Annotated in this window: 49 protein-coding genes, 2 tRNA genes and 1 pseudogene (1 of these 52 running past the window's edge); 26 read left to right on the plus strand and 26 right to left on the minus strand. The window is 68.0% G+C overall.

The annotated features are described in order from the left end of the window. Positions 1-273: 273 nt before the first annotated feature. Positions 274-831, minus strand: a complete 558-nt coding sequence (locus tag ACFXI4_RS35615) for a response regulator (protein ID WP_384999045.1) — start codon at positions 829-831, stop codon at positions 274-276. Positions 832-929: 98 nt separating this feature from the next. Between ACFXI4_RS35615 and ACFXI4_RS35620 the strand changes: the two genes are divergently transcribed. The 6 genes from ACFXI4_RS35620 to ACFXI4_RS35645 all read left to right on the plus strand — a co-directional run bounded on the left by ACFXI4_RS35620 (position 930) and on the right by ACFXI4_RS35645 (position 9,778). After that, positions 930-1,001: transfer RNA gene (locus ACFXI4_RS35620), tRNA-Arg, on the plus strand. A gap of 413 nt (positions 1,002-1,414) precedes the next feature. Further along, positions 1,415-1,735: a hypothetical protein gene (locus ACFXI4_RS35625; protein WP_351492507.1), complete on the plus strand. Its 321-nt coding sequence runs from the start codon at positions 1,415-1,417 to the stop codon at positions 1,733-1,735. Between the two features lie 8 nt (positions 1,736-1,743). Continuing rightward, positions 1,744-2,541, plus strand: coding sequence for a nucleotidyl transferase AbiEii/AbiGii toxin family protein (locus tag ACFXI4_RS35630; RefSeq protein WP_351492509.1), 798 nt, complete (start codon positions 1,744-1,746; stop codon positions 2,539-2,541). 1,052 nt (positions 2,542-3,593) lie between these two features. Beyond that, a complete protein-coding gene (locus tag ACFXI4_RS35635; protein ID WP_384999050.1) occupies positions 3,594-4,109 on the plus strand; it encodes a hypothetical protein in 516 nt (171 codons plus the stop codon). Beyond that, the gene (locus ACFXI4_RS35640; RefSeq protein ID WP_384999053.1) at positions 4,102-4,713 is read left to right on the plus strand and encodes a hypothetical protein; all 612 of its coding nucleotides are present in this window, start codon (positions 4,102-4,104) and stop codon (positions 4,711-4,713) included. Before ACFXI4_RS35635 ends, ACFXI4_RS35640 begins: the two co-directional genes overlap by 8 nt. A 667-nt stretch (positions 4,714-5,380) precedes the next feature. Beyond that, on the plus strand, positions 5,381-9,778 hold the full coding sequence (locus ACFXI4_RS35645; RefSeq protein ID WP_384999056.1) for a Tat pathway signal protein: 4,398 nt from the start codon (positions 5,381-5,383) through the stop codon (positions 9,776-9,778). Positions 9,779-9,923: 145 nt separating this feature from the next. On the opposite strand, the gene ACFXI4_RS35650 is transcribed toward ACFXI4_RS35645, so the two are convergent. Then, complete coding sequence (locus ACFXI4_RS35650; protein ID WP_384999059.1) at positions 9,924-10,571, minus strand: DUF6461 domain-containing protein; 648 nt, start codon at positions 10,569-10,571, stop codon at positions 9,924-9,926. 280 nt (positions 10,572-10,851) lie between these two features. On the opposite strand from ACFXI4_RS35650, the gene ACFXI4_RS35655 reads away from it, so the two are divergent. Continuing rightward, a tRNA-Arg gene (locus ACFXI4_RS35655) sits at positions 10,852-10,932 on the plus strand. Positions 10,933-11,211: 279 nt separating this feature from the next. Here ACFXI4_RS35655 and ACFXI4_RS35660 read toward each other — a convergent pair. From ACFXI4_RS35660 to ACFXI4_RS35690, 7 genes are all read right to left on the minus strand, one after another. Then, a complete protein-coding gene (locus ACFXI4_RS35660) occupies positions 11,212-12,600 on the minus strand; it encodes a tyrosine-type recombinase/integrase (RefSeq protein ID WP_384999062.1) in 1,389 nt (462 codons plus the stop codon). Beyond that, positions 12,597-12,809: a helix-turn-helix domain-containing protein gene (locus ACFXI4_RS35665; protein WP_365290384.1), complete on the minus strand. Its 213-nt coding sequence runs from the start codon at positions 12,807-12,809 to the stop codon at positions 12,597-12,599. The genes ACFXI4_RS35660 and ACFXI4_RS35665 overlap by 4 nt, the downstream gene beginning before the upstream one ends. Beyond that, positions 12,799-14,169, minus strand: a complete 1,371-nt coding sequence (locus tag ACFXI4_RS35670; RefSeq protein WP_384999066.1) for a replication initiator — start codon at positions 14,167-14,169, stop codon at positions 12,799-12,801. The genes ACFXI4_RS35665 and ACFXI4_RS35670 overlap by 11 nt, the downstream gene beginning before the upstream one ends. A gap of 361 nt (positions 14,170-14,530) precedes the next feature. Then, the gene (locus tag ACFXI4_RS35675; RefSeq protein ID WP_384999069.1) at positions 14,531-14,821 is read right to left on the minus strand and encodes a hypothetical protein; all 291 of its coding nucleotides are present in this window, start codon (positions 14,819-14,821) and stop codon (positions 14,531-14,533) included. Between the two features lie 35 nt (positions 14,822-14,856). Then, the gene (locus tag ACFXI4_RS35680; protein ID WP_046587219.1) at positions 14,857-15,051 is read right to left on the minus strand and encodes a hypothetical protein; all 195 of its coding nucleotides are present in this window, start codon (positions 15,049-15,051) and stop codon (positions 14,857-14,859) included. Between the two features lie 12 nt (positions 15,052-15,063). After that, on the minus strand, positions 15,064-16,386 hold the full coding sequence (locus tag ACFXI4_RS35685; protein WP_384999072.1) for an FtsK/SpoIIIE domain-containing protein: 1,323 nt from the start codon (positions 16,384-16,386) through the stop codon (positions 15,064-15,066). Continuing rightward, positions 16,383-16,733 (minus strand): hypothetical protein, encoded by a 351-nt coding sequence (locus ACFXI4_RS35690; protein WP_365290393.1) that lies wholly within the window; start codon positions 16,731-16,733, stop codon positions 16,383-16,385. The genes ACFXI4_RS35685 and ACFXI4_RS35690 overlap by 4 nt, the downstream gene beginning before the upstream one ends. Before the next feature lie 203 nt (positions 16,734-16,936). On the opposite strand from ACFXI4_RS35690, the gene ACFXI4_RS35695 reads away from it, so the two are divergent. Next, positions 16,937-17,677 (plus strand): GntR family transcriptional regulator, encoded by a 741-nt coding sequence (locus ACFXI4_RS35695; RefSeq protein WP_384999076.1) that lies wholly within the window; start codon positions 16,937-16,939, stop codon positions 17,675-17,677. 466 nt (positions 17,678-18,143) lie between these two features. Continuing rightward, on the plus strand, positions 18,144-19,223 hold the full coding sequence (locus ACFXI4_RS35700) for a three-Cys-motif partner protein TcmP (RefSeq protein WP_384999079.1): 1,080 nt from the start codon (positions 18,144-18,146) through the stop codon (positions 19,221-19,223). Between the two features lie 2 nt (positions 19,224-19,225). Here ACFXI4_RS35700 and ACFXI4_RS35705 read toward each other — a convergent pair whose 3' ends face one another. Continuing rightward, complete coding sequence (locus ACFXI4_RS35705; RefSeq protein ID WP_384999082.1) at positions 19,226-19,993, minus strand: DUF5131 family protein; 768 nt, start codon at positions 19,991-19,993, stop codon at positions 19,226-19,228. Positions 19,994-20,490: 497 nt separating this feature from the next. Here ACFXI4_RS35705 and ACFXI4_RS35710 point away from each other — a divergent pair, with 497 nt between their 5' ends. Beyond that, positions 20,491-21,015, plus strand: a complete 525-nt coding sequence (locus tag ACFXI4_RS35710) for a hypothetical protein (RefSeq protein WP_384999085.1) — start codon at positions 20,491-20,493, stop codon at positions 21,013-21,015. A gap of 257 nt (positions 21,016-21,272) precedes the next feature. On the opposite strand, the gene ACFXI4_RS35715 is transcribed toward ACFXI4_RS35710, so the two are convergent. Genes ACFXI4_RS35715 through ACFXI4_RS35725 form a run of 3 tightly spaced genes read right to left on the minus strand, consistent with a single transcriptional unit; the run spans position 21,273 to position 22,458 of the window. Further along, positions 21,273-21,602 carry a hypothetical protein gene (locus ACFXI4_RS35715; protein WP_384999088.1) on the minus strand — a complete coding sequence of 110 codons (330 nt, stop codon included), beginning with the start codon at positions 21,600-21,602 and terminating at the stop codon, positions 21,273-21,275. A gap of 3 nt (positions 21,603-21,605) precedes the next feature. Next, positions 21,606-21,917: a hypothetical protein gene (locus tag ACFXI4_RS35720; protein WP_384999091.1), complete on the minus strand. Its 312-nt coding sequence runs from the start codon at positions 21,915-21,917 to the stop codon at positions 21,606-21,608. Continuing rightward, complete coding sequence (locus ACFXI4_RS35725) at positions 21,907-22,458, minus strand: bifunctional DNA primase/polymerase (protein ID WP_384999224.1); 552 nt, start codon at positions 22,456-22,458, stop codon at positions 21,907-21,909. Before ACFXI4_RS35725 ends, ACFXI4_RS35720 begins: the two co-directional genes overlap by 11 nt. Positions 22,459-22,879: 421 nt before the next feature. On the opposite strand from ACFXI4_RS35725, the gene ACFXI4_RS35730 reads away from it, so the two are divergent. Together ACFXI4_RS35730 and ACFXI4_RS35735 are read left to right on the plus strand one after the other, a co-directional pair. Then, complete coding sequence (locus ACFXI4_RS35730) at positions 22,880-24,127, plus strand: hypothetical protein (protein WP_384999094.1); 1,248 nt, start codon at positions 22,880-22,882, stop codon at positions 24,125-24,127. A gap of 40 nt (positions 24,128-24,167) precedes the next feature. Beyond that, positions 24,168-24,776 carry a hypothetical protein gene (locus ACFXI4_RS35735; RefSeq protein WP_384999097.1) on the plus strand — a complete coding sequence of 203 codons (609 nt, stop codon included), beginning with the start codon at positions 24,168-24,170 and terminating at the stop codon, positions 24,774-24,776. Here ACFXI4_RS35735 and ACFXI4_RS35740 read toward each other — a convergent pair. The 4 genes from ACFXI4_RS35740 to ACFXI4_RS35755 all read right to left on the minus strand — a co-directional run bounded on the left by ACFXI4_RS35740 (position 24,773) and on the right by ACFXI4_RS35755 (position 31,262). After that, entirely contained in the window at positions 24,773-25,702 is a 930-nt protein-coding gene (locus ACFXI4_RS35740; protein WP_384999100.1) for a phosphotransferase family protein, read from the minus strand. The two genes, ACFXI4_RS35735 and ACFXI4_RS35740, sit on opposite strands and share 4 nt — an antisense overlap. Before the next feature lie 721 nt (positions 25,703-26,423). Next, on the minus strand, positions 26,424-26,816 hold the full coding sequence (locus ACFXI4_RS35745) for a hypothetical protein (RefSeq protein WP_384999103.1): 393 nt from the start codon (positions 26,814-26,816) through the stop codon (positions 26,424-26,426). Next, positions 26,816-29,320, minus strand: a complete 2,505-nt coding sequence (locus ACFXI4_RS35750; protein ID WP_384999106.1) for a DUF4132 domain-containing protein — start codon at positions 29,318-29,320, stop codon at positions 26,816-26,818. Before ACFXI4_RS35750 ends, ACFXI4_RS35745 begins: the two co-directional genes overlap by 1 nt. A gap of 265 nt (positions 29,321-29,585) precedes the next feature. Continuing rightward, complete coding sequence (locus tag ACFXI4_RS35755) at positions 29,586-31,262, minus strand: SWIM zinc finger domain-containing protein (RefSeq protein WP_384999109.1); 1,677 nt, start codon at positions 31,260-31,262, stop codon at positions 29,586-29,588. A 528-nt stretch (positions 31,263-31,790) separates the two neighbouring features. Between ACFXI4_RS35755 and ACFXI4_RS35760 the strand changes: the two genes are divergently transcribed. Next, entirely contained in the window at positions 31,791-32,846 is a 1,056-nt protein-coding gene (locus ACFXI4_RS35760) for a hypothetical protein (RefSeq protein WP_384999112.1), read from the plus strand. Between the two features lie 442 nt (positions 32,847-33,288). Here the strand turns inward: ACFXI4_RS35760 and ACFXI4_RS35765 are convergent, their stop codons facing one another. The 4 genes from ACFXI4_RS35765 to ACFXI4_RS35780 form a co-directional block, all read right to left on the minus strand. Then, positions 33,289-34,722 (minus strand): ATP-binding protein, encoded by a 1,434-nt coding sequence (locus ACFXI4_RS35765; protein WP_384999115.1) that lies wholly within the window; start codon positions 34,720-34,722, stop codon positions 33,289-33,291. A gap of 582 nt (positions 34,723-35,304) precedes the next feature. Further along, on the minus strand, positions 35,305-35,721 hold the full coding sequence (locus ACFXI4_RS35770) for a hypothetical protein (RefSeq protein ID WP_384999227.1): 417 nt from the start codon (positions 35,719-35,721) through the stop codon (positions 35,305-35,307). Positions 35,722-35,892: 171 nt separating this feature from the next. Next, positions 35,893-36,855: a hypothetical protein gene (locus ACFXI4_RS35775; protein WP_384999118.1), complete on the minus strand. Its 963-nt coding sequence runs from the start codon at positions 36,853-36,855 to the stop codon at positions 35,893-35,895. Positions 36,856-37,245: 390 nt separating this feature from the next. After that, on the minus strand, positions 37,246-37,851 hold the full coding sequence (locus ACFXI4_RS35780) for an inositol monophosphatase family protein (RefSeq protein WP_384999230.1): 606 nt from the start codon (positions 37,849-37,851) through the stop codon (positions 37,246-37,248). A gap of 345 nt (positions 37,852-38,196) precedes the next feature. Here ACFXI4_RS35780 and ACFXI4_RS35785 point away from each other — a divergent pair, with 345 nt between their 5' ends. Continuing rightward, a complete protein-coding gene (locus ACFXI4_RS35785; protein WP_384999233.1) occupies positions 38,197-39,081 on the plus strand; it encodes an alpha/beta fold hydrolase in 885 nt (294 codons plus the stop codon). A gap of 110 nt (positions 39,082-39,191) precedes the next feature. After that, on the plus strand, positions 39,192-39,572 hold the full coding sequence (locus ACFXI4_RS35790; RefSeq protein ID WP_384999121.1) for an MOSC domain-containing protein: 381 nt from the start codon (positions 39,192-39,194) through the stop codon (positions 39,570-39,572). A 375-nt stretch (positions 39,573-39,947) separates the two neighbouring features. Here ACFXI4_RS35790 and ACFXI4_RS35795 read toward each other — a convergent pair whose 3' ends face one another. The 3 genes from ACFXI4_RS35795 to ACFXI4_RS35805 are packed head-to-tail and all read right to left on the minus strand — an operon-like array spanning position 39,948 to position 43,385. Beyond that, entirely contained in the window at positions 39,948-40,652 is a 705-nt protein-coding gene (locus ACFXI4_RS35795; protein WP_384999124.1) for an ABC transporter ATP-binding protein, read from the minus strand. Positions 40,653-40,658: 6 nt separating this feature from the next. Then, the gene (locus ACFXI4_RS35800; protein ID WP_384999127.1) at positions 40,659-42,044 is read right to left on the minus strand and encodes an ABC transporter permease; all 1,386 of its coding nucleotides are present in this window, start codon (positions 42,042-42,044) and stop codon (positions 40,659-40,661) included. Positions 42,045-42,098: 54 nt separating this feature from the next. Then, positions 42,099-43,385 carry an ABC transporter permease gene (locus ACFXI4_RS35805; protein ID WP_384999130.1) on the minus strand — a complete coding sequence of 429 codons (1,287 nt, stop codon included), beginning with the start codon at positions 43,383-43,385 and terminating at the stop codon, positions 42,099-42,101. Between the two features lie 202 nt (positions 43,386-43,587). Here ACFXI4_RS35805 and ACFXI4_RS35810 point away from each other — a divergent pair, with 202 nt between their 5' ends. Both ACFXI4_RS35810 and ACFXI4_RS35815 read left to right on the plus strand, forming a co-directional pair. Then, complete coding sequence (locus tag ACFXI4_RS35810) at positions 43,588-44,250, plus strand: response regulator transcription factor (protein WP_384999133.1); 663 nt, start codon at positions 43,588-43,590, stop codon at positions 44,248-44,250. Continuing rightward, positions 44,241-45,431, plus strand: coding sequence for a sensor histidine kinase (locus ACFXI4_RS35815; RefSeq protein WP_384999136.1), 1,191 nt, complete (start codon positions 44,241-44,243; stop codon positions 45,429-45,431). Before ACFXI4_RS35810 ends, ACFXI4_RS35815 begins: the two co-directional genes overlap by 10 nt. 358 nt (positions 45,432-45,789) lie before the next feature. On the opposite strand, the gene ACFXI4_RS35820 is transcribed toward ACFXI4_RS35815, so the two are convergent. After that, on the minus strand, positions 45,790-46,074 hold the full coding sequence (locus ACFXI4_RS35820) for a DUF429 domain-containing protein (protein ID WP_384999139.1): 285 nt from the start codon (positions 46,072-46,074) through the stop codon (positions 45,790-45,792). 834 nt (positions 46,075-46,908) lie between these two features. Between ACFXI4_RS35820 and ACFXI4_RS35825 the strand changes: the two genes are divergently transcribed. The 9 genes and pseudogenes from ACFXI4_RS35825 (at position 46,909) to ACFXI4_RS35865 (ending at position 57,457) form a co-directional block, all read left to right on the plus strand. Continuing rightward, positions 46,909-49,617 (plus strand): NACHT domain-containing protein, encoded by a 2,709-nt coding sequence (locus ACFXI4_RS35825; protein ID WP_384999142.1) that lies wholly within the window; start codon positions 46,909-46,911, stop codon positions 49,615-49,617. A 98-nt stretch (positions 49,618-49,715) separates the two neighbouring features. Next, complete coding sequence (locus tag ACFXI4_RS35830) at positions 49,716-50,492, plus strand: hypothetical protein (RefSeq protein ID WP_384999145.1); 777 nt, start codon at positions 49,716-49,718, stop codon at positions 50,490-50,492. A gap of 84 nt (positions 50,493-50,576) precedes the next feature. Further along, positions 50,577-51,569: pseudogene (locus tag ACFXI4_RS35835) on the plus strand (hypothetical protein); the annotation flags it as partial. Between the two features lie 63 nt (positions 51,570-51,632). Continuing rightward, positions 51,633-52,856, plus strand: a complete 1,224-nt coding sequence (locus tag ACFXI4_RS35840) for an NAD(P)/FAD-dependent oxidoreductase (protein ID WP_384999148.1) — start codon at positions 51,633-51,635, stop codon at positions 52,854-52,856. A 10-nt stretch (positions 52,857-52,866) separates the two neighbouring features. Continuing rightward, positions 52,867-53,169 (plus strand): (2Fe-2S)-binding protein, encoded by a 303-nt coding sequence (locus ACFXI4_RS35845; RefSeq protein WP_362713245.1) that lies wholly within the window; start codon positions 52,867-52,869, stop codon positions 53,167-53,169. Then, positions 53,159-54,592 (plus strand): NAD(P)/FAD-dependent oxidoreductase, encoded by a 1,434-nt coding sequence (locus ACFXI4_RS35850; protein ID WP_384999152.1) that lies wholly within the window; start codon positions 53,159-53,161, stop codon positions 54,590-54,592. Before ACFXI4_RS35845 ends, ACFXI4_RS35850 begins: the two co-directional genes overlap by 11 nt. 30 nt (positions 54,593-54,622) lie before the next feature. After that, entirely contained in the window at positions 54,623-55,558 is a 936-nt protein-coding gene (locus tag ACFXI4_RS35855; protein ID WP_384999236.1) for a dihydrodipicolinate synthase family protein, read from the plus strand. A gap of 33 nt (positions 55,559-55,591) precedes the next feature. Further along, entirely contained in the window at positions 55,592-56,593 is a 1,002-nt protein-coding gene (locus tag ACFXI4_RS35860) for a proline racemase family protein (protein WP_384999155.1), read from the plus strand. Positions 56,594-56,770: 177 nt separating this feature from the next. Continuing rightward, positions 56,771-57,457: a GntR family transcriptional regulator gene (locus ACFXI4_RS35865; protein ID WP_384999158.1), complete on the plus strand. Its 687-nt coding sequence runs from the start codon at positions 56,771-56,773 to the stop codon at positions 57,455-57,457. Positions 57,458-57,479: 22 nt separating this feature from the next. Here ACFXI4_RS35865 and ACFXI4_RS35870 read toward each other — a convergent pair whose 3' ends face one another. Further along, positions 57,480-57,671: the 3' portion of a DoxX family protein gene (locus ACFXI4_RS35870; RefSeq protein WP_384999239.1), read on the minus strand. It continues 291 nt past the right edge of the window; only the last 192 of its 483 coding nucleotides appear in the window; its start codon lies beyond the right edge, outside the window; the stop codon is at positions 57,480-57,482.

The following is a 57,671-nucleotide window of genomic DNA, read 5'->3' on the forward strand; positions in this document are numbered from 1 at the left end:
GGATGTCCGCCATTGGGACCCCTGCCCGTGGCCCCCCCCCCCCCCCCCCCCCGAGCCCAGGCCACCTTACGGACCTACGGCCCTCCGGGCGTACGGCCCTCCGGCCCTCCGGCCTTCCAGGCTCACCGGCTTGCGGGCTCACGGGCTCACGGCCCTACCGGCTTACGGACTCCCGGGCGCCCTGGCTCGCGGACCTACGGGTTTACGGGTTTACGGGCTTACGAACTCCGGGCCCACGGACTTCCGGGCTCACTGGCTTACGGCCCTACGGGATCAGTGCGGACCCACGGGCTGATGCGGCGGATGGACGGGGCGCCCCCCGGCCCGCTCCCCCGAGAACTCCACACCGCCGGTCTCGTCACCGTCTCCCCCGCGTTCCCGCTCCTCGACCCCGTCCGGCCGCCGCAGCTCCATCAAATCCCTTACGAGCCGCACGAGTTCGGCAGGCTCGAAGGGCTTGGCGAGGAACGCGTCGACGCCGACGTCGAGGCCCGTCTCGACCTCGTACTGGGTACAGGCGCTGACGATGGCGAGCGGAAGGTCGTGAGTGCGGGGGTCGGCACGGAGCAGGGCAGCGGTCCGCAGACCGTCGAGCCGGGGCATGACGACGTCGAGGGTGATCACATCGGGCTGCACCTGATGAACGACATCCAGACACTCGGCACCATCGGCCGCGGTCACGACCTCGAGACCCTCCAGTTCGAGATTGACCCTGATCAGCTGCCGGATGACCTTGTTGTCGTCCACAACAAGCACCCGGCCCGACGCCCCTGGCACAACTCGAGAGTAGGTCCGGACCGGCCACCGCGTCCGGGTTTTCCGGACTTCCACCCCGCGCGGGAAGGCACCCCGGGAAACCCGTTCCTGATCACCCCGACCGAGCTGGTAGTGTTCTACCCGTCGCCGCGAGCAACAGCTCAACGCCAGACGCCCCCGTAGCTCAGGGGATAGAGCAACGGCCTCCGGAGCCGTGTGCGCAGGTTCGAATCCTGCCGGGGGCACATCCCATTAAGGCCCTGACCAGCGGAAACGCGGGTCAGGGCCTTTCTTGTGCATGCCAAAACGCACACGGCCTACCTGCTCGTGACCACTCGATCCGATGAGTCTTCGACCTGCGGTTTTCCGACACCACACGGATGGAATCCCAAATGTCCGATCCCGCGAAATCGCTCGCGCGGAACATTCACGGGACGGGAACGGCAAAAAGCAGAGCCGACACCGGCAGACACCGGCTGCGAGCTGCACTTTTTCGCGCATACGCGGTCGGAAAACATGCGGAGGAACGGGCCGTTTGACTTTCCGGATCAGCACACGGAACCGCTGTGACCTAGGGTTTCATCCAGCATGACGCCCACTGCTGGCGTGCTTGCCCGTGTCGGCACCACGGCGCCCCGGGATACGGCATGCTGGGCGTATGAGTAGGTACGCCGCAGCCAGGGTCTACGCGCTGCCGGAGTCACTCGACGAGCTGGTCGGGCCGATCTCGGGCACCGTGACCCTGCCCCGGCACATCGACTGGGGCCCGCCCTACGCCTACGACCTCGCCGACGAGGCCGACCTGCTCCTCATGTACGAGCGGGTGATCCGCGAGGCCCAGTCCCCGGCCGACCTGCAGTCGCACCTCAATGCCGGCCTGTTGCGCCGGCACTGGAGCGACCTGTTCCTGCCGGCCCCGGCACGTGTGGCCTGGCAGGCCCGCTTCCCCGAGCTCTCGCCTGCGGCGGCTGCGGCATAGTGGACGAGGTGCACCGCCGGCTGATCCGCATCGGGCTCGACGCACTCGCCGACGATTTCGGTTACGCCCTGGCAGGCGGTTACGCCGTCCAGGCGCACCAGATCGTCAGCCGGGTCAGTGACGACGTCGACCTCTTCGCTCCGATCGACCGGGCCACCGCCGAAATGCCCGCGGCCACCGAGCGTGTCATCGACGCCTACGAAGCCGCGGGCTTCACCGTGGAGCTGGCCCACCAGAACGCCGAGCACACCTACACGCGGCTGAACGTCACCGACCCCGCCAGCGGCGTCCAGAACAAGGTGGAACTCGTCGCCGAGTTCCTCAACCATCCGCCCGTGCCCTCCGAACTCGGTCCGGTTCTGCACCCCGACGACGTCGCAGCAGGGAAGACCAGCGCACTGGACGGCCGGGCCGAGGTCCGCGACGCCATCGACGTCGACGGCCTTCTCAAGGCCGGATACACCCGCGAACGCCTGCTGGAACTGGCCGGGCAGAACGACGACGGCTTCGATCCGCAGATGTTCGCCGACTCACTTGCCCGCATCCAGCGCTACACGGATAAGCAGTTCGCCGCCTACGGCCTTACCGCCGCCGAGGCCGCAGTGCTGCGCGAGCGGTTCGCCGACTGGCGACGCCAACTCATCACGCCCCAGGACGAGAACCCCGAAGGCAAGCGAACCACTGCAGCTGCTACAGCTCCACCGCGCCGGGACCAGTCTGCACAGCAGAACCCGAGCACTACCACGAAGCTCCCCGGCCCCGGCTCTCCCGGCCGCACACCACCCCACGGCCCCCGCAGGGGCTGATCCTCGCCCCAGGCCACAACGCGCTGCCAGCAGCTTTCCCAGGAAGGGACAGAAACTGCAGACTGGATGGGGCGCCACGGTCGCATTCGTCCAGCAGCGCCCGTACACGGGCAAGCGCAGGAGACAGAACCCCTCGATGGCGAGCGTCTATCGGGCTCCGGCCGAGCACGCCAAGCGCGAGGCGTATCCCGGGGCCGTCGAGGCGGCCCGCGCCAACTTCGCTGTCCTTCAGCCGCGACCACAGCCCCGTTTAGTTACTCAGAACTACACGCCACCTGGCTCCTGCGGTGTGCCGAAGCCGGAGCGAAGAAGGCAGTCAAAGCGTCGAAGGCCGCTCTCGCGAAGAGGAACGCGCCCTGTGCGACGAAGGACCAGGTTTTCGAGGTCGTCTCCGACGGCGGAGACGGCAGCGGCCTGAGGCTGAGCGCGGTCGTCTGCACGGGTGACCAGCGCGTTCATAGTCGAGTGCACGGGAGTTCGGACAAGCGCGACCGTCGCCGACCTCAGCCGACGCGACCATGCCGCCTGACGACAGCAATTGGAAGGGCACCGGCAACGCCGGCAGAAGATCGCCCACCCCGCGCGGCCCAAGGACGCAATGGCCCCGGCTCGTCGCAGACCTCCAGCAGCTCATCTGTTGGGCTCCTGTTTTCAGCCGTCCCATGGAGGTGTGGGCCGTCTCGCATCGCCAGGTGAAGATCGTCGATATGCGACCGATCACCCATCCTTGAAGCCTCCTAGGCGATTTATTTGGTCAACATTGACTTGCTGGCCGTTTATCTGTCATCTCTAGACTTTCACTTGGCGATTGCTTTAATTCACGACTTTCGGCCATGCGATCACAGGCTCACGGTAAGTCGCTTTTAAAAGTTCCAGGCCGTGACTACCTTGGCGTCGGCGTTCCGAACATGTGAGCGGATCGGTGGGGCAATGATCCCTGTCCCGGCACTCCGCCAATGGCTTGGATCGCGCTGCCAGCGGTGGGGGGTGCTCGTGCTGGAAAGGCGTCATCTACCCACCTGCGACGTTCTCTTCTAGGGGGGTTACCACACGTGTCGAAGCTGAGAGCAAGCCTGCGTGCTGTCACCACTGCTGCGGTCCTGGCCTTAGGCGCGATGGCCGCGCCCCAAGCGGTGGCTGTCGACCAACCCGCCGTTTCCATCTCGCATAGAGCCGATGCGACCACGCGAGCTCTTGTCCAGGCCGATCCTCAAGCCGCGGTCGCGGCGGCTACCGTCTGCGGGTCCGGATACACGCTGTTCCGAGCCGAGCCGCTTCCTGATGGTGTGGACCCCAGCCAGCGGCTGGCCACACTGTACTCCTATGTGAACGCTGGTAAGGGGTGCGCGATCCTCGACAACAATGTCGGGAAGTCGCAGTACATGTACCTGCACGTGTGCAAGGTGGACGGCACCGGTTGCGACACGGACTCCGGAAACTTCAGCGAATACGCCGGGCCCGTCAACGTCGCCAGTTCCGTCTGCGCGCCCGTGACAGCGAAAATGGGCCAGAGCTCCAGCAGCTTGTACATCAACTTCTCGTCCGAGTATATGTTCAGCTGTGACTGACCACCCGCCCGGCAAGAACCGGGTCTCCGCGCACTTCCTGTTAATAGCCTTGGCAATGGCACCACTTGCTCTGACCGCCTGCGGCACCCAGACGAGCCACCAGCCCGACGCCTCCTCCTCGCTGCGGTCCTCGGTAGCTGCCGGGGCAGCACCCAAGCCGTCTGACACGGCCGACAACCTCAGCAAGGCAGCACAGAAGGCAGCTGCCCAGCGCGCGGCCGCCGCCCCCGGCGGAGATCCCGTCAGCCCGACGAACACCGCTGTCCCGGGCCCCGGTGACTACGGGTTCGGCAAAGCCGCGGCCACGGCAGTGGGAGGCGAGGTCGTCGCGTACACACCGCGCCTGGAGTCGGGACGGGTCGTTGTACCGCTGACCATTCAAAACACCGGTGACAAACGGATGACTTACACAGTCACCGTGACAGTCATAGGCAGCCGGCAGACATCTCCCTTCTCCGTGACCGAGAAGGCCGACGGCGTTTGGCCGGGAACCACGTGGCCGACCAAGGCGGACATCACAGCCTCCGGCCTCAAGGAAGCGGCGGAGAGTTCGAAGATCAGCTTGAAAGTCGTCAAGGACGACCCGTTCCGCAACGCCCAATGACCCCTCATGCACGCCTCGCACCTCGTGCGGGCTGCCACGGACGCTGCACCCCTTTGGGGTTCCGCGCCCGGTAACGGAACCCACGCAGCCGAGTGCATCGTTGTCCTCGGCTGCCTCCAACTTCTCAGGCGCCGGAGCCGACAGCCCTCGTTCTCGCGGAACGGCAAGACCAAGGCCCTGTCCTACGGCAACACGCAAGTGGCGACGGCGTGTTCACTACCGTCACGGTTCACAACAATTCCGATGAGCCTGTCAATTACGACATCGATGTCAGCACCGGCAACGGTGTCCACTGGAGCGCCTCAGACAGGTCTCGCATCCAAGGCATTCCCGCCCTCGGCGTCAAACGCCAGGCCGGCGCGGTAGGCGACCACACCTCGAACCCATTCCGCAGCAACCAGGGATCTACATCGATGCGCACTGAAGATGCTGGCGAGGGCTGCGTCGAGGCCGGATCCGCAGATCAGGGTCGCTTGGCTCGCACGCCGGGCAGATGGCAGCGGACGCAGGCCGCCGTGGCTACTGACTCATTCCGCAGAAGCTAACAACCGCATCAGCAGGCTGACCACTTACTGAAAGGACGACTCACCAGATTATGCGCTACCCATCACAGAGAAGAAGGAGGAGGAAACAGTCATCCGCACTGGTCATCACTGCAGCAACCGCGTTGATCGCCTCCACCTTCACCGCGAGCGCTGCACAAGCGGCGATACCGAACCCGCCGGAGAAGTCGACGCAGAAGCAGGCCGTCACACCGGAGAAGAAGTCCGCGTCGGCGGTCCCCCTGAAGGATCGTGACACTGTTCTCGGGAAGGGCTGGAAGACCTCCGCGGACCGGGCCGTGACGGCCGCCGCCGACAGCGACGGCTTCCATCTCCTGGTCGCCGACAGCAGGAACGGCTACAGCTGGAAGACGGCTGCCGTGCTGAGTGAGCCCCAGCTTCCGGCCGACACCTGGGTCGGCAACCAGTGCGTCATAGACGACCATCACGCGGCCGTCGTCTACGCTCCCCGCACCTTCACCAACAAGCCCGATCTGATGATGGGCGGCGCGTTCACCGCGATCGTGAACCTGGACGACGGCAGCGTCACCAAGCTGCCGTTCACCGCGTCCCTGGCCTACTTCGACCCCACCTGCAGCCCGGCCACGCACACCGCCGTCTTCACCGCACTGCGCGACACCAAGACGCGCCTGGTCATCGTGGACACGAAGGGTGCCACGGTCGCTGACACCACCGCGAAGGGCGAGATAACCTCCGCTGTCCCCACCAAGGACGGTGTGATAGCCGCCGCCGGAAACCGGCTCGTCCACGTCGGCCCCAAGGGCAGGACAACCCAGCTCGCCACCACGAAACACGCTCCGTACGACATCCACGTGACCGGCGATGGCACGGTCAGCTACATCGACCGCACCGGCGACACCGACGCCAACGTACAGACATACGCGCACGGCAAGAAGACGACCGTCGCGAGCGGCAAGCTCACCGCGATGAACCTGAGCCAGGGCACGGACGGCAAGGTCTACCTCCAGGGCAAGGCCGCCCACGGCCGAGGCTTCACGGCCAGCGGCATCAAGTCACTGAACGTCTCGCCCGACGCGGAGCTCTCCACCCGCGGACGCCTGGCGGTCGACCCGGTGGTCTCCCCCGCCGTGCAGGCGGGCGTCGACAACATCAAGAACGCCGGCCGCGGCTTCACCGGCACCACGACCGAGGAACCCGCGGCCGAGACGACGGCGGGCCACAGCAGTCACGCACTGACCGTCACGGACACGGTTCCGGGCACGGGCCGACACACGCAACAGCAGACCGCCGAGCCCGGCAGCACCGCTGGCGACAGGCCGTCGCCGGCGCTGACCGGCTCATCGAAGCCGCAGCTGTCGACCACGAGCACGATGACCACGGCTGACGACGACACCAGGACACACGACCCCGTCGACACCGATGCCTGGTGCTCCGTGCCCCGCAATGATGTCAAGACCCAGGCCCTCCAGCCGACCCCGAACCAGGTCGAGTGGGCCGTGGACATGGCCGTCCGGGGAGACCTGCGCTCCGGCTACCTCACCCAGGGCGGCTGGCGCACGCAGACCGGGCTCGGCACCATCGACCCCCAGGGCATGTTCCCCGTGCCGACACTGACCGGTGGCGGACGCATTCCAGCCCAGGTCCAACTGGGAATCCTCGCCCAGGAGTCAAACCTGTGGCAGGCCGAGTCCGGCTCCATCCCCGGCCAGATGGGCAGCCCGCTCGCGGCCGTCGACGGCTACTACGGCCACCAGACCGGCGGATCCCTCGCCGACTTCTGGACCATCCACTGGGACAAGTCCGACTGCGGCTACGGCGTCGGCCAGGTCACCGACGGCATGCGCAAGGCCGGACACGAGAAGCCGGGTGAGACGTCCAAGGACGTCACCACGCAACGCGCGATCGCCATCGACTACACCACCAACATCGCCGCCTCGCTCTACATCCTCGCCGACAAGTGGAACGAGGTGCACCAGTCCGGCCAGACGATCACCGTCAACAACGACGACCCGGCCAAGCCCGAGAACTGGTTCACCGCCGTGTGGAACTACAACCTCGGCTTCAACAAGAAGGCCGACGAGGCCACCAACGGCAACTGGGGCCTGGGCTGGTACAACAACCCCGCCAACCCCGTCTACCCCGCCTCCCGGCTGGCCTTCGTGAACACCGACCTCGACCCGCTGGCCGCAAAGGACGCCGCGCATCCCCAAAACTGGCCCTACGAGGAGAAGGTGATGGGCTGGGCCGCCTGGTCCCAGGACACCGGCCACTCCTACGCCACCTCCGGCCGCCAGGACTGGCCCGGCGAGTCCGGCTTCTCCTCCGCCGGCTTCTACCCCGCCACCTGGAACGGCACCACCGGAACCGTCATCGACCCATCCAGCGGGAAATACCGCCGAGCGCACGTCTCACCGGCACTCGACGCGTTCTGCAACACCAAGAACAGCTGCGACACGGCCAACCCGCCCGACTGCCCCGACGCCGCATGCTACGCCCAGTATTGGTGGCACGAATCCAACGTCACCTGGAAGTCCGACTGCGCCACCAGCTGCGGCAACGAACACATCAAATACCTGACCCTGGTCAGCGAACCCGGCCGTGGCTACCGACTGCAGTACGGCACACCCGTGTGCACCGGCGAGCCCTCAGGGGCGAAGATCGTCGAGTCAGTGCCGCAAGGAACCGATACCTGGAGCGACTGCGGCATCACTACGACCGACGGCTCGTTCCAGTTCACCTTCTACGCGGACCCCAACGCCACCGGGGTGGGCCTTGGGCAGTACGACGCGAAGGCTGACCTGCACCAGATCGGCGGCGGCTACAACGGCCACTTCTGGTTCACGCACGCACGCGACGCCGCCCATCTCGGCGGCGACGGCGGACGCATGACCATCCTCGGCGACTGGAAGCTGAACTCGGCCGTCTCTGGTGGTCAGGCAAAGGTCTACGTACACATCCCGGATACCGGAGCGCAGGTCACCAACGCCACCTACAAGGTCATCACCCCCTTCGGCACAGTGACCAAAACCATCGATCAGAACTCCCAGAACAACGCCTGGGTCTCCCTCGGCGCCTACAACTTCAAGAACCAGGCCCCCGAGGTTCAGCTGACCAACTCCACATCGGACGGTGCCGCCGACAAGGATGTCGCCTATGATGCCGTCGCGTTCGTGCCCGGCGACTACAGCAACATGCCGAGCATCACCTTCCCCAATCCCGATGACAGCGCGCCGATGCCCAGTTGGGAGGGCGACGTCGAGGAAGCCCACCGCAACAGCGGGCTGCCCTCTGCGGCAGCTGCCCTGAGCAGCGCGTCGGGCATCGCAGACAACACGACGTGCTCTCCCTCAGGGACGAGCGGCGGCACGATCTGCGTGAACGTCGGCAAGGCGCAATCGAGAACATCCCAGCTCGGTAAGCAGATGACAAAGGCCCTGACCGCGGCCGATGCCAACTCGATCGTCCCCTGGTGCGACACCCAGAGCGCCGGCCACGACTGGTACACACGCACGGATGCCTGCCTGAAAGCCTTGTCTCCGCTCAATGTGACCTTCCTCGTGGATGAGAAAGTGGTCGGCACCGCGCACTTTGCGATGCAACAGGAGATCAAGCTCTACAACAACCTCGGAGAGTTCGACCAGACTCTTTCCCTCGTGCCTACCGAGATAGACCCCACCCTGGGTGCGGTGACACTGCGCTGGAACGCGGCATCGGACTGTTCCGACTGCACGCAGTCCCAGCAACAGACGGACGGACCTCTGACATGGGCCGGCCCGGAGGATGGCCACGTCGGAAGCGTCTCCTTCCAGACCCTGTGGAACGGCACCGGCAAGGAAAGGATCACCCTCGGGTGGAGTATCACGGGGAGCATCTCGGAACTCCCGGAAGTATCGGACGAGGCCGACCTCGGAAACACCATCGGGGATCTGGACGTCCGCTGTGATGACATGACCAAAGGCGCCGCGAACGCGGGATGTGTCTTCCCCACCTATACCCCGACGTTCACTGTGAACACCGATCGCTACCCGGCAGCCGGCGCTTATTACTGGCTCATGAAAGAAAAGAACAGCAATCATTTCGGCAGTAGGGCGCACAACACGCCTCTGCATTACCTGACGGACGGGCAAAGCGACAACCGGGAGGTGGTGTGCCCCGACAGCTGGCAGGGGCGTACCGAGACTCCAGACGCCAGCTGCGACGAGTACGCCTTCGCCACCACGAACGAGAGCGGTGGTGTACCGGCCAACGGAGTCACCTCTGGCGACCAGTGTGCGCAGTACTACGCAACACCGCTGAACGACACCACCTGGACGCTGTACTACGACGACAACCACCCCCTGCCCAACTGGTCGGAGAAGTGCGGCCGCGCCAGCATCCCGTTGGCCCAGAACACCGGCGCCCTGGCGCCATTCGGTCGCACCGGGGGCTTCGTCTGGTACAACCGGATGCTCGGAGATGACCCGTTCTGGCTAGCCACGCCGGGGTTCGACCACTGCACATCGGCAGACACCACGTGCACCTTCCAGCGCACGAACCCCTAGCCGTATTCGCCGGGTCGGAAGGTCATTGAGGGATCTTCCGGAGCTGGTGGACAAGAATTGCCCCGGTTGGGAATTGGGGGCAGCAGCTCGTGACACATGAGGGGGGGTGGCGTCCGCCCGGACTCCACCCCCCTCACTCATGTATTCAAACGTCGTCGCTCAGCGCGTCAAGGGAGGGGGTACCGCTGACTACTACCAGCGGAAGCCTGCCGTCCTCCAGCAGATCGCGTGGCAATGAGATACCGAAATGTTTCTCGATCACACCTAGCGACATGGCGATCCGCAGACTGTGCCGCGCGCCGCTCACCTTAAGGTAATCGCCCGTCGGAAGAATGATGCCCGCCGCTTCCAGCTCCTCCTGGAGAAGATCCGGCTGGGACCCCCAGCGCCTCCGTTCCTCGCCAAGACCGAACGAGCACAGCAACTCGCTGTCGGCGGCGTAGGAGAAGAAGGGAGGCGGGTGGAATGCCTGGGGATCAAGATTCACCGCCTCGACACCGTTGCGCGAAATCCTCTTGAGGACGTCGTGCCTGGCCCCGGGGGCTTCCCCGTATTCGGCGGCGAACGCCCACCCCTGCGCTTCCCCTACCCGCGCGACGCCTACATCTGCATCGGTAAGAAGCCCGACGGCTTCCCAGGCGGTCGCCAGGGGCTTAACACCTGCCGGTGAAGCGCCGAGCCGCACAGCCAACTCGTCCGGCGTGATCCCGCGGGCGAAGGTGACGCTGTACTGCCACTCGGACTCCACCAGCCAGCGCACACCGCGATTCGTCATATCCTCATCTTGCCGCATGGCCTCGTCACCATGAGGGCCGCCTGCACCACACCCCTTCCACACGGGAGCACCCCCACCTCGACGCACAACCGGCTCGCCTGGCCTGTCCACGCACCCCGGACAGCCTCCATGTCCGATCGGGAGGCGCACCGTTTACCCCTACGCCTGTCCGAGGAAGCCGTGACCTTCGTCATGCTGTATGGATCGACCACACCAGGGAATGATCCAGACAAGTCGAGCGAATGGGTTATTTCATTCTCGCGGGACATGCGCGGGACCGCGGGCCTGACGATCTGTCAGGTCAGCGCCTGACCTGCGAAAACGCGCGGGAATCCGACGGCCTCCGGAGCCGTGTGCGCAGGTTCGAATCCTGCCGGGGGCACCTTGTACGAGGTGCCCAAAGACCCCGACACCAGCGGAAACGCTGAGGCCGGGGTCTTCGCATGTCTAGTGTCTGTGCGCAGGCAGATGCCGCCGAAAGCAGCTGTTTGCCACTGATCACGTAATGGCGACGTAATGATCTTGGCGGATCTTTCCGCAGGTCAGCAACCGTTCTCCCGCCCGCTGAGCGCAGCCCTGTGGACTATACGTGGACGGGCGCACGAGAGCCCCGGACCTTCCCGGCCCGGGGCTCCCTTATATCGGTCACGCATTCGCGTCAGTCAGGCGCTTCGTCCTCCTCCCCCAGGCCCCGCATGATCCGGTCGTTCATCGCCGCTTCCTGGCCATCGATGCACTTGGCGTAGATCTTGAGCAGGACGTCCACCGAGTGACCGGCACGAGCGGCGACCTCCGGCGCCGGCACCCCGGAGTTGAGCCACTGGGAGACTCCCGCGTGACGGAGGTCGTACGGCCGGAAGGCCAGGACCGACGACACCTGATGCGGCAGCAGCGCCAGCTCGCGAGCCTGCTTCCACGCTCGCGAGTAGGACGAGGCGGCGATCACGTTCCCCCGCTCGCTGAAGAACAGCCGCCCGTCGTCCGCTGTGCCGAACTCCTTCAGGTGCTCGCGCAGCAGCCGCACCAGCGGCGGCGGGATCGGCACGATGCGCACCTCTCCCTCGGCCCGCTGCTTCAACCCCCGCCGGTCATGCGCCTCACCGGAGTCGGTCCACGCCTTCCCCGCCGTGGGCCGAGTCTCCACCAGCTCGATGCGACCCCAGCCGGTAGCCGGGAGCGTGCAGTCGGAGCGGCGGAGCCCGAGCGCCTCCCCCGGCCGCATGGCGGCGTAGTACAGGCAGCCGAAAAAGGCCCGGAGTCGCCGACCACCAGCCCGGTCGTAGCCGCCCACGTACGTGAGCGCGGTGAGCAGCTCCCGAGCCTGCCGAGGGTTGACCACCACCCGGCGGTCGACTTCCTGCACCGGCCGCTTTCCCCGCTTGCGCCGCACCCGGCTCAGGGGATTGGACGGCAGGTAGTCAAGTTCGACCGCGTACTCAAGGACGTTGAAGACCACCGCCCGCCGTCGCCGATACGTCTGCGTCGCCGCCGGCTTGCCGTCGAGCCTCCGGCTCAGCGCCTCGATCACCTCGTGGGCACGGGCGATCTCTTGCAGCTCCCCCACCGGAAGGGACGCCTTTTCGATCCACCGGACCGCCGCAGCGATCTCCTCCGGCCGCTCCCGTTCCCTACGGGGTACCGGCAGGACATACGACCGCAGGGCGCGACGCAGCAACTCTGGAGCGGGACGCCCCCGCCCCGGCTTGACCAGGGCGGGAACAACCGTGGCCAGGGCATCGGTCACGCTGTCCCGCTGCTTGGCGGATGCTTCCGCCCACCGTGCGTCCACGTACTTGACCGCCAGGTCGAGGAACGAGAGCGCCGCCTTTCCACTCCGCAGCGAGTCCGGCAACCCGGTCACCGTGTCGAAGGGCTCGCCCTTGTCGGCAGCACGCAACAGCTTGGCCCGGAAGCGGTCCGCCAGCGCCTTCGTCTTGTGAGACTCGTGGAACGGCGCGCCGTCCACTGACCACCGAACAAGGTAAGTCGGCTTCTTCGCTGAGCGGTTGATGCTGAGCTTCCAGATGACGACCTTGTACGACTTCACCGCGCAGCCTCCTCCGCCCGTTCTTCGAGCCAGTGATCGAACACGTCACGCCGAACCCGCAGCTCCCCGTTCGGCAGCCGTATGCACGCGGGTGCGAGGCGCAGCTCCCGCCAGCGGTAGAAGGTGCGCCGCGAGATGCCGCCCAGCTCGTCGAGGACCTGCCGAACGGTGAGCAACTCGGCAGCCCTCCGACCGTTGTCACGAGCCATGGGAAGTACCGCCCTCCCGTACCGAAGCCGCCAGGAGCGCGGCATCCGGCGAGTAGCCACGCCCGGCATAGCGCCACCGGCCAACCGTGACCGCAGGCACGTCGACCAGGCCCAGGGCGGCCCGCTGCTGCTCCGCCCGATGGTCAGTGCGCGCCTGCCGCAGCGCGGTCAACGTGGTCGAGTAGCGCCGGGACTTGGTGGAGAAGTGACCGCCGTAGCCGAGCATGTGCGCCCAGCGGCGCAGCCCGAGCGCTTCGAACTCCGGTAGCCCGCCCAGCCACCAACTCGTGGCGATCATGCGGAGCACATGCGCGCGAACCGGCAGAAGGACCATGTCCCGAGCACTGCGGATACGGCCGTCCACGGCGCCGGCGGACTCCGCTCCCTTGGTGGCGTACTTGGCGATGTATCCCGCTACGGCGCCAGGAGAAGCAGGCCGCTCCCCCACACCGCTCCGGTATGACACGACCGGTCGCGCGTCGACCTGAGCCCCGAACTGCAACACCCGCGGCCCGATGACCCCGGTGCCAGGAGCGATCAACTGCACGCGCCCGATCGCACCCCGCACGGAGTCGACCAGGAGCCGAACGGTCGCCCATTCGGGCGGTTCCGAGTCGGGTCCATCCGGCCCGTCGAGACGGATCACGGCGTGGAAGTGGACGAGGCCGCGCCGCTGGTACTCGGCGACTTTCGCGTACGACAATCGGGCGAGTTCCCCGAAGTCGGTACGGGGCAGTCCGACTCGCCGGGCGACCTCCCGCCGTAACTCCAGCCCGAACCGGTGCCAGAGTCGACCGGCGAACGCGTGCCAGAGGACGGCACCCGCGTAGTCGTAGCACCGCGCGCAGAGCGGCTCCCCGAGCCGAGGGTCATCCGCCGAGTGCCGTTCCCCGCATCCAGTCGACGTCCCGTGTGGGCAGAGCTCCCCGGCCCGCCGAGGTCGACAAGCCGCCGCACGTCCATCCCGCTCACGGCGGGTGTGCACGGGCCCGAACCCGGGGGCGGTGAGCGTGGCAAACACGCGCGGGTAGTTGCTCACCGCCTCCGGGACGCTCTTTCCTCCGACGAGACCGGCCCGGACGAGTTGGTATGTGTCCGCCCGATACAGCGCCGAGCAGGCCGGGCAGACTGCCGCCCGCCGGTTGCCGCACGCGACGAGCAGGCGGCCGCCGTAGGCATCCGAGCCGTAGGAGAGTAGGGCGGCTCCGCTCGTCGTGTCGTAGACGGTTGCCGCACCGACCAGGTGAATCGGGTTGGTGCAGCCGCCGAGGCGGACGATGTTCCGCCGCCAGGCCGCGAACTCCGGCTCCGACGACCTGGCGACGAGCGCGGCAACGCTCAGTGGAAGGACAGTGGTCATCGGCGACCGCCCCCGTCCCCGAACGCCTGCCCCATCACAGCCGAGATTCCCTCCGGCCGAGTCTTGGCGCTGAAGCGAAGGGTCGGGTCCGTGAGCCACACCGCAGCTGCGTGCGCGGGACACAGCCACTGCTCAGTGCCATCGAGTTGGACGAGGACGATTTGTTCCCGTCCGGCGCAGGTGGCGACCTGTGCGTCACGCTGCCTGAGATCGCACTCAAGCGGCAGGGATTTGCGCGAAAGATGCGCGGTGGACAAAGTGTGAGTACTCCTTTCACTGCTCACGTGGCGGATGGAGTGGGTTCCTGACGGGGTCGGGTTTGGCGACTTCGCGCCCCGTCGGGAGCCCGTCGTACGGGCGATCACTGCCGTTCCTGGGGAGGGACCGCGATGACGCCGTACGAGATCGGCCCGAAGTCGAGCCACGCGTTGAAGTAGCCCTCTCCGATGTCTGCCGCCGGCACCCCGAGCGGGACGGCGACGAACTCCACGCCGTCGCGGCGAGCGATGGAGCCGGAGGCGTCGACCAGGACGGCGACGGACGCGTGACGCGGCACGACGACGGTCGGATTGGCGGTCAGGAAGTCGACCAGCTCCCGCGGACCGGCCAGGAAGGCGGCACGGTCACCGGAGCGGATGACGTAGTCGGACACAGCAAGTCCCCTTATCGGGTGAGTGGTTGGGCGGGTCAGAATCGGAACTGACCGAGGAAGCCGTTCACGCCGTCGAGGAGGCCCTGAACCACGGGCGCGGCCACGGTCCGCGCGAGCAGGAAGCCGAAGGCGCCGCAGAGCAGCGTGTCGGCCCAGCGCAGGTAGCGGATGCGCAGGAGGAACCAGATCACCAGGCCGAGCAGCAGCACGGCCGACATGGACACCAGCACGACAGGCCCCTCTCACAGCGCTTCGACGTGCAGCTCGGACAGGACGGGAGTCAGGTGCGCGTACTCGGCGGCGACGGCTTCCGCCTCCGCTTCCGTGATCAGGTGGGACCGGGCGCGTTCCCAGCCGTCGCCGGACGCGAGCACGGCCGTACCGGCCTGCTCCGGAGCGATGGCCTGCGCCGCTTTCAGGGCGTCGGGGTTGAGATCACCGAGCGCCATCTCTGCCGTGCCGGGATCGGCGACCCGATGACACACTCGCCCGCCCAACTGGGCCCGCAGGGCGGTCACACCGGGCCCGAGATCGGACCCAACGCGCTGGCCGGCCACGACGAGGAACACTCCGAGTGCCGCGCCGAGTTGGGCCAGCCGGATCAGCGCGGTACCGGCCGCATGCGCTTCGTCCTTCTCGCTCCGGCTTGCGACGAGGAAGAGTTCCGCGATCTCGTCGACGATCACGACGATGGGGACCGGCCGTTCCTTGTCCGCCAGGCCCCAGATGTTCCGGACGCGAGCCGCCCGGCAGAGGGTCATACGGTCGAGCGTCAGGTCGACGAGAGCGGCCAGCAGCCGGACGGCCTGTTCCCGGTTCGTCGCGAGCGCGGACAACCGTGGCTCGTAGAGGGACAGTTCCATGCCGCCCTTGCAGTCGATCCCAAGGAGGGCGACGGACTGCGGAGCGAGCCCCGCCACGAGTGCGTTGATCAGAGTCGACTTGCCGGAGCGAGTGGCCCCGACGATCAGCCAGTGCGGGATGCGCCGCAGGTCGACGATCCACGCGGCGCCGGTCTCCAGGGCACCCACGGTCACCCGGAGCAGGCGACCGGGCCCGCGCTGCTTCGGTATCCGCGGATCGGCCAACGGGTCGGCCGCCGAGGCGACGATCCGTACGACCCCTGGCTTCCAGGAGGTCACGCGGACCGCGTGCACCTGCCAGTTCTCCGCCATGGCGGGAGCCGCCTTGACGAAATGCTCGGGCACCTGGCCCGGCAGTAATCGCACCAGCAGTACGAAGCCGCCGGAGGTCGGGCGTATGAGTCCCCGCCGCGGAACCCGCGGCTGCGACGGAGGCGCCCCTTTTCCGACGAGCCCGGACACCACGGTCAGCGCCGGCCGACGGCTCACGGCGAGCCCGCACCCGGCCATCAGGGGCCGCCAGGTCTGCACGACCCGGAAGGCCACGAACGGGAACCCGCATAACAGCCACCAGGCGACGGGATAGCGGCGGCGCAGGGCCGGGCCTGCGAGAAGCAGACCCGACACCAGCACTGCGGCCACCACCAGGACCCAACTCGGCCAGTGCGCACCGGCCGAAGCGGCGGAGGCCAGCTCACTCACTGTCCGGCCCCCTTACCCGCCGAGGCGGCGGGGGCGTTCAGGGGCCGGATCTCCGCCGCCCGGAACGCGATCCCATGCCGACCTTCGTTCTCCCAGGGCGTCGCGACCAGGTCCCGCACAGCCACGGGCATGCCGAGCTGCACACCGGCCGGCTCACCGGCCACGCTCACGTTCACGACGTCGGCCGACGCGCCCGCCATCAGGCAGAGGCCGACCTGGTACATGGTCTTGCCGGTCTCGCGGTCCACGCGGAGCTGACCGGTCTCTCGGTTGGCGACTCGCGGAGCCGGGGGAACGGCGCAGATGATCCCCGTGAACTTCGCGGTGTCGATCGGAAGGCTTGCCACTGTTCGGTCTCCTCATCTCAGGTCACCCGAAGGCGAGTCCTTCGGGCTGCTAGACAACCCGTAGTACGGGTTGCGGATACAAGACTGACCACCCGTAGTACGGGTTGTCAACCGCCTTGGCGATGAGCGATGCTGTCCGGGAACGCAGGCAAGCTGTCCGCGTTCCCGGACAGCCGAAGAGGCCACGGCCACGGAGGGCCTGCATGCCGCCGAAGAACACGCAGCCGAAGTACCGGCAGATCGCCAACTACCTGCGCGAAGGCATCTTGGACGGCACCTTTCCCGCCGGCCAACCACTCCCGTCCGAGGAGTCGCTCGCAAAGCAGTTCAGCGTGACGCGTCCCACAGTCCGTCAGGGGCTCAGCGAGCTGCGGGCGTCAGGTCTGGTCGAGGCGATCATGGGCCGAGGCACTTTCGCTCGCTCCCCGCACAACCGCCCCAGCCACACTCGCCCGCGCGGCGTACGCCGGACTCCAGAGGACCGGTACGTCGAGGCGGACGGCATCCGTTGGGCAGACGCCGAGGCGCCGGTAGCCACCCGCACCGACGCCCCGCTCGCGCTCGCGGACCTGCTCCGCATCCCGCCGGGCGAGCCGATGTACACGTACGACGCCCTACAGACCGCGGACAACGGCCGCCTCCGCCAACTGCACCGCACGTACATTCCGTTCTCGGTACTGATCGACACCAAGTACGAGGAGGAGGCCCCACCGCCAGCGCCGGAGCTCTACACCGCGCTCGCCGATCTGGGCCACGAACTCCACTTCACGGAGTACGTCCGCACCCGCATGCCGTTGCCAGACCAGGCCCAGGCACTACGCCTAACGGACGGCATCCCACTGCTCCACATCATCCGCGTGACGCTGACCGAGCCCGACAAGCCCCTCGCCCTGGAGGAGTTCCACCTCCCAGGCGACGAGCTGGAGCTCTCGTTCAGGCTGTAGCTGAGCCCGAGTTGGCTCAGACTTTCTCTACGTCATCAAGGCGGCTCGCTCCGCTCGCCGCGCGCTCCCCGGCTACGCCGGTCGCGCGGCTGAAGCGAGCACCATGGTGGGGTAACAGAACAGTCCGCTGTGGCTGGGGCGGTCGGCTCCACGGCTTTAGCCACCTCCCCGGTTCGGGTCCCGCGTCGAGCAAGACCAGGGGGCCACTCGTTCAAATTCCGGGCAGGATCACAGCCTGCCCGAGTTGCCGGCCAGCGTACGGCCCCCTGATCATGCTCGACCCCAAACCGGGCAGGACACCGGCCAAACCCGCTCCGCCGACCTAAATTCGAACGTTCGGGCGAATTCGCCGCCCGAGTCGACGTTTTTTGACATATGGCGTGCGTTTGGGTGCGGGTCGGAACCATACTGCTGCCGAGCATGTCGACTGCGCCGAGGGGGACACGTGGCAGCACCGAGGACTACCGTGTGGCAGCTTGACCCGCACACCAAAGCTAAGCACGACCTTTTGAAGTCGTATCTAGGCGGTTGGTTTCCTGTCCTGTCCACCTACAACGGCAGGATCGTTTTCCTGGATGGTTTCGCAGGCCCGGGGCGCTACCAATCCGGAGAGCCGGGATCGCCGCTTATCGCACTTGAAACACTGCTTTCTCATAGCTACTTCGACAAGATGAAGTGTGAGTTTCTTTTCTTTTTCTGTGAATCAAAGAAAGATCGCTTCGAGAGTCTCACTCAGCAAATCGAAGGATACAAAGAGGCGAACCAGCCCTGGCCGAAGAATGTTAAAGTGCAGCTGGTTAACTCGGAGTTTTCCGAGACAGCGACAAGCCTGATAGATCACCTTCGCAACCAGAAGCGTCGCCTCGCACCGACTTTCGCCTTTGTCGATCCGTTCGGCTTCTCAGGGCTCCCCATGAGCATTCTCGCAGAGCTGCTCTCGTTCGCCAGCTGCGAGCTCTTCGTGAACTATATGGTCGATCACGTTAATCGGTTCGCCACTGCAAGGAACGTAGATCACCACCTAGAAGATCTCTTCGGCACAAGCGAATACAAGCAGGTCGGAAGCCTCCCGCCCAGTGTAAGCCGCCAGCAATTCCTGCACGATCTTTACGAGCGGCAACTCACGGACGTCTGTAAATTCCCTTACGTGCAGTCCTTTGCCATGATCAATCGAACTGGGCACATCGGCTACTACCTCTTCCATGGGACTCGCGACATCAAAGGCGTTGAGCTGATGAAGGAGGCTATGTGGAAGGTCGACCCTGGAGGCGGCTTCAGGTTCTCTGACCGGTTGGCCGGCCAGGACGTGCTGTTCACCGACTCGTCCGTGGACACTGACCCATTGCGACGAGCACTTCTCGCCCAGTACAGCGGACGACGAGTTTCGATCACGGCCGTGGAACAGTTCACCTTGATCCACACGCCGTACAAGAAGACGCACCTGCGCAGGCCCGTCCTGACACCGTTGGAGAGAGAGGGGATTATCCAGGTTCAGCGACCAGGCCGGAGTGGCTTCCCCGATGGCACCTGGATCACGTTCCCCTGACCTCACACGCCAGCGCGGGACTTGGCTTTCGGGTACTCGTCCCAGGTGCGTCCCTGCAACATCCTTCCTCCCGCTTTAGGCGTTGACCCTCCCCACTGCTTAAAGAAGAACGGAACGTCGGCCTCAGAGCACTGATCCCGCAATGAGGTCACCCAGCCTTCATTAATGGGACGGTGCCCCTTTCCTGATTCCCCTCCGGCGATGACCCAGTCGATATCGCTTAGATCAACTGTGCCGAGATTTCCGATCAGGGGCTCGCACGATAGGAAGCGAACAGACGCCGGAGTCTCTCTCAATTCATCGATTCTGGCCTTGAATTCGGGAGATTCAACAGTTACTCCCATCCAGACGTTCTCAGGCCAGTCGATTTGATCGGCGACATTCCGCATTCGCCGGGATCGCTTCGTTAGAATCTGATATGTATGCTGTGGAGTTTTGCGCATTACATCAAAGATGTCCTTGATGTAGGAAACCGGAACTCGCGCATGGAAAAGGTCGGACATTGAATTAACAAACACCACTCTCGGTGACTTCCAGGTGTACGGAAGCCTCAACGAGTCTGGATGGATAGCAAGCCCGAAACCTGGCCCCGAGGTTCGCGGATCTCCATCGACTTGATACTTCGGAGACCCCATCGCCTTCAGTCGCTTCGCTAGCACCAGTGCATAACAGTTATCGCAGCCCTTAGAAATGCGGTCACACCCCGTAGTTGGGTTCCATGTGGCCTCAGTCCACTCAATGGTGCTTCGGTCTGCCATTTTGGGCTCCATCCCCTAGCGCCTTGGGCTCTGCCCATACTCCCTCATCTTCAACGCTTCGGGAGGGCCAGGGAAACCACTTCATCGGTACTGAACGGCACAGATTCATGTCGATCGCCCTTGAGCGTCTAGGCTCGACACGGCCTCAGCCCCTGGATCAGCCCTTGACCAGTCGCTTTGTCGCGCGAGCTTGACGTCGTGTCAGTTCTGGACATACGCCGATGAGTCGAGCCAGTGGCAAGCTGCACGAGCGTCGAGCACCCCTCGAGATCCCAAGCTCGCGAGCGCGCACGAGAGCTGTCTGTCAGCGCATAGACCGTCCGCCGCTCTGACATCACCAACTGACATCAACGACGGCGAACGACGGCACACGGCGGTGGCTGGAGCCGGATGTGTGAGTGACCGGCGGGCCTCGTTTCTGCACTTCGCATCGTGCAGTGATCGAACTCCTAAAGCGGTGCTCCGAGAGCGCCGGAGCCTCATCAGCAGTGGTCGCTACGCTCGGACTCGTGACCGAAGCCGCCCGACTCATAGCGAACCACCGAGTCCACGTCGTACCCGTTGTGCTGGCCTTGGCCAATCCACCCTGGCAGCGAGACGTCTGGCTCGATCCGTCGGCATTCGAAGATCTGGACCACGTCTTCCACACACTCTTCGACGACTTCTGCGACGCCGACGAGCCAGAGCGGTACCTCGGCGTCAGCCTACGAAGTGACGAAGAGGTCGTCCTGATGAGAGAGCTCGGTGCCGCGCTCAACGCCGCGGCGGCCGAGGCGCCCCACGACACCGACGCGGAGTATCTCCGGGCATCTGCCTGGCCAGAGGTCGTGGCCATCGCCGGACGCCTCGCTCAAGTCATGGTCGCGAACGACCTAAGGGAACTTGCCGCACTGCTTGGCGACGCAGCCGTGCCAGACCCGTGCCAGATCGGGCGGGGAACCACGGGGAACAGCGGGGAGCAGGCTGGCGGAGACTCAGGCTCCGACAAGGCATCGCCACAGGTCGATTCGGCGACCTCCTGTAAACGCCCTTAGCTTCCCAAGCTGATGTTCTCGCGTGCGACCAGGCACACCGCTCGCTGCCCAACAATCGAACACGCTGGTCTGCCGCTTCGTCCGGGCTGCGGCGCTGGGGCGCCGGTCCCGGCCGAGCGGCAGACGAGAGAGCCGACGTACGACAGAAGGCCCCGCACATCGGCCGCCGGGAGAGATGGCGATGTGCGGGGCCAGCCCGGCCGGTCGCAGGAGCCTGCCAGCACTGCGGCCAACCGGAGTTTCATCGGTCGACGAGATCAGACCACTGACGCACTCCGGCTGACCATGCGCCTCGGCGTCGGCAATACGTCGGAACTTGTCTCTGCCTCCGCCGCGAGGCCGGAGAGGATCAGTTCGGCCAGCACCGCGGCCGTCTCCGGCCGGATGGTGCCAAGGTGCACCAGGCCGTCACCAGCGACATTCACGTCTGCCGCAAGGCCGGGGAAGTCCGTCTCCAGGCCCAGGACTGACAGTTGTGTGGCCAAAGCCCCGGCGCCGCGTCGAGCCTGAACCCAACCACGGACGTACGGAACTCCGGGCATCAGGTCTTCGGCACGCTTGGCGACGACTCCCCGTCGGTTGGTCATGGCTCAGTCCTTTCCTGCGCGATGTTCGGTGGCTCCGGCGCCGCTCTTCTCACATCGCTCGCCGCCCGTCGCCAGGGCCAGTCGCAGCAACTCGGCCAGTCGCTCCGCGGTAGCCGGCGACACCCGGCCGAGTTCGACCAGGCCGTGCCCGAAGGCGTTCAAGTCGGCGCGCAGGTAGGGGAAGTCCTTCTCCATTCCCGCGCGGATCAAGGCGTCTCGTAGAGCGGTCGTGCCATTGCGAGCGGCGTACCAGCCGTCGCTTTCCAGAGGTGACCAGGTAGCAGCGTCATGCCGGTCCGTGGTGTCATCCGGCATCCGCCGTGCTCCCCTCGATTGCACTCCAAGTCAAGGCAGCAGCGGACGGGTAGCGCTCGCCGTAGCGGTCCACCCGAGCAAGCAGTTCCGCGGAGGCTACGAGCATCGTGGCCAATGCGACCGGGCGGAGCGGGTTGGCCATCGGTCGGCGGATCGGGGCGCGGAGCCATTCATAACGGTCGCCGGGCATGGGCATGGGGCCAGGTACGACGACCACCGATCCGCCGCTGAGGTAGCGGTACACGGGTGGAGTCCCCTCTTCGCGTTCGAGGTAGTGAGCGAAGTCCTCCCGGCTCTTCGAGCCGAGGAAAAAGCCCACCCGCTGGCTCCCGTGATCGAGCACCGTCGGGCCGAACGGAAGGCCACGCCTGAGCAGTTGATCGAACGTCTCCATGCCGACCCGCTGCCCGACGGTCACCATGTCGAAGAGGCGGCCGGCCGGGACCATGTACGGCGACCTAGGATCGTCCGCCCAGGTGGCCCGGCAGTCCGCCGGATCATCGGCGGCAGCGGAGAGCCATTCGACGCCCCTCCTCGTCATCCTCTGCACGTCATCTCACCTCGGTCAGAACCGGAGACAGTTGCGGCTGCGACGCCGCCTTGTGTCCAGAGTCGGGGTCAACGCTCCGACCAGGGCAGATGACGAGAGGTGACGGGGGATGACGTGTCACGCGTCGACGCGTCATCTCCCGTCATGCACCCAACGGCCGTCGCCATCGGGTTACTTACAGCGCAAGGGTGGTGAACACCGCGTACATTCGGTCGTAGGGTCAGAGAACCGTGCGCCCCGAAAGTCGCGCCCGTTCACAGGTGGGGAAGGAATGGTCACGTCTTCGCTGGAGTCAGCCGGCGTTCGCTTACGGCAAGCACGCGTGACCCGAGGCTGGAGCCAGCCACGGTTGGTCAGAGAGTTACGCCAGGCTGCCATGCGTCGTGGCCACCAGCTCCCCTCCGACACCAGCGTGAAACGCCGGATCGCCAGCTGGGAGAACGGGCACAGCGTGCCGGACGACTTCTACGGTCCGCTGCTGTGCGAGGTCTACGATCTCAGCGCCGCCGAGCTGGGGCTGAACCACGAGGGCGAGCGGGACACAGGCCTCTTGGACGCTGGCTATCCGGGGAGCCCCGAAGGCGCGATCGAGACCGTCGGTCAGTTGTGGCGAGCCGATCTCAACCGGTACGAGCCTCTGCTACAGGCCGAGCCGTCCGAGCCCGCCTGGAACGAGGCCTCGCTTCGGTGGTTGGTCGCACCCGAGCCGGCCGTTCCTCAGCAGCGTCGGGACGGCATGCGCGTCGGTCTCGGGGATGTGGCCGCCATCAAGACAACCGCGGACATGTTCGCCCAGTTAGACGACCGGTTCGGCGGCGACCACGCGCGGCATGCAGCTGTGCAATACCTCAGCACCGAAGTAACACCACTCCTCCGTGGGCAGTACAACGAGCACGTTGGCCGGGCCCTCTTTTCCACCGTCGCGGAGGCGACGCTCCTAGCCGGTTGGATGTCCTACGACGCCTGTCGGCACGGCCTGGCACAGAGGTACTTTCTCCAAGCCCTCCGGTTGGCCCAGGACGCCAATGACCGCCGGCTCGCCGGAAGCATTCTGTCCGCCATGAGCCATCAGGCGACGTTCCTCGGCCGATACACGCAAGGCGCCACGCTCGCCCGTGCTGCGCTCATGGGCATCTCTCCCGTGGCCACACCCACGCTCCGAGCCCAGTTCCACGCCATGGAGGCACGCGCGCTTGCGCGGACCGGAGACGTTCGGGCTTGTGAGGCTGCCTTGACCGCGGCTACGAGGGCGCTGGACAGCCGGAACAACGACCACGAACCCGAGTGGATCAGCTATTTCGACGAGGCCGAGCTTGCTGCAGAGGCCGCCCACTGCTTCCGTGACGTCAACAGCGCCCGGCAAGCCGTCGCCCATGCCGAGAACGCCGTGAGCGGCAGCCACGTACGAAGCGACTTCTTCGCAACCATGGTCCTCGCCGACGCCCACCTACGCGCCGGCGACGTCGAGGAGGCGTGCCGCGTGGCACTCGACGCGCTGGACCTCGGCGAGCAGCTCAAATCGGCGCGGTGTGTCAGCTATCTTGCCGAATTCCGGCAGAACCTCACCGCGAGCGGCAGCAGCGCGGACGTGCAGACTTTTACCGAGCAGGTCAGAGAGCACAGACTGTGGATAGCCGCAGCCCCAAGAGCGGCAGTCTGACTTTCACCCGGATCGTCAAGCAAGGAGAGAGGATCCGTTCATGGGTGACCTGCTGACTCCCATCATTTCGGCTGCTTCGGCCCTGCTCGGCGTCGGCCTGACCGGCGCCATCAGTGCTCGCTCCGACAAGCGCAAAGACAAAGCTCTTGAGAGACAGCAGTTGCACCAAGAATCCGCTCAGGAGCGCACTCACATACGCGAGCTCCATGCGGAACACAAGAAATGGCTGCGCGAGCAAAGATTGGCCGCTTATCAGTCGCTATTGACTGCCATGAGCCAAGCACGTGAGGCAAATTGGCAATATTACAACGTGCTGCAATCGACGTCCTCGCCCTCGCCCGACGCCCAGGAGAGGAGAACCGCAGCACGACAAGCACGTAGCGTGGCCAGTCAAGCAAGCCACACGGTCCAGTTGGAGGGTCCCGAACCGGTCTCTGCTGTTGCTGTTCGCTGCCTGGCAATCATGGAGCTTGAGTACGAACGTGTTGCCACTCTCGTAGAGGGCACACTCACCAACAATCTGAGCCAGCAACGCGAGGCCGACCTACGGGCGGAATTCAGGGAAGGCGATCAGGAGTACAAGGACGTGATGGATCTGTTCGTTGAGACCGCAAGAGGAGCACTCGGTGAGATCCTGGCCGTCGACTAGAACGGGCCCCATTCATCTCGCCCGTCTCCAGTACGAATGGACCGTACCCGCCGCGCGAATTCCGCGGCAGCTGAGTCGCTGGTCGTGACCTGGTGGCCGAGCCACGCGACCATCATCAATTCGCGCAGGTCCGCGAGAGTCTCGTATCCGGGCCAGTTCATCACGTCGAAGCCGTACCGGTGCACGAACTCCGCGTACTCCGCCTCGGAGTGCCAGCCGTACCGGTGGTAGAACATCGCCGTCTGGATCAGGTCCCACTCGCGCGGGGCGAGAGCGAAACCGTCCAGGTCGATGAGAACAGCGTGTCCATCCCTGTGGCGAAGGATGTTCCCGATACTCGCGTCACCGTGGATCATGCCGAAGGGGAGGACGAAGTCCAGTCGGTCGTACTCCTTGGCCAGGCGTGCCGCTCGTTCGTCCAGGAACGTCCGGTCCTCGGCCGCGATGCCGTCGAGGCCTTCCAGAGAGGCCGACAGCTTTGCCAGCGGGTCGAAGTACGTGAGGCGGAGGGATTCGGGTTCCTCAAGCCAGTGGAGGCGCCTCAGGAGATCAGCCAGTTCAGCGACCGTCGCGTACTCCACCCGGTCTTGGACACTCTCCCAGAAGGTCACCACCAGACCGCCGACGACCAGCGGTTGTGTGACTGACGCCGGCGCACGCATCGCCGGGAAGTCCTGTGTCTCCAGCCACCGGGCGACGCGCACAGCCCGGTCCATGTCAGCGAGGATGGATCGGTCACGCGCGATGCGAACTATGACGGGTAACGAGGTGAGCGTGTAGACCGCGTTCGAACCGAGCCGCAGCAACTCCGCGCCATGGAAGTCGAGTCCAGCCGTCGCGCAGGCCTCTTGGAGTACGGGTTCCAAGCCTTCCGCCGTGAACTCCGTGCCGCCGCCGTCAGGTGCCCCGCTGCTGCCCGAGATCATGCTTCGACCATACGGGCCGGACCGACCGCCCGACAGGCCACCCACGTAATAGGGGCGTAATGATCTTGATCAGCGGGGATCGCGACCACCCCTTCCCCGCAGCTCAACGCCCTCCGACGGCAACGGTTCCTGATGGCCTCCGGAGCCGTGTGCGCAGGTTCGAATCCTGCCAGGCACTCGAGCCTGCCGCCCAGCGACCGAACTGAAGATCCCAGATCTACCGGGACAACGAAAACGCCGCACACCTGCTGATCGAGTGCTTCAGCCGCCGCTCCGTGGCGCCGGCCGTCGCGTGAGTCGGCAGAGTTGCGTGCCCGGTCACGCCCATGGGCATCCGCCTCCCCCTCCCCGCACTGGCCTGGTGCTCGCTGGAGCGAGCAGTGTGCGCTCGAACCGTGGGTAAGCACGGGTCCGTTCGTTTCGGTGAGTTTCGCGGGGCAGTACGCGTACTGGTTCGCGGTATTGGAGGTGAGCTTGGTCCAGGGCGGGGACCGGGCTGGCGGCGCGTTCGGAGCGAGGCGTGCTGCATGCGGCGGAAGTGGACGCGAAATCCTCACGGGCTTGCCCTGCACGGCCGGCACTGGTCGACGGGGCCGAGATCCGTACCGCCGCTCAGGCGGGCGACTGACGGTGACGGTGGCCTTCGGTCGGGGCGGAGGAGTTGCCCCGGTCTGATGGACTCGGACAGGCCCCGCGCCTTCGGCCGAAAAGTACCGGCCCCTCAGCCGCCCACAAGCGCAACGAGCTTGATGAAGACCAGGTTGGGATCGGCGGTGAGGTCCACGACTTCCTCGAGGTCCACGACCTGGCGATCGCCGGCCAGGATGAAGAAGCCGTTGGCCAGGAAGGCTCGCTCGGCGATCTCGGCCTGGCGCTCCCAGTCGATGCGGCGGGGCTCGCGGAGTCGGTAGCCGTTCAGCTCCGTCTCGGCGTCGTCGGGGCGGACGAGGCCGTTGAAGCGGCTGGTCGGTCGGGCGTTGTGCCGGGTGACCTCCTCGCGGACCCGGAGCCTGATGAGCTCCTGCACGGTCATCCGTTCGGGCAGCCCGGAGACCTCCCAGTCGGTGAGCGGCTTGCCCGTCGCGGTTTCGTCCCGGAATATCACGGTGGCCATCAGACACCTCGCTTGATCTGCATGAGGATGGACTCGTCGGTTATCTCGGTGTCGGCGGCCAGCAGGAATGCCTTGCTGAGGATGAGGGAGAGCCGCTCGTCCTCGAACGGCAGGAACACCTTGCCGTCCCCCGGGCGCCGGGCCGGGACGATGCACAGGTAGGCGTCGTCAGGTTCCATCAGGATGTTGGCCGAGCCCAGGTGGATCTTGTACGTCCGCAGATTGCCGCGGACCAGCAGGAAGCGGCCATCGAGCGTGCACCGGTCGGCGATCTTCAGGCGTGGGACGATCCGTTCCAGCGCCTCGCGGCGGACCTCGGCGCTCGCCGTCAGGGCACCGAACGTGGCTGTCCGCCAGTACGCGGTGTAACGGTCCACGCCCCGGTCGGTCCAGTCGGGGTCGGCGGCGATCGAGGTCACACCGACGAAGAGATCGACGTCCCGCATCGCCTCGCTGAACACCAGAGGGGGTACCTCTGCCAGCGGAACCTCCCGCCAGCGCCGGCCGTCCCGCTGTTCGAAGCGGACCTGGTCCGTCGCGGCGTGCTCGGGTGCGTAGCCGCCGTCGTCGTCCGCGGCGGGCTCGTGGTGGAAGCAGGCCCGCCACTCACCGTCGCCGAACTCGGCCCGCGCCGTCCCGTGGTAGCCGCCGTCGTACCGGCCGAGGAAGTTGGCCTGCCAGCCGCGTTCCTTGAACAGCGCGTAGAGCTGCCGGTAGTGGACGATGTGGGCGGCGAACCGGTTGGAGTAGACACCGGTCTCCTCCTCCGCGGGGGTGAGCAGGTAGATCTCCCGGAAGGCCTGTTTGAACGGCTGCCGCAACCGCTCGGCGACGAGCCGTTCCCGCCACGCCCTGATGTCGTCCGCCTGTGCCCGGATCGGATGCCACAACCGGACGCGCCCGGGCCGGCCGGGCGGCTCGGCCATCGGTGCTGACGCACGCCACTCGTCGTCCGCGTCCCCGGCGTTCTGGAACTCCCAGATCAGCCCGCGGACGAGAACCCCGGTGACCGGATGGTCACGGTAGTGGCGGCACCACTCGTCGTACGGCCACTCGCGCCCGGCCGACATCAGCGCCTCGAGCCGGCCCCGCTCACCCGCCAGTGTCCCCCGCACTTCCTTGGCCAGGGCCTTCAATTCCCGGAGTTCGTCCGGGAATCCGTCCTTCACCGCGACTGGAGCCGTGCGGGAAGTCCCCCCGTCGGGGCGCGTGAAGGTGAGCCGCACGGTTGCCGCGTCCTCGATCGCCAGCCGCGCCCGGTGTCCGCCCAGCTCACGTTCCAGCGAACCGTCCTGTGCCAGTCCGTGGTCCGGCACGCTGCGCTCGATGAGCTGCTCCGCCGTGATGCCCTGCTTCCCGGCCGCCGTCACCAGCGCGGTGTCGAGCTGCTTGCGCAGAGCCCGGTGCTCGATCCTGGACCGCAGCCGCCACAGGGCCTCGAGGGAGGCCGGGTCGCCGGTCTCGGCCAGCGCGTTGATCGCCGCGCCCGCGAGCTTGAGGTCCTCGATCACGCCGGTTCCGGGTCCGCCGGTCCGCAGCGCGAGCGCGCCGAGGTGCCGCGCCGCTGCCGGGCCGCCGGTCAGCGCGGCCGCCCAGACGACACCGCGCGCCAGGTCCCCGTCGTTCTGGTGGACGACGTAGTGGTAGTGGTAGCCGTCGTGGAGCCAGGCGGTGTGCGCACCGCTTCCGCTGCTGCACAGCGGATCGTCCTCGGCCAGCGCGCGCAGGACGTCTGCCACCAGATCCCGGGCCGACGCCGCGTCCGCGAGTTCGAGGCACGTCCGCCGCCATCTCTGGGTGGGACGCGGCCCCGACAGGCTCGCCAGGTGTCGTACGAAGTCGGCCAGTTCGCGGGTCGGTGAGGTGTTCGCACGCTCGCGCAGGGGCGTGGCCCAGGGGGCGTACGGCGGGATGAGTCCGTCGGGGATGTGCGCCTCGTCCGCGCTCGCGAGCAGTGCCCGCAGGCGCTGGGCGAGCGACGTCCGCAGGCGCGCCTCGACGGTGGAGTCCATCAGTTCCGTGTGTGCGTGCCGCAGCCAGGGCATGACCGCACGGCGGCCGTCGGCGTCGAGCTGGTCGGCGGCGTTCAGCGCCGACCCCAGCGAACGGGCGAACTGGTAGCCCATGTCGTATTCGGTGACGCGGAGCAGCATCACCGCGACCTCGTCGGGCGTCCAGCCGCTCACCCGCGAGATCAGGCCCCCGATCTCGGCGTCGTACTCCCACAGGCTCGTGTCGTCCAGGCAGGCGGCCAGCATCAGGCACAGGACCGCGGCCCTGCCCTCGTCGTCCGCGCAGGCCGCGAGCCGCCCGTCGATCTCGGCCTGGGTCGCCGCGCCCGCCGCCCTGGACCGGCGGTACTCGTGCCCCATGGACCGCCGGAACTCGGTCCGCTGACGTTCCAACAGGTCGACGAGCCAGCGGACACGGTCGAGTGCGGCGGATCGAAGGTCGTCAAGTGAGTCGTTCCTACGAGATCCGGCCACCAAGGCTTCGTACAGCATGGCGGGATGATGGCAGGGGGGACTGACAATGCGATCAACTCAAAGCGCGGCACTGGCCCTTCTGACGGACCTCGACGCTCCTTGGAACGATGACCAGAGGACTTTGACGAGTGGACGGCTGGGGCGACTGATCGTTCACATCAGCCGGCCGTTCGACCGATTGGCCGGGGCTCCGGCCGCGTGAGGAGCATGAAGCGCACCATCCGGCGTCAGGGGTGCGAGGGTCGCGCGGGCGCCGGAGTGGGCCTTCGGCACGCCGTCCGGCTCACAGACCGTGTTCGTCCATCAGGCGCATCAGGTTCCGCTTGCGTCTCTGGGCGGTGCGCAGGGCGGTGACGTACACGGCGAACTCGTCTTCTGTGCCCAGGCGGCGGTGGCAGTCGCGGATGCTCAGCTGCAGGCCGACGAGCTGTTCGTAGACCGTGTTGCCGGTCTGCTTGGTCAGCGGCTCGGCCAGGCGGAGGTAGACGCCGAGGGCGTCGGCGGGACGGGTGGCCCGCGCCTGGTCGGCGAGGGTGAGCCACTGCCGGTCATGGGCGCCGGTCTGGGCAGCGGCCTGCCAGGCGGCGTCGGCGTCCTTGTCGTCGAGCAGGGCGTCGACCAGGACGGGGCCGCCGTACCAGCCCTGTTGCCGCCGCTGCGCGTCGGCACGCAGCAGCGCAAGGGCTCCCCCTCGCTCGGCCGGCCAGCAGTCCGCGGCCCGGGCGGCGGCGCGCAGCTGCTGGTAGGCGGCCAGGGTGCGGCGGGCACCGAAGTAATCACGGCGCACGGCGACGGCGTCGGCGAGCCGGCCCGCCTGCGCGTAGCGTTCGCAGAGGTAGTCGACGAGGGCGGTGTCGACGGCGGAGAGTTCCCGGGATTCCCGGATGCCGCGTTCTGCCCAGTGCAGGGCCTCGTCGGAGCGCCGGGCGGTGTCCAGCTCGCGGGCGATGACCAGGTGCGTGTGGCCGTTCGGTGAGAGGTCCGCCGCGTGCACGGCGATCACCGTGTCGACATCGCCGCCCGCCTTGGCCAGACGTTCCATCAGGTGTTTCTCCGCCCAGCCGCGACGGTTGCCCCGCCACGCCTCGACCGCGGACTTCCGCAGGACGGCCATTCCCGCTTCGCCGAGGACGTCCTCGTAATCGAGCGGGTCGATGCCGCTCAGGCCGTCGTCGAAGTCGCCGAGCGCATGGCCGACCAGCCAGCGCGCGAGTTCCTCGGGGTCGGGGCGTGCCGCGCGGCACGCGTCGAGGTGGGCGTCGGCGAGGTCTGCGCCGATCTGCCCGAGCCGGCCGTCCGAGTCGTCGACGCTCTCCAGCGCGTCGGCCAGCAGCCGCATCGCCTCCTGCGCCAGGGTGATGGCATCGACGGCCCGGCCCGAGCCGGTCAGCGCGCCGATGGCGGAGACCGCCTGCCCGGCCTGGTCGGCGTAGGCGCGGGTATCGGCGTACTCGACGTACCCGTACTGTGCGAACGGGCCGATGTCGAGCAGCTCGCGGATACGGGACCGGACCGCGGCAAGGTCCCCGCGGGTGCTCGCGGCCCGCAGCTCCAGGCGCCGCCGCAACTGCCGGTCGTCGTCGATCTGTTCCCGCAGCAGAGCGATCAACTCGTCCTTGGACAGGGCGGACAGCCACCCGTCGAGGCCCCGCGCGCGCTCCCGGGCCGCCTTCCGCTGCCGGGGCAGGCTCTCCCGCTGAGCGAGCACCGTCAGGCCGAGGGCGACCAGGTGCTTGCAGAAGTTGCCCTCCAGGCCGTACGGGCAATCGCACTCGCCGGCCAGGCCGCCGGGCCCGTCCAGGGTCAGCTCCACCTCGTACCGTTCCGTGCCGTGGACGCTCGCGGTGACCCAGCCGTCACCGACCTCGACTCCGGACACAGCGTCGAGGTACCCGAGGCCGCGTTCGAAGGAACGTGCCCCGGCCATTGTCTTGAGGTTCGCCTCGGTGAGGCCGCGCATGAGCTCTTTCCACCCTGCTGTGGCTGTGCAGTTGATGCTCGGCCAGCCTAGGGGGAGCCGCGGGTGCGAGCGGCGACTTCGGTGGGTTCGACCGCCGACTCGGCCGGTGCCGAGGGCGGTCGGCCGGTCACTCTTCCCTCCCGGGGGCTCTTGGAATTCACGGTCCTCGGCTGCCTCCCCGGGGACGGCGGCACACCCGGGGCTCTGGCTCTCACAGCCCACCGGGCTCCGTCGGGCGCCCGGTCCGGCGGATGCGCTGGGACTGCCGGACGCCGCTGCACCTCGTCGGCCTCGCGCAGGAGTACGTCGTGCCCACTCGAGCCGCACAGGACGATCGCAGGCCTGTACGCCGACGGCCCCGGCCTCGCCGCCGTCGCACCACGGCCGACGGTGCCGTCGTAGGACTCTGCGCCCCGACGGCCGCCCCCTCGTCTCCGTGGAGGCACGCCGCGCGTACTGCCGCCGGCACGAGGCCTGTTAGCGTCATCCGCCCTGTCCTCCGAGGCAGAGCGGGTCGTCGGTGATCTGGTGACGCGGACGGGCGAGGGGTCGGTGGAGGGCTTCCGCACGGCCCTGGCTGCCGTGGGGCGAGCAGCTCGTGCCGGCGGACCCGAGACGCTGACGGCGTCCGTCGAGGCGGTCGCTCCCCTGCTTCCCCGCCTGGAAGGCGCGTTCGCAAAGACAGCGGTCCTGGCCGGCGCATGTGTGGAGTGGGGCGGCTCCCCGATGGCGCCGGCCCCGGTGCTTCCACGGCGCGCTGCCGAGGCGCTGCGGCTGTGGGCGCAGGTCCCCACCGTGTGGCAGACGGCGATGCCCGGTCGGCCGCTGCCGGAGCCTGAGCAGATCGCCCCGGGCGAACTGGTCCGGATCTTCGCGGACCGCGGCGGGCGCCACGGAATCCCCGGGACGCGGATGAGGCGTACGGCCCTGTCGTGGTTCGACCTCGAGGACTGGCTGAGGGCGATGATCACTGTGCTGGCCCATGGGGATTTCCGTGCCGCCGTGCCTCCTGAGGACCTGCAGCAGGTCAGGATCGCCGCAGCCGAGGCGGCGGACCGCAGTCAGCGTGCGCGGTGGGTCCATGACCTGGCCTCGGTGCTGGACGACGAACCGCTGATCGTCCTCGACAGCGCAACCCGACGTGGCTTCGCACTGACGATGAGCGGCGTCGGGGACAACTTCCAGCTCCACACGCTTCTGGCCGACCGGCTCATCGGCGATCCCTCCCACGGGCTGCTGCCCGGTGAACGCCCCGACCCGGCCTGGGTGCACGCGGCCACCTGCGGCGCCCCTGCCGTGGGTCCCGTCAACGCCGTCGTGCGCCGGTTCCGGCTCTTCGACGCCCAGGGCGAGTACATCTCTCCCGAGGGGATACCCGCGGACATCCCCACGATCGAAGGCGCCCACGTGATCGTGCTCCATCCGCCTCGGGGCCGTTTCAGCTGGGCGAACGGGCGAGTCCATGAGCACATGGAACCCTCGCTCGCCCTCGATCGCCTGCTCGGGGATCAGGAGGCCGCCCGATGGTTCGCGCGTGTCCAACCCGCTCGCGAGCACGATCTGATGGCCGCCAAGCCCGAGTAGCGCGTGGACATCCGCCACGGCCCTCGGGTTGCGCGCACGCCGCCTTGGCGCTGACCCGCCACTCGATGACCGCCCTCGGCTCAAGGACCGACTCGCTGTCACGAAGCACGGTTCAGCCGGACCGCGGTCTGGATCACCAGCTGCCCACCTTCGACCAGCGGTGACGAGTACGAACAACTCGCCGCCCTCCAGGCAGTCGTCGAGGACCGACTGGCCCTCCCGTTCGACACAGTCGTACTCGGCGTCACCGTGACCGTCACCGCCGTCCGGTTCCGGTCCGGCAGCGGCATCGTCGCCCTGTGCGGACGCGGTCGACACCGTCAGACGATCGGCCTCCTCGACCTACCGGTGCCCGAACCCGCGCCTGAGGGGTGGGCCTGGGTGGAGGCCTACCGGCACTGGGCATCCTGAGCCACGTACCCCGCGCCTCACCGTCTCTGCGCTACTGCCAGGCACGGACCAGATCTTCAGGCCCCCAGTGGGCCGCAAGCGGCAGACTGCCGACGGCACCGCTGCGGGACACCGCGACCAGCGGGGTGTCAGGCCCGGCGCCGGGCACCGCGAGTACGTCCCGGGCCAGAGCGTCGTATTCGCGCCGGCCGAACGGCTGGGACTCCAGCCACTTGACGGAGCCGACGAAGTGCACCGCGCCCGCCACGGGTTCACGGTCGGTGCCGACCAGGTCGATCTCGGGGTTGTTCTGCCGGTTCCACCAGCCGCCGACAGCCTCTGTCTCCGGCCATCGCTCGTCGGGCAGCAGCCGCAGCAGCGACTCGCGGATGAGCGGCTCGACCGCACGCCCCCGCCAGGTGGTCCAGGACCGCTCGATGCGCTCCAGGGCAAGATCGCCCCGGCCGCGCTCGATGAGCGGGATACCCCGCTGCAGGAAGGCCAGCCAGAAACGGAGATACGGATCGGCGATGCGGTACCGCTTGTTCTTGGTGTCGGCCTTCGCGGACAGCGGCAGGTCGGCCGCCAGAACCCGCTTGGCCTGCAGGGTGTTCAGCAGCGGGGACAGCGTGCCCGATGGCAGGGCACCTGTTCCCCCGGCCTGTGCGGCGATGGTGGAGAAGGTCCGCTCGCCGCTGCCCACCGCCTCCAGCACCGCCCGCGAGTGCGACGCCTCGGGGAACTCCCCCAGCAGCGACAGTTCGCCCGCCACCAGCAGCGGCGACAGCGGATTGGCCACGGCCTCGCGCAGGAAGTCCACCCGGCCCGTCCCGGGCCGCCACGACTGGACGATTTCCGGAAAGCCTCCCGTGATCAGCAGCGCGTCCACCGCGTCCGCCGCGTCCAGCCCGGTCATGGCCTGCACATCGCCCAGGTGCAGCGGCCGTACGGTCATCTTCGCCGCGCGCCCGAAGAACGGGCGGCCATACGACTGCAGCGCCTCCATCACCGACATGTCGCTGCCGACCAGGATGAGCAGGACCGGCTTGGCGGACAGGTGACGGTCCCAGACGGTCTGCAGAGCCCCCTCGAACTCCGCGTCCTGCTCCACCAGCCACGGCACCTCGTCGATCACCGCGATGCTCGGGGCGTCGTCCGGAACCGCGACGGCCAGTGAGCGCAGCGCCTGGTTCCAATCCGCGGCCTGCAGCCCGGCCACCAGCTCCGCCCCCGGCAGGGCGGACTGGGCGAGCGCCCCTGTGAAGTCCGCCCGCTCGGCCACGGCGTTGCGGCCCCGGGTCGCCTGGAAGACCACGTACGGAACCCCGGACCGGTCACAGAACTCCTGGACCAGGCGAGACTTCCCCACCCGACGCCGCCCGGTCATGATCACAGCCTGCCCACGGGTAGCCCCCGTGCCCTCGATCACCAGGCCCAGCTGTCGAGCCAGCAGGTCCAGGTCAGCCGCCCTCCCTTTGAATTCCACAGGCACCCCTCTCCAGCAAAACACAGTTTCGATATTACGTAGATCGAATCTTACTTAGATGCTAGCTCGCTTCCCATTGCCGGCGCGAACCCGTCGGAAGCACGGACGGGCGAGCCGCGCCATTTCGGGCTTGGACAGATGACCGACATCGGTTCAACCAGGGAATCCCGCAGGTCACAGTCGGCCCGGCGCGACCGGCCCTTGCTTGCGGCTCCTGCCAGGACCCGAACCCGTGGTCAATCGCCGTCGGCCTACCGGTCCAGCCGGACAACCGTCTCGATCACCCACTGTCCGCCGCCGACCAGCGGTTCCGCCCGCCCATACTCCGAGTGTCCCGCCGGGGGCACCCCTTATGAGGTGCCCAAAGACCCCGTCACCAGCGGAAACGCTGAGCGCGGGGTCTTCGTCTTTATGCAGACGTACGCCGCTCGACGCGGGCGTATGCCGGGGTCTGTGGACGAGGCGTGGATGGGATCTTGAGGCATCACGCCAGGTGAGCCCCGCAAAGTCGCGGCAACAGAGGTGACCGGCCGACCGGTCTCGACAGCGTGATCTACCACCGCCGCCACGAAGTGAACGGACTCAGAGGTCCGTCGCATCTGGGTAGTGGCAACGAAGCTCGCTGAGCACGCGCTCGTCGAGGGCCCTGACGTCCCACCACGAGCTGTCTGTTTCGGTCAGGACGACCACCAGCTCGTCCCCGGCGAACCCACACGCTTCGGCGTCGATCAGCTGAAGGAACGGGGTCGTCAGTGACAACAGCGTCAACATGTCCATGCCGGCGCCGGCGGACCGTCGCTCAATCTCCAAACAGCGCGGATCCACGCTCTCGTCGCACTCGACGCGCCACGTCAGGTCCAGGCCGTAGCTGCCGAGGCGGACCAGCATCTCGGCCAGAGTCACATAGTGCTTTCCGTACCAGGCAGGGAACGTGATCCCCTCCATCCCTGCCTCTGCTTCGGCCGTATCGCGCGACAAGCGCCCCCCTTCGCTGAGCACCAAGCACTACGAGGATGAACCTCCCCCCGGTCGACCGCCCCCTTGATCGGTGAGGCCAGTGAATCCGGTGATCGGTGAGGCCAGTGAATCCGGGCGATGGCCACCTCAGCTTCACCGCGTGTACCGGGGCGGTCTCGAGTGCCGCTCAGCCCGGCCCCGGCGGCTCACGGCTCAGCAGTCGTAGCGGTGGATGGTGGGCCAGGTGGGGCAGCTGCGGCAGACGAAGACATAGACGCCTCCACAGTCCCCCATGATCATTTCGTGGCTGCCGTGCTGCAGTTCCGGGCTGTCGGAAGCTTCCCAGCCGCAGCCGGGACGGGTGCGCTCCTCGACCGGAAGCCAGCGGCCACACGATTCACTCGCCGAGATCGTCAGCAGGTGTTCCATCCGGGAACCGCACGAACAGTGCGGCCAGTTCGGCGGCTGTGTCCAGCCGGGATATCCGCCGACCTTGCTCTGCTGGGTGGTGAAGGCGTCGTAGTAAGAAATACCAAAGGACTCCTCCATCTCCTCGCTCCACTCGCCCACGCGCTCGGACAACTCCGCGGGCATGTCCCAGTTGGGGTACTCCACGGTCTCGGTGGGGTGTATCACGCAGGGCTGTGGGACGTACTCGTCATCGAACTCATAAGGCCGCGGCGCCTCGTCCAGCAGTGGCCGTTCCGCCAGGTCAGCAACGGATCGCCAACGCAGCATCGGAACCGGCGAGTGCTGGTCGTGTTCGGAATGGATCAGCGGGCACCAGAGCACCTGGAGCACGTCGGCGCCGACCGGAAACACCAATGCCGGAACGTCGTGGGCGATGAGTTGCAGCACGGGCACCAGGGAGACAGGGGCCGGCCCGACCACCGCGCAACCGCGGGCAGGGTTGTAGTGGTCGGGAGCCGTACACGTCGGCCAGGGCTCATCGGCGGGCCAGAGGAGCGGCCCACCCAGCGAGCTCTCATCCCGTTCGGGGCTACCGGCACGCGGATACAGCAGCGTGGTTGCCCTCGCATACGGCACGAGTTCTGGAAATACTTCCGCGATGTCGTACGGAGCTGGCGGAACGGTAAGACTCATGATCACCTCCGGGGCGCGCATCGTAACGCGACGGGAGTCAGCCGACACCGCTCGTGCCACCTCGATGCGCATTATGCGCGCCACGGTCGCTGGGGTCCGCTCGGCTGGTCAGGCGGTCATGCGGGACCGTCGACGGACGGGCCGGTTCTTCAGACCGCGATCGTCGCGGGTCTCCCCGGAGTCGGTCCACCACTTGCCGACCGACGGACGAGTCCGGTGGAACAGAGCTGCTTCCCGTCCTCGTCGCCACGGTCTGGGAGGTTGCGCCGCAAGTAGGGAGCATAGGCACAGCTACGGGGCCGTAGTGCCGTTGTCAGTCGCCGGCCCGCGGATGGATCGAATGAACGGGTGGGGGTCCTCGTGGATGTGACCACGCTTGCCGTCGCACTCATCAGCGTCGGAGGAACGCCAAGGCTTGTCCCGTAACCCATGAGGCGGGGTGAAACGGTCCTGGACTGTGGGTCAGTTAGGGGGTTTGGCCAGGCCCAGGAGCTGCTGGTGGAGGCCGGGTCGGGCGAACAGAGCTGCGCCTGTGTCGGTTCGTCGCCGGCCGGAGAGGTCGCTGAAGGTGCCGCCGGCCTCCTCGACGATGGGGATCACCGCGGCAATGTCCCAGGGGCCGGCGCCCAGCAGCAGGAAGGCGTCGAGTTTTCCTGTCGCGACCAGGAGGGCTCCGTGGCAGGTGCCGGATCCGGTGGATGGCTTGCTGGGTGGCGGCGTGGTGGGCTCCGCAGATGCCCAGTTGAGTGCGGGGAGCACGGTTGCGGTTCCTGCTGCCAGCCTGGCCGCGGCAGCGCGTTCGGCTTTGCTTAGCCGCGGTGGTGGAGGCCAGATTCCGATGGCGGCATCCTTGGCGTCTCCTCCTGCCGTGAGCGTCAGCCGATGCGGCGGTGTTGACGGATCGGAGGGGCCGGGGCCCATCCAGGCCCCGGTGCCTGGCGTTGCCCACCAGCGGCGCCCGAGCGCGGGCGCGGAGACCATGCCCATGGTCACGGTGCCGTGTTCTTCCCGGGCGATGAGAGTGCTCCATTCCGGATCGCCCGCAATGAAGCTCGCCGTGCCGTCAATGGCGTCGAGTACTCATCACTTGACGTGAGAGGTGCGGATTGCGACGGCCCTCGGCGGCCTGTGGCGGCCCGCCATGACGCGTTGCAATTTTCTCGTTCCGCACAGTATTGGCGTCTGTCGTTTCGCGTGCTGCTCGCGACCCGGGAGATCCTCGGCGTGTTTCCGCCGCGTTGTCCTTCCCGATGGTCAGAGATAGCGTTGGAGACGGCAGCAGGCGCCATCTGCCGCGGGGCCGGAATGCCGCCCAGGGGAAATAACCCCGAGACTCCGCGACGGCCGCCCTTGGCCTGGCTGAACGTATTGAGTGAGCTGCGCGTGGGTGGATTTGGCGCATTTCCGCGTCGAATGGCGCAGGAGGTTGATGTGCTTCCCACGCGACACAAGTCAGCGACCGTCAACGGGCAAAAGATCTTCTACCGAGAAGCAGGCCCCAGTGACGCACCGGTCGTGCTGCTGCTCCACGGATTCCCGAGCAGCTCACACATGTTCCGCCATCTCGTCCCCGCACTGGCCGATGATTATCATGTGATAGCCACCGACCACATCGGCTACGGCCACTCGGCCATGCCCAAGGTGGACGAGTTCGACTACACCTTCGACAACCTGGCAGGGGCCACCGCCGGGCTGCTCGACCACCTGGGCATTCAACGCTTCGCCGTCTACGTGCACGACTACGGAGCACCGATCGGCTGGCGTCTGGCACTCGACCCTTCCTTCGACGTCAGCGCGATCATCTCGCAGAGCGGGAACGCGTACATGGAGGGTTTCGCCAAGCCCTTCTGGGACGATCTGTTCGCCTACGCCACCGATCCCAGTCGTGACACGGAGCCGGGCGCGCGCGCCAAGTTCAGTCCCAGCACGACGCGTTGGCAGTACGAGAACGGCGCGTCCGACACCAGCCTCGTCAGCCCCGACACCTGGACCCTCGACCAGCTCCTGCTGGAACGGCCCGGAAACGACGAGGTCCAGCTCGCCTTGTTCCGTGACTACCCCACGAACATCGAGGGCTACCCGAAGCTGCAGGAGTACTTCCGCACCAGTCAGGTGCCTCTGCTCGCGGTCTGGGGCGAGCGGGACGAGATCTTCGGGCCGGACGGCGCGCGAGCGTTCTCGCGCGACCTGCCCGAGGCCGAAGTCCACCTGCTGCCCGCCGGCCACTTCGCCCTCGAGACGCACCTGGACGCCATCAGTGGATACATCCACGGATTCCTCGGACGCGTGCTCACATGAGATGGGGCCGGACACGCCTGCGCCGGATGGTCCTCAGAGGACGCGGCACTTGAGAACATGCGCTTCCCGGCGCAGCGGCACGGGAGGCGCGCCCCAGGGAAGGTGGCGTGGTGGCCCGACTGACAGCGGTGAACGTCGGGATGTCGAGAGACGTTCCCTGGGGCGGGAAGACCGTGCACACCGGTGTCTGCAAGCAGACCGGGGCCGGGCCGCGGATGGTGCGGCGGCCGAACATCGACGGGGACGGCCAGGGAGATCTTGGCGGGCACGGCGGTGAGCAGCGTGCGGTGCTGGTCCACCAGCTCGACTCCTCTCGTTTCTGGGAGGAGAAACCGGGGCGCGACGACCTCACGCCGGGCCAGTTCGGCGAGAACTTCACCGTTGACGGCCTGCCTGACGACGAGGTCTGCAGCGGCGACCGCATCGGCGCCGCCCTGTGCGAGGTCACCCAGCCCCGGGTCACCTGCTACCGGGGGACTGCGCATGGGTGAGCCCCAGATGGCGGCCCTGCTCGTGGCTCACCACCGCCCCGGCTCCTGTCTGCGCGTCATCGAGGAGGGCGAGGTCGGGGCCGGGCAGGACATCGTCAAGGTCTTCTCCGGCCGTCCGCTTGCGATTTCGAAAGCCTCACCCCGGCGCATCGCCTGCCGCAATTCCGAGCGCCGGTTTTCGGCGAGTGCCGACGTGGCGAACCTCGCGTTGCTCGTCTTCCCGCCTACGGCCCATCGCACTTGCTACAGGCGCCCCTTCCGATTGACCTTCGCGGCTCTCCGCAGTCGCATTTCGAGGGAACAGTCCGGCTCTGTGCGCCGAACTCGCGCACCCGTGCCAGAGCACGTATCCGGCCGGCCGTGCACGTGTCTTCGTCAGGCGTTCACCTGTTTTGTGAGCTTGCCCTTGCGCAGGTGGAGGATGCGGTCGGACTGGGCGGCCAGCTGCTGGGAGTGGGTGACGACGACCACGCATTTTCCCTGTTCGTGGGCGAGTTCACGGAAGGTGTCGATGATGCCCTGGGCGGTGTCCTCGTCGAGGTTTCCGGTGGGTTCGTCGGCGAAGAGGATGTCGACGTCGCAGGCGAGGGCGCGGGCGATGGCGACACGCTGCTGCTGGCCGCCGGAGAGCTGCATCACGTTGCGGGTGGCCATCGACTTGTCGAGGCCGATCTTTTCCAGCAGGTGCAGGGCGCGGGTCTTGCGGCTGCCGGTGGCGGGTTTGGTGCCGGTGATCTCCATGGCGCAGGTGACGTTCTGGAGGGCGGTCATGTAGGTGAGGAGGTTGTACTGCTGGAAGATCGTGGCGGCGTGCTTGTTGCGGTAGCGGCCGAGGCCGAGTTCGGTGAGGTTGCGGCCGTCGAAGCTGATGGTGCCCTTGGTGGGGGTGTCGAGGCCGCTGGCGAGGCTGAGCAGGGTGGTCTTGCCGCTGCCGGAGGGGCCCAGGATGGTGTAGAAGGTGCCGCGTTCGAAGGTGTGGTCGATGCTCTTGAGCACGGTGGTCCTGCGGCGCTGGCCGGAGTAGGTGTGGCTGACGTCGGTGAGGCGCAGGACGGGCGGGGCGGCGGTGGGGCTGGTCATGGCGGGTCACTTGCCCTTCGTGAGGATGGTGCGGGGGCTCAGGCGCAGCACGGCGCCGGCCGGGACGGCGGTGGCGAGCAGTCCGATGCCGAGGCCGACGCCGCCGACGGTGGCGAGGTCCGCCGGATCCAGCGCGACCGTGATCCGGTCGATGGGGTCGGCGTTCTCCACGGGCTTGTCGTTCGGGTCGATGCCCTGATCGAGACCGGTGCTGCCCGGGGCCGGAGGCTGCCAGGAGTTCAGCTTCTTCTCAGCGGCGGAGGCTTCCCTGCCGAGCAGTGACTGGCCGGCGCTCTGGGTCAGGTCCGGGGCGAAGAGTGAGCTCACGCCGATGGCCACGGCGGCGACCACGACGATTTCCAGGGCCTGCTGGGTGATGAGCTTGCTCTTCTTCTCGCCCATGGCCAGCAGGACGCCGTACTCCTTGCGGCGCTGCTTGACCGCGAGGTTGACCAGAAGGGCCAGGACGGCCGCGCCGGCGACGCCCATCAGCCACATGGCGACGGTGGCCGTGGAGCGGATGCTCTTGAGCGGGCCCGTCATCTGCTGGACGGCCTTGTCGTTGGCGTCCAGCTCGAAGCCGTCGAGCGCCGAGCCCGCGACCTGCTTCGCCCTGTCCTCGAACGCGCTCTGTTCGTCGGCGTCCTGGAGGAGGAAGGTGGCCTTGCCGACCTGCAGCGTCCCCTTTTTGCCTCCGGACTCGAGTGCGGAGATGCCGCCGACGGTGCCGTACAGCAGGTTGGCCGGGCTCAGGAAGTTCTCGGGTTCGGGTTCGGTGCTGGGGCGCGGGTCGCGGTAGATGCCGGCCACGGTGAAGCCGGCCGTCGTCTTCTCGTCGTTGCCGGTCAGGGTGATCGTGTCGCCGACCTTGAGACCGTTCTTCCTGGCCAGCCGCTCCTCGATGAGGAGTAGTTTCTTGTCCTTGTCGGCGGCTGTGAGGTGCCTGCCGGACAGGAGGGTGAACTTGCCGCTGCGGAAGTCGGGCAGCAGCGAGGAGTCGAGCACGCCTGTGGCCGAGGTGCCGCCGGGCCCCATGGACTGGATCTTCGGCCCGCCGTCGACCAGCTTGTACTTGCCTTTGAGGAGGGCGCGGTCCCACATCGAGTAGGTGTACTTCTGCACCTGGGGCAGCGCACCGAGCCTGTCGACGGTCGCGGCGTCGATGCTCGGGGCCTGCATGCCGCCGCCACTGCCCAGTTGGTGCATGTCCATCTCCATGTCGACCTCGGCGCCCACGGAGCGCTTGGCCTCCTGCTCGGCCTGGGCCGTCGCGTCGTTGATCAGGACTCCCGCCAGCACCATCACGGAGATGACGAGGAAGGTGGCGAAGGTGATCAGGGTGCGGCCCTTGCGGGCCCACAGACTCAGCCCCGCGCGTTTGACGAAGTTCATGGGTATCGCGCTCTCGGTCCCTGTCGGTGGATGGAAGTGCGGTGAGTGGCCCGGCTATTCGGTGTCGGCGAGGATCGAGCGGGGGTGCAGGCGGAGGATCCCGATGCCCGGGACGACGGTGGAGACCAGACAGATGCCGAGCCCGATGCCGGTGACCTTGCCGACGGTGGCCGCCTCGACCCGTACCGCGGCCGGGGCGATCTCGGCGCCCCGCGCCCCGGCCGCCGCGACCGGCTTGCCGGCCTGGCGGCCGAGGAGCGCGTCGCCCGTGTGCTCTCCGGCGAGGGAGCCGGCCAGAGCGGCAAGCGCGACGGCGGGCAGAGCCACGGCCGCCACCTCCACGGCGTGCTGGCCGACGAGCTTCCACTTCTTCTCGCCCATCGCGAGCAGCACCCCGAGCTCGGCGCGCCGCTCGCGGATCTGCAGCGCCACGATGAGACCGAGGATCAGCGCCCCGGCCAGGGCGATCACCCAGACGATCAGGCCCGCGAACGTGCCGACCCGCTGGATCGGGCGGACCTGATCCCTGTACGCCTTGTCGTTGACCGGGAAGTCGAAGCCGCCCTTGCCCAGAAGCCGTTCGGCCTCGGCGTGCAGCTGCTCGGCCCGGTCCGGTGAGCCGATCTTGAACACGGCCTCGCTGACCGTCGCGGTGCCGGTACCGAGCTGCTGCGCGGTGCCCACCGGTACGTACAGCGTGTTGCCGGGCAGTTCGTGCGGCGGCGCCCATCCGGTCGGATCCTGTGTCGGGTCCTGGAAGATGCCGACGACCGTGAGCGGTACCGTGCGTTTGCCGTCCTCGGACCGCACCTGGACGGTGTCGCCCGCCCTGACGTGGTTCTTCTCGGCCAGGCGCTGTTCGATCAGCGCGACGTCGTGGCCGGCGTCCGCGGGGGTGATGCCGCGGCCCGCCGTGATCTTCGTCGAGCCGTACGAGAAGGGCAGCAGCATGCCCGAGTCGCGGACGCCGTTCACAGCCAGAGGATTCTTTTCCGCTCCGCGTCTGTGCTTCCGGGCTCCGGTGCCGCCCGGCTTCGGTGCGTTCGATGTCAGCGGTGCGAAGCCACGCGCGCCGGCCCGCACCGGAAGCTCCAGGTTGTAGCGGTGCACCAGGTCGGAGGCGCCGAGCCGGCCGGCCAGGGCCGCGGTGAGGCCCTTCTTCCTGACCGTGACGTCGACGCCGATGGTGCGTTGCGCGTCGGCTTCCTGGCGGGCGGCGGCGGCCTGCAACAGGAAGCCGCCGAGGAGCAGGGTGCAGATGACGACGAAGATCGCCAGCAGGACGGCGGCCTTGGACTTTCTGGCACCAAGGCTCATCCCGGCGCGCTTGACGAAGTTCATGCCGCAGACAAAAGCAGCTTGCCGCTTGCAGCGAGATAAGCGTGTTACGGCGGCATAAGGTCCGGCCCCGGTGCTGGTCCCGGGCGCAGACGTTGACCCGGGCGTCTTCACCGGCCGATCCGATACCGCGCGGGCGGGCACGGAGCACACCGCTCGATACGTCCTTATCCGGCTGCAATCATGGTCTTGGTTCCATGAGGACATGAGAGTTCTGGTAGCCGAGGACCACCGTGTTCTCGCCCGCACCATCGCCACCGGTCTGCGTCGCCAGGCGATGGCCGTCGACGTCGCCGCCACCGGCGACGCGGCCGAGCGGATGTGTCTGCTCACCGCCTACGACGTGCTGATCCTCGACCGCGATCTGCCAGTCATGACCGGCGACGAGGTGTGCGGGCGGCTGCGGGAACTCCAGGACCCGCCGCGGATCCTCATGCTGACCGCGGCCGGCGGACTCACCGACAAGATCTACGGCCTCACCACGCTCGGCGCGGACGACTACCTCGCCAAGCCCTTCGACTTCGCCGAGCTCGTCGCCCGCGTACGCGCCTTGAGCCGTCGCGCGCCGAAGCCGCCCCCCGCTGTGCTGCGCTTCGGGGGCATCGCCCTGGACAAGGCGCGGCGCGAAGCGTCCGTGGACGGCCGTCCGCTGGAGCTGACTCCGAAGGAGTTCGCGGTCCTGCACCTGCTGCTTGTGGCCGGTGGCACGCCGGTGGCGCACGACGAGCTGGTCCGCACCGTCTGGGACGAGCACCTCGACCCGCGCACCAGCGCGGTCCGCGCCACCGTCAGCCGGTTGCGCGGCAAACTCGGCGACGCGGGCCTGATCGCCGCCGACACGGGAGAGGGATACCGGCTGTGCGACTGAACCCGCGAGCCCTGCTGAGCAGGCTGCCCTTCCGCGGTCGCCTGGCCGCCGCCTTCTCCGGGCTCTTCCTGATCGCCGGCGTCGCCCTGCTCGCCTTCGTGGTGCTGCTCGCGCGCTACGGAACGGATCAGCAGGTCCAGGGGCTGTCGATCACGTACGCCGATGCGCCGATCAGTCATGCGACGTCCTTCCGACCCATGCACCCCGCTCGGCCGGATCGCTCCGCCCAGGCCCCGAGCGACAGTGTCATGATCAAGAAGATCGACCAGACCGTGCAGGCCGTACAGGACACCGCGCTGCGCCAGATGGTGCTCTGGTCCGCCGTCGGCCTCCTCGTCATGGCATTGCTGGCCGGACTGCTGGGCTGGTGGCTCGCGGGATGGGCACTGCGTCCCGTCGCCTCCATGACCGAAGCCGCCCGCCGTATCAGCGAACAGAACCTGCACCACCGCCTGGCGCTCACCGGCCCCGCCGACGAGCTGCACAGCCTCGCCGACACCTTCGACACCATGCTCGACCGGCTGGAGAAGGCCTTCGAGAGCCAACGCCGCTTCGTCGCCAACGCCTCCCACGAGCTCAAGACGCCCCTCGCCGCCCAGCGCGCCACCCTCCAGGTCGGCCTCGCCGATCCCCTCCCCGAGAGCCTCGTCGAAGTTCGCGAGGACCTGCTCACCACCAACCGCGAAGCCGAACAACTGATCAACGCGCTCCTGCTGCTCGCCCGGAGCGACCGCGGACCGGACGAGACCGAGAGCGTGGATCTCGCGGAAGCCGTCCGGCTCGTGACCGCAGAACTCGCCCCGCAGGCAGTCCGGAACGGCGTGCACATCGACGTCCGCGCCGACACCCGGCCGGTCGTTCCCGGGGACCCCGTCCTGCTGCGTCACCTGCTGACGAACCTGGTCCGCAACGCCATCCAGTACAACCACCGTGGCGGCGGTGTCCGCGTACGACTCGGTGCCGCGACCGTGACGGTGACCAACACCGGCCCCCACGTGCCCGCCGAACGGATCCCCGACCTGTTCGAGCCCTTCCGACGCTTCGACGCGGACCGCACCGCCACCACCGGTCACGGCTTGGGGCTGTCCATCGCCGCCTCCATCGCCGAGGCACACCACGCCACGCTGACGGCGCGCCCCGGCCCCGAGGGTGGACTCGCTCTCACCCTGCGGTTCCCTTGAGTGCCGTGGCGGTGCTCGTCACCGCCCGCCTGCCCAAGACCGCCGGCCGGTCCATCCGCCGGAGCGGCAGTCTGCCGGAGCGGCGGATGGACCGGCCGACCGGGCCGGAACCGCGGCAGCAGATCCGGCACCAGGGCCCACGCGCCATGGCTCGTGTCCGTCCCGCACCGGGGCCGGCGATCCAGCCGGTCGCCCCAGGCCTGGAAGAGGGGCCTTCACCGTCTGCTGCTGTATCGACGACAGCGCGAGCAACCCGCCGCGTCCGGCATGAGGTTCCACTGGGCCGCAAGTCCGTCATCCCTGTCACTCGGCGCTCAGCCGCGCCCGTGTCCCTTGCCGCACGCGTCCGCGTGCCACGTCAACGCCCGCCGCGCATAGCTGACACCGACCCGGACGCGACCTGCTCGATCGTCAGGTCCGGCGCGGGGATGCTCCGGTAGACGAAGTCGTGTACGTCCGCGCCACGCCAGCCCTTCTCGACCAGGCCCAACGGCATGTCCACCGCGATCGCATCCACCTCGGCGGCACGCTCGATCAGCCTGCCGAGCCGGAGATCCGTCAGGCTGCCCGCGTACGCGCCGTCCGTGAGCCTGATCCCGGCCCACCCCTGCTTACCGCAGGCGTCGACCCCAAGGACGTTCATCCCACCCCACCCCCTCACGCACCAGCCCGAGCCGCAACGCAGCAGCGCCCACGGTCCCAGAAAGCGCCGCCCGCCGCCGTTCTCATCCGTCTGTGCCCTGCGGGGACTCGCACCTGCGGCCGCTGCCGACGCCCCGCCGGTTCCGCGACCGCCGGTTTTCCCCGTTCCCATGCCCTGTGCCCCCTGCCCGTGGCACTTCGCAGGAAGTGCCTAAAGACCTCGTCACCAGCGGAAACGCTGAGGATGGGATCGTCGTGTATGTGCAGGCGTAAGCCGCTCGAAGCGGGTGCACGGGCTGTGGGCGGGGCGTGGACGGGATCTTGGGGCATCGCCGCAGGTGATGAGGCTCCGTGGAGCCGAGTAGAGCTACTCCTCGTCGTCCCGGCCTGGGACCATATGGCATGGGCGACGATCACGACCGTGACACGCCAGCCTCGGCTGAAGCCCCTGAGCTTGGTCTGATCTGGGCAGATGAGGGTTGAGGACTGCCTGGAGCGGGCCGGTACGAGGGCGAGTACCGAGGCTTGTGCAGGGGGCCGCTCGTACGTGAGGGTGGGAAAGGTCTGTTCGAAGAGGGCTCAGATCTCCGCACTGGTCCGGTTGACCACCTGTTACCTGGAAGGCTCCCGCCATCGCACCCCGAAGAGAGGCCCGGCCGTTCCCCAGGCTCCGCGGTACGCCTACACGTGGCGGCTTCGGCAAGCGTGGGCCGCGCGCCCGCTGACGTGGTGGGCTGCTGACGCGGGTAACCCCATGGTTTGACAGAGCGACAGCAATCTGATTTTTAGGTCTCCTCGATTCTTCTCTTGTCCCTCTGCACACGATGGAGTGCATGTGACTATCGCAGACCTCGTCGCAGCACCGGACCCGCAGCAGGAGTCATTCAGTGCACTGGTCCACGTGGAGTATCAACTCCGGGTGCTGGGGCTGCTGTGCGCAGCTGCGGACGAGAGTCCGGCCAAATTCAGCACACCTGGCTCACTCGAGACATGGGCCGAGTATTGCCGTAAGCAGAGCGAGAAGCTGGGCTGCACCGAGTGCCGGACGGATGCGACGGAGGTCGCTGACAGTATCGAGATGGTGGTCGTCAAAGGGCCGCAAACGTCGATCAGACGGGTACGCAACCAGGTGTGCCACGGCGGTCCGATTCCAGAGAACATCGACCGCGCGGTCCTGCATGGGGCAGTGACCCATAACGCCGAGCGCATCGTGCGGATCTACGAGCACGGCCACGTCTCCGAGTTGAGCCCCTACTTCCGAATGATCGACGGCGCGCTCGCGGCGCTGCACTCCTTCTCGGGGACGGCAGCGAGGTACTGGCCGCGTCGCGGCGAAGCCCGTGATGTGACCGATCCCGACGTAATGGATGCCCTGAAGCAGTTGAACTTTCAGCGCGGTGATCGCCTGCTCGACGACTTCGCGCAGGACATCGCCCGGGACCTCAAGGGCTTTGCGGAACGTGACTCGGTCTACGTCCTGGCGTCGCCGCCCGACCCGATCGCCGTGCGCTGGGACCGGCGCAGCTCTGACGGACCGGTTCCGCGAGTCGATCGCTTCGTCATCGGCGCAGATCACGCCAGGATGTGGCTGACTGAATCAGGGGCGAAGAAGCCCTACAAGGCGTTCCTGGCGGATGTGTGTAACTGGCCGTTGCTCAAGCGGCGACTGCTGGAGGAGCTCGAGGAACAGGTCGCTGCGGAGAAGCGGATCAGTCGGGAGTTGTTCCCGAACCTGCAGCAGCGCGTTCCTCATGTGCCGACGATGGTGCAGTTCGACGACGACTACCAGGGCCCTCGCACTGACCTCACCATCACCGAGGCCTGCAAGGAGGTTACCGACGGCATCCATGCGTACCGCGGCAGCACGAACCTCATCACGCTGACCGGCGAAGCCGGGGCCGGCAAGACCCACAGCCTGCTTCAGTACGCCCGGGAGTCGCTGGCCGAAGACGCCGACCTCGCCCCGGTGGCGATCTATATCTCCTCCAGCAGGACTAGCGCGACCAGCCTGGACAAGCTGATCACCGAGAGGGTCGCCGGCACACGCATCCTGGACCGGGAACCGGTATTGGCTCTGTGCCGGGCCGGCCTGGCGATACTGGTGATCGACGGGTTCGATGAGATGTTGGGCTTCCGGTCCTACGACGACCCGCTATCGGGCTTGCAGCCGATCCTCGACCAGCTCCGCAACCGGGGCGCTGTCATCCTCTCCGCGAGAGCGAGCTACTCCGAGGCTCGGCTCTGGAAGAGCTTGACGGAGCATCCTGCCAAGGCGTCGAACCACCGGCTGACGACGATGAAGTTGCAGCCGTGGCGGCGTGCGGAACTACTCAAGCTCGCTGGCCATCTATCGAGCGAAACGCTCATCGAGGAAGCACCAGAGATCCGGCAGTTGCTGACCACGCCGTTCTTCTGCCTCGCCTATATCGCGTGGAAGCAGACCGATCCGCCCGGTGACTTCCTGCGGTTTGTGGTCGACACCTACCTCCAGCGCGAGTTGAGCAAGCTGGTGGACTCCCAGAACGCCGAACTCTTCAGCCAGGACGACCTCTCCGAGATCTTCTGCGAGGTTGCAGAGATGACCGCGCGCAACGTGGCTGCGGAGGTCGACGAGTCTGACCTGGTAACCGCGGCGGAAGTCGCGTTGGACAGGGAACTCGACGAGAAGGAACAACGCCGCCTGGTCGCCCTGTGCGGCATGAGCGCCGAATGGTCTGAGCATGAGCTCTCGTTCAGCTTCACCCACCTCGCTATCGCCGAACACTTCCTCGCCCGGCAGATCGTTCGGGTACCGTTCCAGCAAACTCTGGCGCTGCTGTCCGAAGTGGCAATCTCAGCCCTGTGCGCTCAGCTGATCGCTTCGATGTGGTCGGAGGAGGCCCGGGAAGAGTCATTGGAAGCGCTCATCGCCGCGCTTCAAGCCAGGGTGAGTGCAGCCCAGTCAACTGAGGAGTGCCGTCCGGCCATGGCCAGTCTCGGCGAGCTGTGGGCGAGAGTACATGGGACTGCGGATAACCGGAGGACCGCCAGCCGGATCATGGTTGACAAGCTTGAACTGAATGGTTCCGGGACGGTGACGCTCAACCAGGCACAGGTGAAGCGCCTGGTGGTGGGACCGGGAGTCACCGTGCGACTGACTGACAGCCAGATCGATCAGCTGGACCTGTCCCGGACATCCGGCAACCCGCTGCTGGACGACTCCCACAAGCAGGTGGGCGAGCTCCTGACCCAAGGCGGTCTGGCGACTACTCCGCGCCAGATAAGAGAACTGCTCGGCTTGCCTGAGGAGTCCGTCGACGAGAGTGACATCGAGGCGTTCTTCCGGGACAAGATCGCCAACGCCCGGGCAGCCATCGTCGTGGACCGACACTACAACCCGCCGGACGAAGACGTCCGGATGAAGTGGACACGCGAGCACGGAGACAGGTGGCAAGCCTTCGCCAAGCGGCTGATAACAGAGGGGAAGCTGATCGAGGAGCGGGTGAACGCTGCCGGCCAACAGAAGTGGCGTTTGCGGCCGACGGAGTCGTTCTTCGAGGAGTGAAGCCTGATCCTCGCAGGAGGCGGCCTTCTCAATGAAGTATTTCCGCGGGTAGGACACGATGCGCGGGAGGCCCCAGACGGCATACCCGGGGCCTCAATGTGGTGCAGGTTGCCTCACTGGTACTCGCGAAGCAGAAAGGCTTCACGCGGCGGCAGCTCGACGTGGAGAACGAGATCGACCTGGGGCGGCTGCACGGCGGGACGGGGCAACTCAATCTGGAAGCCTCCGGCGAGTCGACAGTCAACCTCCCAGGCAAGGCGCGGCAACTGAACATCGGGGCCGGTGGTTCCTCGACCGTCAATGTCTACGACCCGGTCGTGAACGATCCCGAGCGGGTCCCGCCGGTGGGCTCGCTGCCCCCGGTGCGGCGCCGGAACCCGGATGCACCGACGTCCGTACCATCCGCCTCGGCACCAGCCGTAGTCCGTTCTCCGTTCCGGCCAGCTACCGACTCTCACCGTCGTCTATGGGTTGACCCCGGCTCCCCCGCCCCAGCCGGCCCGGACGCGGCGCCGGACGAGCAGGGCAAAGCCCCTGACCGGCGGCGGGTTTTCTCCAGCGCCACCTCCCTCACGGCGCCTCTCAAGGCGACACTGTGGAACGTGATGTCCGGTGGCGCGGCGGGAAGTGCGGCCCGCTCGCTTCAGGACGCCCACAGCCTGACCACCCTCTTCCATCAACACCTCGGCACAGCCATCACTTCACTCGTGCTCGCCGTCATCCTCAGCAGCGCCGCGATCGTCTTGGCTGCCCGGAAGTCCGAGGCGCAGTCCTTCATCACCGTGGAGGAGTGCTGGGGTGGAGTCCTCATCGGCTTCCTGATCGTCTACTCGGGAACGGCCGCGTTCACGGAGTTGACCGGAGTGAGTAGCTAGCTGCGGCGCCGCTGTCCGTGCCTGTGGGGGTCCTGACGGCTGCAACTGGCGCGATCCCGAGTCCGGCGCCAGGTCCGGGCGGTCGTACTCAAGAGCCGTGGCACGACGGCGCACTGGGGGGCCTACACCGGGACCGTCCTGCTGTGCGGGTTGCTGAACTGGCTGGCGCTGTTGATCCTGCCCGCGCACGCGGTGACCCTCGCCTGGACACGGGCCCGGCGCGAGGTGTGGACTCGATGGACGGCGGCCTCGGCCGCGGCCGCGGCGGGCGTGCTGCCACTGATCCTGTTCACCCGTGGCCAGTCCCAGCAGATCGCCTGGATTCCACCGCTGACCTGGCACATGATGATCGGCCCCGCGGTGCTGCTGGCGATCGGTGGCCTCGGAGCACTCCTGGACCGGCCGCGGGCGGGCCGACTGTCGTCGGCGGCCGTGGGTCTGCCGCTGCTCGCGGTGCCACAGTTGAGCCTTATCGGCGTATCCCTGGTCCAGCCGCTGTACCTGGACAGGTATGTCCTGTTCAGTCTGCTGGGTCTGGCGTTGCTGATCGGGACGACGCTGGACACGGTCGTACGGGCGGCCACGCCACGCTTCCCGAAGGCGTCGCCATGGATCCTCCCCGTGGTGGTCGCCGTGGCGTCGGCGGCGCTGCTCCCCCAGGCCCTGGTCACCCGCTCCCCGGCCAGCCGGGTGGACGACGTCTTCGTGGTGGCGACGGACGTGCGGCGGCTCAAGCAGCCGGGAGACGCGGTGGTCTTCGTACCGGCTGAGCGGCGCGACACCATGGTGATCTCCCCTCGTGCCTTCGCCGGGGTGCGGGACATCGCCCTGACCGAGAGTCCGGAGAGGTCCGGGACCCTGAAGGGCGTGGAGGCCGGACCGGACCGGATCCGGACCGCGATGCTGGCCCAGCGAAGGATCCTGCTGGTGACGGACGTGGCGAAGGTCGCCAGACCGGTGTCGGCGCGGCGGGACCGGACGAAGGTCTCCGTGTTGAGGAGGTACTTCACGCCGGTGGCGGACGCGCAGGTCCGCGGTCGCAGGGTGACGGTGTACCAGCGCGTCGGGCGCCCATGACCGAAGTCGCCTCGCGGGTGCGGCGGCATTCCCCAAAACTGCGGTATGTGACATAGTACTGACGTGACCAAGTCACTGACCTGCGATGTTGTGGTCGTCGGGGCCGGGATGGTCGGCGCCGCCTGCGCTCTGTACGCGGCACGGGCCGGGCTGGACGTGATCGTCGTGGACCAAGGGGCGGTGGCCGGCGGGACGACCGGAGCGGGCGAGGGCAATCTCCTCGTCTCCGACAAGGAACCCGGGCCGGAACTGGACCTGGCCCTGCTGTCGGGCCGGCTCTGGGCGGACCTCGCCGAGGAGTTCGGGGCGGCCGTCGAGTACGAGGCCAAGGGTGGTGTGGTCGTTGCCGACTCCCCGGACGGACTCGCCGCCCTTGAGCGGTTCGCCGACGGACAGCGTGCCGCGGGAGTCCTCGCCGCACCGGTCGGCGAGAGGGAGCTGTACGACCTCGAACCCCGGCTCGCCCCGGGCCTGCCCGGCGCCGTGCACTACCCGCAGGACACCCAGGTGATGCCCGCCCTGGCCGCCGCCCACCTGCTCCGCGCCTCCGGCGCGCGGCTGCTCACCGGCCGTACCGTGACCGGCGTACCGCGCACCCCCGACGGCGCGGTGCGCGGGGTCCGCACGGACCACGGCGACGTCCTCGCGCCCGCGGTCGTCAACGCGGCCGGCGTCTGGGGCGCCGGCATCGCCGCACTGGCGGGCATCCGCCTGCCGGTCCTCCCGCGCCGCGGCTTCGTCCTCGTCACCGAACCCCTCCCTCGCCTGATCCGCCACAAGGTGTACGCCGCCGACTACGTGGCCGACGTGGCCAGCGACGCGGCCGCGCTGCAGACCTCGCCGGTCGTGGAGGGGACGGCCGCGGGGCCGGTGCTGATCGGCGCGAGCCGGGAACGGGTCGGTCTCGACCGGACCTTCTCGTTGCCGGTCATGCGGGCGCTGGCCGCGGGGGCGACCCGGCTGTTCCCTTTCCTCGCGGAGGTCCGCGCCACACGCGCGTACCTCGGGTTCCGTCCCTACATGCCCGACCACCTTCCCGTCATCGGGCCCGACCCGCGCGTCCCCGGCCTGCTCCACGCCTGCGGCCACGAGGGCGCCGGCATCGGACTCGCCACCGGCACCGGCCACTTGATCGCCCGGGCGCTGACCGGCAACGCCTGTGCCGAGGGCCGGGGCCGGGAAGTGGATCTCGGGCCGTTCCGCCCTGACCGCTTTCCCGCGGAGCACCCTCCCGTGAAGCACCCGCCCGCGGACCACCCCTTCGCGGACCACCCTTCCGTCGACTAGAGGAGACCGCGTGCGATCGCCCCTGGAACTCGCCGACGCCCGACCGGATCCGGCGTTCACGGTCGCCCTCGACGGGCGTGAGATCACCGCCCGGCCCGGCCAGACCGTCGCCGCCGCGCTCTGGGCGGCCGGCGTCACCTCCTGGCGCACCACCCGGGGCGGGGGCCGCCCCCGGGGCGTCTTCTGCGGCATCGGCGTCTGCTTCGACTGCCTGGTGACCGTCAACGACCGGCCGAACCAACGTGCCTGTCTGGTGCCCCTGCGGCCCGGCGACTCGATCCGTACGCAGGAGGGGACCGGCCATGGGGACTGACCGGCCGCGTCTCGCCGTGATCGGGGCGGGGCCGGCCGGACTCGCGGCCGCCGTCGCCGCCGCCTCGGGCGGGGTGGGTGTCACGCTCATCGACTCGGGAGCGGAGGCGGGCGGGCAGTTCTACCGCCGGCCCGCCGCGGAGCTGCATGCCCGGCGGCCGCAGGCCCTGCATCACCAGTGGCGGACGTGGGAACGGCTGCGGGACGGCCTGGAGGCACAGGTACGGGCCGGCAGAATACGTCACCTGACGGATCATCATGTCTGGTTCGTGGAGAAGCCGCTGGGCGGCGGCTTCACCGTGCACGCACTGCTCGGCCCGGCGCAGGAGGAGCCCGTGGCCGTCGCTGCCGACGCGGTGCTCCTCGCCACCGGCGGATACGAGAAGGTGCTGCCCTTCCCCGGCTGGACCCTCCCGGGAGTCGTCACCGCGGGCGGCGCGCAGGCCATGCTCAAGGGCTCCCTCGTGGTCCCGGGACGCACCGCCGTCGTCGCCGGCACCGGCCCCCTGCTGCTCCCCGTCGCGACCGGCCTCGCCGCGGCCGGCGTCGAGGTGGCCGCACTCGTCGAGTCGGCCGACCCGCGGGCGTTCGTACGGGGGGACCCGAGGGCGTTGGCAGGCAGGGTCCGCGCGCTGGGGGCCGAGCCGGGCAAGGTCGTCGAGGGTGCCCGGTACGCCGCCCAGTTGCTACGGCACCGGGTGCGCACGCTGGTCGGTCACACCGTCGTGCGGGCGCACGGCACCGCGCGGCTGGAGGCCGTCACCGTGGCCGCCCTCGACGGCGCCGGGCGGGTCAGGCCCGGCACCGAGCGCCGTATCGCCTGCGACAGCCTCGCCGTCGGCCACGGCATGCTTCCGCACACCGACCTCGCCGAGACGCTGGGCTGCCGCATCGACGGGCCGGCGGTCCGCGTCGACGACGAGCAGCGCACCGACGTGCCCGGCGTCTGGGCCGCCGGCGAGACCACCGGCGTCGGCGGCGCCGCGCTCTCCCTCGCCGAGGGCCATGTCGGGGGCCGGTCCGCCGCGGCCCGGCTGCGCGGCGCCGAACCCGACCCGCGCGCCTGGTCCGCGGCCGCGAAGAGCCGTACCCGATCGCGGGCGTTCTCCGCCGCGCTCGACACCGTCTACGTGCCGCCCGCCCACTGGGCCGAGCAGGTCACCGACGACACCGTGGTCTGCCGGTGCGAGGAGGTGACCGGGGGTGCGATCCGGGAGGCCGTGGCGGAGCTCGGCGCCGGTGACCCGCGGACCGTGAAGCTGCTGACGCGGGCCGGCATGGGCTGGTGCCAGGGGCGCGTGTGCGGGCCCGCGGTCGCGGGGCTCGCCGGATGCGAACCCACGCCCGCACGGCGGCCGTTCGCCCGGCCGGTACCCCTCGGGGTTCTGGCCGCCGCCGGCGAACGGGAACCCGAGGACGACTGAATGCCACACCCGATGGATGAGATGGACGAAATGGACGAGACGGGCGGGACGGGACTCCAGATGAATGCCACCGAGAAGACCGGCGACCGGCCCTGGCACGGCGTCCTCGTCGCCACCGCCCTACCGCTCGACGACGACCTGTCGGTGAACTACGACCGGTACGCCGAGCACTGCGTCTGGCTGGTGGCGAACGGCTGCGACGGCGTCGTACCGAACGGCTCGCTCGGCGAGTACCAGACTCTCACCGCGCAGGAGCGCGCCAGGGTCGTGGAGACGGCCGTGGCCGCGGTCGGCGGGGAGCGCGTGATGCCTGGCGTCGCCGCCTACGGCTCGGCCGAGGCCCGCCGCTGGGCCGAGCAGGCCCGGGACGCCGGCTGCGCGGCCGTGATGCTGCTGCCGCCCAACGCCTACCGCGCCGACGAGCGTTCGGTGCTGGCCCACTACGCCGAGGTCGCCGAGGCGGGCGTGCCGGTCGTCGCGTACAACAACCCCATCGACACCAAGGTCGACCTGGTGCCGGAGTTGCTCGCCCGCCTGCACGGCGAGGGGTACATCCACGCCGTCAAGGAGTTCTCCGGCGACGTCCGCCGCGCCTACCGGATCGCCGAACTCGCGCCGGAACTGGACCTGCTGATCGGCGCCGACGACGTCCTGCTGGAGCTGGCGATCGCCGGCGCCAAGGGCTGGGTGGCCGGCTACCCCAACGCGCTGCCCCGCGCGAGCACCGAGCTGTACCGGGCGGCCGTCGGCGGCGATCTCGCCACCGCCAAGAAGCTGTACGAGCAGTTGCACCCGCTGCTGCGCTGGGACTCCAGGGTCGAGTTCGTCCAGGCGATCAAGCTGTCCATGGATCTCGTCGGCCGGCCCGGGGGTGCCGTCCGTCCGCCGCGCGTCCCGCTGCTGCCCGCGCAGGAGGCCGCCGTCCGCGCCGCCACCGAGCGGGCGGTCGCCGCCGGCCTCGCTTGACCGACCCGGCCCCGCCGACTCACCAGGAGCGTCATGCGCAGCAAACTCGTCCTGCACGCCGTCGACTCGCACACCGAGGGCATGCCCACCCGCGTGATCACCGGCGGGATCGGGACCGTCCCCGGCGCGACCATGAACGAGCGGCGGCTGTACTTCCGTGAACACCGCGACGACATCAAGCAGTTGCTGATGAACGAGCCGCGCGGCCACCCGGCGATGAGCGGGGCGGTGCTGCAGCCGCCGACCCGGCCCGACTGCGACTGGGGGGTCCTCTACATCGAGGTCTCCGGCTATCTGCCCATGTGCGGGCACGGCACCATCGGGGTGGCCACCGTACTGGTGGAGACGGGCATGGTCGAGGTCGTCGAACCGGTGACCACGATCCGGCTCGACACCCCGGCGGGCCTCGTCGTCGCCGAGGTCGCGGTGGAGAACGGCGCGGCCCGGCACGTCACCCTCGCGAACGTGCCGTCCTTCTCCGTGGGACTCGACCGCAAGATCACCCTCGCCGACGGCCGGACGGTGACGTACGACTTGGCCTACGGCGGCAACTTCTACGCCATCCTGCCGCTGGACGAGTTCGGCCTGCCCTTCGACCGTTCCCGCAAGGAGGAGATCCTCACGGCCGGGCTCTCCCTCATGGCGGCGATCAACGCGGAGGCGGAGCCCGTCCATCCGGAGGACCCGTCCATCCGCGGCTGTCACCATGTCCACCTCCTCGCACCCGGCGCCACCGCCCGGCACTCCCGGCACGCGATGGCCATCCACCCGGGCTGGTTCGACCGCTCCCCCTGCGGTACCGGCACCAGCGCGCGCATGGCCCAGCTGCACGCGCGCGGCGAACTCCCCCTGGGCACCGAGTTCGTGAACGAGTCCTTCATCGGGACCCGGTTCACCGGCCGGCTCCTCGGGACCACGGAGGTCGCGGGCCGTCCCGCCGTGCTGCCCAGCTTCACCGGCCGCGCCTGGATCACCGGCACCGCCCAGTACCTGCTCGACCCGACCGACCCCTTCCCGACCGGCTTCGTCCTCTAGGTCCCGGCCCCGGCGCTTCCGCGGGCCCGGCCCCGGTGCTTCCGCAGGAAGGGATACTCATGGTGCGTGCCCCGCACATGACGCCGGAAGGCGCCGTCACATGACACCGAAACACACCCGCACGTGCGCCTCCCACGCCCGGACACCGCCGCACGTGCCGTACCAGGAGACGTTCCCATGCCCGCCGCCCAGCACAGCTCCCCCGCCGCCCCGGCCCTGCCGACCCTCGGCGGCAAGAAGAGCAGTTACCGGGAACGGGTCGCCGACGCCCTGCGGGCCGCACTGATCGCCGGTGAGCTGCGCCCCGGCGAGGTGTACTCGGCGCCGACGCTCGCCGCCCGGTTCGGCGTCTCGGCGACCCCGGTACGGGAGGCCATGCTGGACCTGGTCAAGGAGGGCCTGGTCGACACGGTCCCCAACAAGGGGTTCCGGGTCACCGACGTCTCCGAGAAGCAGCTCGACGAGTACACCCACATCCGTGCCCTCGTCGAGATCCCGACCGTGGTGGAGCTGGCCGGGACCGCCGACCCGGTCCGTCTGGAGGCGCTGCGTCCGGTCGCGCGGGAGATCGTCCAGGCCGCCGCCGCCGGCGATCTGGTCTCCTACGTCGATGCCGACACCCGCTTCCACCTCGGGCTGCTCGCCCTCGCGGGCAACGCCCACCTCGTCGAGGTCGTCGGGGACCTGCGGGGGCGCTCGCGTCTCTACGGCCTCACCGCCCTGCTGGAGGCGGGCCGTCTGCCGGCCTCAGCCGAGGAACACCTCGAACTGCTCGACGCGCTCATCGCCCGTGACGAGCAGGCGGTCCACGACGTCATGACCCGCCACATCGGACACGTCCGCGGACTCTGGGCGGCCCGGTAGCCGGTACCCGGCGGGGACGCGCTCAGACGGTCAGCGCGATCGCGGCACCGATGCCGCCCAGGCCGAGCGCGAGGGCGGCGGCGGCCCAGCCGTCCGAGCGCCAGGGGAAGAACCGGTCGACGGACAGCCGGCCCGGGCCGATGGCGGCGAGCGCGAGGGCGACCACGGAGATGGCGACGCTGTACTCGACTCCTCCGTTCTGGCTCCACAGGCC

The organism is Streptomyces sp. NPDC059224, assembly GCF_042754285.1.
GTDB lineage: Bacteria > Actinomycetota > Actinomycetes > Streptomycetales > Streptomycetaceae > Streptomyces.

Bases quoted from the DNA above. Each gene is read 5' to 3' on its own strand.
- ACFXI4_RS35800 (WP_384999127.1), bottom strand. From the start codon at position 42,044: ATGAACTTCGTCAAACGCGCGGGGCTGAGTCTGTGGGCCCGCAAGGGC.
- ACFXI4_RS35805 (WP_384999130.1), bottom strand. From the start codon at position 43,385: ATGAACTTCGTCAAGCGCGCCGGGATGAGCCTTGGTGCCAGAAAGTCC.
- ACFXI4_RS35625 (WP_351492507.1), top strand. From the start codon at position 1,415: ATGAGTAGGTACGCCGCAGCCAGGGTCTACGCGCTGCCGGAGTCACTC.
- ACFXI4_RS35740 (WP_384999100.1), bottom strand. From the start codon at position 25,702: ATGATCTCGGGCAGCAGCGGGGCACCTGACGGCGGCGGCACGGAGTTC.
- ACFXI4_RS35820 (WP_384999139.1), bottom strand. From the start codon at position 46,074: ATGAACGTCCTTGGGGTCGACGCCTGCGGTAAGCAGGGGTGGGCCGGG.
- ACFXI4_RS35750 (WP_384999106.1), bottom strand. From the start codon at position 29,320: ATGCTGTACGAAGCCTTGGTGGCCGGATCTCGTAGGAACGACTCACTT.
- ACFXI4_RS35775 (WP_384999118.1), bottom strand. From the start codon at position 36,855: ATGCGCATCGAGGTGGCACGAGCGGTGTCGGCTGACTCCCGTCGCGTT.
- ACFXI4_RS35785 (WP_384999233.1), top strand. From the start codon at position 38,197: ATGGCGCAGGAGGTTGATGTGCTTCCCACGCGACACAAGTCAGCGACC.
- ACFXI4_RS35860 (WP_384999155.1), top strand. From the start codon at position 55,592: ATGCGCAGCAAACTCGTCCTGCACGCCGTCGACTCGCACACCGAGGGC.
- ACFXI4_RS35855 (WP_384999236.1), top strand. From the start codon at position 54,623: ATGGACGAGACGGGCGGGACGGGACTCCAGATGAATGCCACCGAGAAG.
- ACFXI4_RS35810 (WP_384999133.1), top strand. From the start codon at position 43,588: ATGAGAGTTCTGGTAGCCGAGGACCACCGTGTTCTCGCCCGCACCATC.
- ACFXI4_RS35695 (WP_384999076.1), top strand. From the start codon at position 16,937: ATGCCGCCGAAGAACACGCAGCCGAAGTACCGGCAGATCGCCAACTAC.
- ACFXI4_RS35650 (WP_384999059.1), bottom strand. From the start codon at position 10,571: ATGCGGCAAGATGAGGATATGACGAATCGCGGTGTGCGCTGGCTGGTG.
- ACFXI4_RS35705 (WP_384999082.1), bottom strand. From the start codon at position 19,993: ATGGAGCCCAAAATGGCAGACCGAAGCACCATTGAGTGGACTGAGGCC.
- ACFXI4_RS35665 (WP_365290384.1), bottom strand. From the start codon at position 12,809: ATGGCTCGTGACAACGGTCGGAGGGCTGCCGAGTTGCTCACCGTTCGG.
- ACFXI4_RS35670 (WP_384999066.1), bottom strand. From the start codon at position 14,169: ATGACCACTGTCCTTCCACTGAGCGTTGCCGCGCTCGTCGCCAGGTCG.
- ACFXI4_RS35865 (WP_384999158.1), top strand. From the start codon at position 56,771: ATGCCCGCCGCCCAGCACAGCTCCCCCGCCGCCCCGGCCCTGCCGACC.
- ACFXI4_RS35715 (WP_384999088.1), bottom strand. From the start codon at position 21,602: ATGACCAACCGACGGGGAGTCGTCGCCAAGCGTGCCGAAGACCTGATG.
- ACFXI4_RS35795 (WP_384999124.1), bottom strand. From the start codon at position 40,652: ATGACCAGCCCCACCGCCGCCCCGCCCGTCCTGCGCCTCACCGACGTC.
- ACFXI4_RS35735 (WP_384999097.1), top strand. From the start codon at position 24,168: ATGGGTGACCTGCTGACTCCCATCATTTCGGCTGCTTCGGCCCTGCTC.
- ACFXI4_RS35755 (WP_384999109.1), bottom strand. From the start codon at position 31,262: ATGCGCGGCCTCACCGAGGCGAACCTCAAGACAATGGCCGGGGCACGT.
- ACFXI4_RS35745 (WP_384999103.1), bottom strand. From the start codon at position 26,816: ATGGCCACCGTGATATTCCGGGACGAAACCGCGACGGGCAAGCCGCTC.
- ACFXI4_RS35725 (WP_384999224.1), bottom strand. From the start codon at position 22,458: ATGACGAGGAGGGGCGTCGAATGGCTCTCCGCTGCCGCCGATGATCCG.
- ACFXI4_RS35850 (WP_384999152.1), top strand. From the start codon at position 53,159: ATGGGGACTGACCGGCCGCGTCTCGCCGTGATCGGGGCGGGGCCGGCC.
- ACFXI4_RS35720 (WP_384999091.1), bottom strand. From the start codon at position 21,917: ATGCCGGATGACACCACGGACCGGCATGACGCTGCTACCTGGTCACCT.